Genomic DNA, 57,671 nt, shown 5'->3' with positions numbered 1-57,671 from the left:
ATTGTTGTTCTTCAATATATGTCGCTAATTCTTCTATCGTTTCAAATGTATTCATCTTATCCCTCTTAGCGTAATTTACGAAATACTTTATCTTGATACATACGAAAAGCTGAACTATCTTTAACCTTTCTCTTTTCCATTACTTGCTGAAAACGAAGCGTTTTTACTGTTAACTCTTCTTGTAATTTTTTTCGCTCTGCTTCATCATAACAGCAAGCAATTAAATCTTCTATTTTTAATATATCTTTTTGTAGTTCCATTTCTGGTGGAATCATTCCCGCATTTTTTAAAATTTTATAACTCATTCTAAGTTCTGGAGGTACCATTGAAAGGTCTTCTAATTGTAGTGGTTTTCCTTTTCCCGGAATGTTATCAAGATCACCATTCCGTATTGCATGTCGAATTTTTTCTTCAGCAATGTTCAAAAACACATCCACACCATTCCCTCCTTTACATATTTTTACTATTATTTTACATGATATTTTCTCATCTTGCTACGTCATAAGAAATCGACTTCATACAATTTTTTCTCAATTTTATTTATAAGGCGCTATTTTCTACCTCACAAATATTCCATTTTCATATACAGTTTGTATTCAAGCCCTTTTATATTGAGAAAATCCTTACGAATTGAATAAAGCGTTTACACTAAATCTTACATTTGGTACGATTTAATCATCCACTGCTCCTTGTATAGACTTCGTGATGTCTGATCATTTTTATCTAGATGATTTATACAGCTAGATTCATTTTGATTTATTGGCGCATGCCTTTAAATATATCTTTTATTTTGAAAGGAGAAATGGCTATGAAATCAAAAAAATTTACACTGCTATTACTATCCCTACTACTCTTCTTACCTCTTTTTCTCACAAACTTTATTACTCCAAACTTCGCATTAGCAGATTCACCAAAGCAAGATCAAAAAATTGTTGGGTATTTTCCTTCATGGGGCATTTACGGACGTAATTATCAAGTTGCAGACATTGATGCATCAAAGCTAACTCATTTAAACTATGCTTTCGCTGATATTTGCTGGAATGGAAAACATGGAAACCCTTCTACTCACCCCGATAATCCAAATAAACAAACGTGGAACTGTAAAGAGTCTGGTGTACCACTGCAAAATAAAGAGGTCCCTAATGGTACTCTCGTACTAGGTGAACCATGGGCTGATGTCACAAAATCTTATCCTGGCTCCGGTACAACTTGGGAAGATTGTGATAAATACGCACGCTGTGGAAATTTCGGAGAACTGAAACGATTAAAGGCTAAGTATCCCCATTTAAAAACAATTATTTCCGTTGGTGGCTGGACTTGGTCTAACCGCTTTTCTGACATGGCCGCTGATGAAAAAACAAGAAAAGTATTCGCTGAATCTACAGTTGATTTCCTACGCGAATATGGATTTGACGGCGTTGATTTAGATTGGGAATATCCGGGCGTAGAAACGATTCCTGGTGGTAGTTATCGTCCTGAAGATAAGCAAAACTTCACTCTACTTCTTCAAGATGTTCGAAATGCATTAACTAAAGCTGGTGCAGAAGATGGTAAACAATATTTACTAACAATCGCGTCAGGTGCAAGCCAACGTTATGCTGATCATACAGAGCTAAAGAAAATCTCTCAAATACTTGATTGGATTAATATTATGACATATGACTTCCACGGTGGATGGGAACCTACTTCTAACCATAATGCAGCTCTATACAAAGATCCAAATGCCCCAGCAGCGGATACGAAATTTTACGTAGATGGTGCGATAGACATTTATACAAATGAAGGTGTTCCAGCGGATAAACTCGTATTAGGTGTACCTTTTTACGGACGTGGATGGAAGAGTTGTGGAAAAGAAAATAACGGACAATACCAACCTTGTAAACCAGGTAGCGATGGAAAGCTAGCCTCTAAAGGTACTTGGGATGATTATTCTACCGGTGACACAGGTGTGTACGATTATGGTGATTTAGCAGCTAATTATGTTAATAAAAATGGGTTTGTTCGCTACTGGAACGATGTAGCGAAAGTACCTTATTTATATAATGCGACTACAGGCTCATTTATTAGCTACGATGACAATGAATCTATGAAATATAAAACAGACTATATAAAGACGAAAGGTTTAAGTGGAGCAATGTTTTGGGAATTAAGTGGGGATTGCCGTACAAGTCCAAAATATAGTTGTAGTGGTCCTAAATTACTTGATACGTTAGTAAAAGAATTACTAGGTGGACCTATTACTCAAAAAGATATTGAGTCGCCAACAAATGTAAAAAATATTGCTGCTACAAATAAAAATTCAAACTCAGTTCAATTAAACTGGACTGCATCTACTGATAACGTAGGAGTTACTGAATATGAAATTAGTGCAGGGGAAGAAAAGTGGAGTACAACAACAAACAGCATTACAATTAAAAACTTAAAACCTAATACAGAATACACATTTTCAGTAATTGCCAAAGATGCTGCCGGAAATAAGTCACAGCCTACCGCTATTACAGTTAAAACAGATGATGCTAATACGACACCTCCTGGTGGAAATGGCAATGCTACCTTTTCAGTCACTTCAAATTGGGGAAGTGGTTACAATTTCTCAATTGTAATAAAAAATACCGGGACGATCCCTATTAAAAACTGGAAATTAGAATTTGATTATAACGGCAATTTAACGCAAGTTTGGGATTCTAAAATTATTAGTAAAATAAATAGTCATTACGTAATTACGAATGCAGGATGGAATGGTGAAATTCCTCCCGGTGGATCGGTTACAATCGGAGGGGCAGGAACAGGTAATCCCGCCGAACTTGTAAATGCATCCATTAGCGAAAACTAAAGGTAACATCCCTTAATTATTTCACTAAAGTTTGAATTTAGGTTTAAGCACTCTTTCCTAAATTCAAACTTTTAATTTCATGAAAAATCACAAATTTACATTACAATAACCTATTATAATTATATTTAGTTTCTAATATGAAGTTCATGTGAAGTTCATCTGAATTTTACATGAATTTCCTTTCAGTTCTATTGTCTTCCTATAGTAATAACATTATCCTTTACATATAGGAATTATTTTCATTCCATTTCAAACTATCTATATATATAAAAGAAGATAGTCGCCTATTAGGGAAAGGCATCTAGTATTATTATAAATATAAACATAACAATAGAAAAAGCACGCTTATAAGCGCACCATAAGAGTGCTTCTTCATACAATTCTCATGTAAGAGTTCTCGAAAATCATGTTAATCACAAAGAAAAGGCATTAGCTTATACAAGCTAATGTCTTTTCTTTGTACTTGTAGATCATCTTGATAATCATGTAAATTCCATAGTATAGTCATCAAGCTAATGCCTTTTCTTTGTAATTATTGTTCAGCGTTCCATTCTTCTATATTCCATACTTTTGTGATCCATGCTTCATAGAAAGACGGCTCATGTGAGACAAGTAAAACTGTTCCTGTATATTGTTGTAACGCTTCCTGCAAAGACTTCTTTGTTTCTATATCCAAATGATTAGTCGGTTCATCTAAAATTAAAACATTGCTTTTCGTTACGATCAGTTCGCATAAACGTACTTTCGTTTGTTCCCCGCCGCTTAATAAACGAATAGGTTTTAATACATGCTCTTCTTTTAATCCACACTTCGCTAATGCTTGGCGCACTTCTTTTTTTGTCATATCTGGTCGTTCTGCCCAAACTTTCTCTAATGGTGTTATTTCTGAAGCAAACTCTTCTTGTGCAAAATAGGCAGGATTTACTCGCTCTCCAACAGAAATCGAACCACTTAGCGGTTTTATTTGGCCTAATAACGTTTTTAACATTGTCGTTTTTCCAATTCCATTATGGCCAACAATCGCTATCTTTTCTCCCTTTTTCACTTGTAAATTCAACTCTGGACATAACGGATCACTATATCCTATCCTTAGTTTCTCAGCTTGCAATATACGACTCACTGGCTCCTCATAAACATTGAAATCAAAACGAGATTGAGTTACATGATTAACCTTTTCAACCCTTTGCATTTTCTCCAACACTTTCTCTCGACTTTTAGCCTGTTTCGCTTTTCGAATTTTATTTTTTTGAATAAATGTTTCTAACTGAGTAATTTCTTTTTGTTGTTTCGCATACGCCGATTGTAATTGTTTCGTTTGCACTTGATAACTTTGCACAAACTTTTCATAATTTCCTACGTATCGCTTCACTTTCCCTCCTTCTAGATGATAAATAACATTCGTAATACTATTCAAAAACACTTCGTCATGTGAAATGATTACATAAGCTTTTTCATACAGTCTCAAATATGATTGCAACCATTCTATATGAGCTGTATCTAAATAGTTTGTTGGCTCATCTAGCAATAAAACATCAGCTTTTTCTAAAAGGAGCTTCCCAAGTAATAACTTCGTTCGCTGTCCTCCACTTAACTTTGAAACATCCTTTTCCAAACCTACCTCAAACAACCCTAAACCAATTGCTACTTCTTCAATTTCTGTATGAATTTGATAGAAATTAGAACTTTCCAATATAGTTTGTAATTCTCCATACTTTACTAACAGTTTTTCTACTTCTCCTGCTCCATTCATTTCTTCAGCAATTTTTAACATTTCGCATTCAATCGTATACAAATCCGAAAATGCACTTTGTAGGTATTCTTCAATTGTTATCCCCTCTTGTAAATCCATATGCTGCTGCAAGAAACCTACCTTCACATGTGGAAACCATTCAATGCTTCCGTCATCATGTATAAGTTCTCCTGTTAAAATCCTTAACAATGTTGATTTTCCAATTCCATTTTGCCCTACTAACCCAACATGCTCGCCCTTTAATAGTCGGAAACACGCATTATATAAAATGGTTTTCTCACCATACGAATGACTTAAATTTTCTACTGTTAATATACTCATTTTTTTCTCTCCTCTACTTATAGTTCATAAGCTAAATAGAGAGAGCAACAGTATAAAGCCTTATTTAATTGTGCATATAAAAAATGGGTAAGGTGAATACACCTTACCCATTACATATTATCGTAAAAAAGGATTAAGGTTCTTTACCTGCTGTCTTCAATTTAGCTTAATCATTAAAAATGGGCAGACTTCTCCCGTATCAAGCTAAAACCATTTGAAGAACAGTTGATAAAGTCATTTTATCCTTTCACTCCTTTAACATTTGTTATATTAAGAGTATAAACTACTCTCTTATATTCTATTCTCTATTTTTTCTTTTGTTCCTTCTTCTCCTATACAAAAAAGCCTCTTAACAGTGATTATACAAAAAACTGTTAAAAGACTTTTTCTATTTTTTCATATAAGGAGCTAATACTCTCAAAATTTCTTCCTTATCTTTCTTTAATTCAAGTGATGTTAACATATCCATCGTTCTCGGTCTAGGTAATTTCACTTGTACCTCGCCAACTATTGATGCTGGTCTTTGAGATAAAATAAATACGCGATCTGAAAGCAAGATTGCCTCATCTAAGTCGTGTGTAACCATAACGATTGTTTGCTTCTCTTGGTGCCAAGAGTTTAAAAGCCAGCTATGTACTTCCATTTTTGTAAAAGCATCTAATTTACCAAAAGGCTCATCAAGTAGCATAATTGGCTTTTCACATAAATATGTGCGAAGGAAGCTAATTCTTTGACGCATTCCACCTGATAATTCATCTGGATAATGGTCTGCATATTCATCTAACTCAAACTGCTTTAATGCTTCCATTCCTTCTGTCAGCCTTTGTTTCTTCGGCTTTCCTTCAATTTCTAATGGAAGAACAATATTTTGCAAAGCTGATCGCCATGGCAGCAATAAATCTTGTTGCGGCATATAACTTACAGCATCTTGCTCTTGTACGTGCTTATCCTTATACGTTACGTTCCCACTTGTTGGATTTTCAACATTTGCAATCATATTTAATAATGTGCTTTTCCCGCAACCACTGGGTCCTACAAAGGAAACGAATTCTCCCTCTCGTATAGAAGCACTAATATTTGCTAATACATTCTTTCCATCGAAAGATTTCACAATATCTTTTATTTGTAATCCACTCATTTTTCACTTGGAAGGAACTCATTTGTAAAGGCATCTTTCACATCAATTTTCTTCTTAATAACTTTGTTATCATATAAGAAATTCATGTAATTCGTCCAAACTTCTTCCTTCTGTACTCCCCATGCTTTTGCATCATCTTGATACTTCGTACTTAACCACTTTTGACTCTCTTGCACTAAATCTTTATTTACATCTGGAACAGCTTTAATTAAAATATCAGCCGCTTCTTTTGGTTCTTTAATTGCAAAATTATACCCTTCTGTCGTTGCACTCATAAACTTTTTCACAAAGTCTTTATCTTGCTTCGTATGTTTTTCACTTGTAATAATAACAGGACTATAGAAATCGAGCGCTGGATCTAAGTCTTTCACCATAATTGTATTTAACTCTTTTCCTTGACGCTTCGCTTCAATACCATCCCAACCGTAATAAATCCATTCGAAATCAGCATCACGGCCAATTGATTTAAAGAAGTCTGTTTGGCCTAAAATGATTTTTTCGACTTTATTAAAATCAGCTTGATGTTTCTCCATAATTGTCTTCAACGTTGCTTCTTCTGCTGGTCCTCCCCAGCCTCCGTAACGTTTGCCTTCAAAATTTTTCGGTGAAGTCATGTTATCTTTCTTAAGTGACGCAAAAGCTGAAGTGTTATGCTGAATAATCGCTCCGACAGATACAACAGGAATACCTTCCACCCGCGCCAACGTTACATTTTCTTGTGCGCTTATTGCGAAGTCAGCTTTTCCTGAAGCTATCATTTGCTCTGCTGTTACATTATCACCAGGCTGAATAATTTCTACATCTAAGCCTTGCTTTTTATAATACTCTTTCGCTTGCGCTACATATAAACCAGTATGATTCGTATTCGGGAACCAATCTAATACTACTTTTATTTTTTGATCTTTACTTGTACTTTCCTCTTTCTTCGCCGGATTACATCCAGCCACACCTACTGCTAATAAGGCAGCCAACATAACTTTTAAACCTTTTTTCATTTTCTGCCGTCCTTTCTATATATCCATGGTGCTGTTATTCTTGCCATAAACTCCACGATAAAATACAGACATAATGTCACCATAACAATAATTGCTGCAACACCAAATACCCGGGCTGTTAAAAAGGATTTTGTAGCCCTCGTAAGCATAACTCCTAATCCTTCACTTGCACCGAGCCATTCCCCAATAATCGCTCCCATTACGCTATATGTAACTGCAATTTTCAAACCAGAGAAAAAGTATGGAAGCACTGCTGGAAACTTTACTTTCTGGTAAACTTGCCATTTCGTCGCCTTCATCGTTTGCAACAACTTCAACATATTTTTATCTACCGTTTGAAAACCTTCTAAAATGCTAAGCGCAATCGGGAAGAAACAAACGAGTATGACTACCATTACTTTCGGTAGCATTCCATATCCAAACCAAATAATAAATAACGGTGCAAGTACAACGATTGGAATCGTTTGCGAAATAACAAGCAACGGATTTATTAAAATACGAAATAAAGGGATAACGTCCATAACAATTGCAATACTTGTCCCAATTAAAACTGCAAAAAATAGTCCAATTATAACCTCTTGTAACGTTTGCATCGTATTCGGTAATAATAAATCTTTCATTCCTATTAATTCTTGAACAATCGCAGAAGGCTTCGGTAAAATCCACGGTTCAATTTTAAATAATGAAACAGATCCTTCCCATATCGCAATGAGAAGGATAAGCCAAATTGTTGTAATTATTTTAGATTGCTTCTGGTTTTGCATATTCATCACGGTACTTCCAAACCTTTTCATCTATCGTTACACCAGTGCTTGGACGGTAATGGATTTTAATAGAAGTAATCACTTCTTCAGCTCCAGCATCCACGCAAGCTTGTTGCGCACGTTTAACGACATCAAGAAGTACATCTAATTCTCCTTCCAGCGTTGTTTCCATTGCTCCTACTTCATAACGAACTCCCGATTGTTGTACAACTTCAATTGCTTTATCAACAACAGAATATACATCTTTTGTTTTTGCTTGTGGTACTACTGAAAATGACATTGTAACTTGTTGTGACATAATAAAATCCCCCTTATGAAATTTAATTTTAAAACAAGAAAAGGCTTTCCTACTGCGTAGGAAAGCCTTGTATGCAAGTTATTATAGAATAACATATGCTACATCACTTTAAGTAACTCCCTACGCTGGCATTATCCAGATCAGGTTGAGGGTCGATGTTTGCTTACATCCTCTCAGCCAATTGGCTCCCCGGTCCTTAATTCGTTTTCATTGTAGCATGATTTATTTTATTGAACAAACAAAAGCATGTATAATCATTTCAGTTAACTTTTAAATTCTCCAATTAACTCTTGTAACTCCTGTGAAAGCCAGCTTAAAGAACTAGCTAATTCAGCAATATCTTGTACAGACATTTCCTGTTCTTTCATACTTTCTTGAACATTACTACTACTATTCGCATACTTATTTGCGATAAGTGATAGTTCATTTACAACACGAACAATATTTTGGCTATTTTGCAATATATTATTTGAATTGCTAGAAACAACTCCAACTTGATTGGTAACAGTTTGTGCTGATTTCGAAATTTTTTCAAAGAAAGCACCACTACTTTCAACAAGTTTAATTCCAGATTCTACTTCTTTTGAAGTTTTTTGCATTGAAACAACAGCTTCTTCCGTTCCGGCTTGTGTTTCCCCTATTAATTTTGCTATATCTTTTGCTGATGCTTCCGTCTGCTCTGCTAATTTACGCACTTCATCAGCAACAATGGCAAATCCCTCTTCAGTTTCCCCAGCACGTGAAGCTTCAATAGTAGCATGTAAAGCTAGCGAATTAGTTTGATTTGAAATACTTGTAATTACAGTTACAATATCACTAATTTCTTTTGATCTCGCTTCCAAAGAATATATGATAGAAGATAAATCTTGTACTGCATTTTGTATTATGTTCATTTGATTAATCGCCTGTTTAGTAACACCATTTCCTTTTCCTGAATGATATTCTATACCTTCAGACTCTTTCGCCATTTGTTTTGCAGCATTCGTTATCTCTTCCATCTTATCTTCCATTTCATATACAATACCTAAATACTGTGGTACTGAAGTTTCTTGTGACTGAGCGCCAGCTCTTAACTCAACCATAGAACTTACGATTTCTTGAACTGCCATACTATTCTCTTTCGTACTCACTGACAATTCTTTTGAAGATGAGGAAACTTGTTCTGCCGTCTGCTTCACTTTATCTATAATTCCTTTAAACTTCTCGATGGTATTATTAAAATAAGAATTAATAATACCAATATCATCTGGTCTTTCCTCTAATTTAATACTTAAATCACCTTCACCGACTTTGCGCAATCCTTCACGTAAATCCCGCAATGGAGCAAGTGCGTTACGCACGATTAAGAATTGAATAACAGTTGCAATTAAAACAGAAATACAAATAAACATTAAACCTTGTATAATGAATTTTTCCTTTGTAATAGGAACAATAGAAGCATCTACATCGGCTGCAACAATTGCCACAATATTTCCGTCTTCATCTTTAATTGGTTCTAATATCGTTACCCATGATCCTAATAGATCCTCATATACTACTGTCATGTTTGCTTTTTTCGTGCTCATTACCTTATCGTATGCTTTCATCCAAAGATCTGGTTGTTTATAATATTCTCCCGGCCTTACGTCAACAACATTTGCTAACCCTGTAGACAAATCGACGATTAGTAACTCACCTTTTTCATTTTTTTTTGCTCCAACAATATAGGTTTGTCCAACACTATTCAATTCTTCCGTTGCTTCATCTAATTTCTCTGTTAACTTCTCTCTCTTTTCTCTTTGTGCCACTGGGTCTTTTGTAACATCTCTCACTATTTCTTCGTCTAATTTATGTAATACCGTATCTCCTGTTTCAAAAGAATGCCTTTCAAATATAGACATCATGCTATTTTGAAACATGTTAAAACTTAACGCTCCCATAGTACCAACAAGCGTCAAAATAACTAACACAGTTAACAATACATTCTTTTGAAGAAATGATAGCTTGTGCCAATATTTTTTCATCAACCTCACCTTTCTTAATTAACTTAATATAAAGGAAAACTATTAAAATATAAACCTTATCAACAACTGATAACAGTTCTCATTTGTTTGCAAATAAAAAAAAGACCAATGAAAAAGCATTGGTCAAGACCAACCCTATCCGTCCGGTAACTGGCTAGCGTAGCCTTTCGGCCTTAGCTCCTGTAGTTTTGCGTCCTAATGTTTCCATCAGTTTGCCTTTCTCGCTGAACGAGTTGAACGATATGGGAGTTCTATGAGAATTAAATTATTCTCTATCAAAGATTACAACATAAAAATTAAAATGTCTACCTATTTAGAGATACAAATGTAAAATTTGGATGCATTATTTTTTCGAAATAATTTAACAAAGTACGTGAATGTTACATTTCTTGTGTTATATAATAAAAAATGTATATAACACAAGGATTGTTTCGAGTATTTAATTTAATTTTCATTTAAATTAAATTATTCAAATATATCTTAACTAATGAATTTCGGAGGTAGTTTATCATGTTTTGGCTACAATTTCTTACGTTACTACTCTGCATTTTTATTGGCGCACGCCTAGGTGGAGTTGGTCTAGGAGTAATGGGTGGCGTTGGTATGGCAATACTTGTTTTCGTCTTCCACTTACAACCTACAGCTCCTCCTATTGATGTAATGCTCATGATTTTAGCAGTAATTACAGCTGCAGGTGCCCTGCAAGCTGCTGGAGGAATGGACTACCTTGTTCATCTGGCCGAGAAAGCATTACGAAAAAATCCAAAACGCATTACATTCTTTGCTCCAATTGTTACTTATTTATTTACACTCTGCGCAGGAACTGGTCACGTTGCTTATTCTGTACTTCCTGTCATCGCAGAAGTCTCTCGCGAATCCGGGATTAGACCGGAACGACCAATGTCAATTGCCGTAATCGCTTCCCAGCAAGCAATTACAGCTAGTCCTATATCAGCCGCAACAGTTGCACTTTTAGCAATGTTAGCTGACTATAAAATCACCTTATTAGATATTTTAAAAGTAAGTATCCCTTCTACTTTCATCGCTTGTATGGTAGCTGCATTTGTTGCTAGCAAAATGGGGAAAGAATTAAATGAGGACCCTGAATACTTGAAACGATTAAAAGAAGGAATGATTCCTAAGATTGAAGAGAAAAAAGAATTTATTGGTGTAAAAGGCGCTAAATTATCAGTTATCCTTTTCCTAGTAGGAACTTTTCTTGTCGTACTTCTCGGTTCATTTGAAGCACTTCGTCCAGGATGGATGGTTGATGGAAAGTTAGTTCGTCTTTCCATGCCAAACACAATTGAAATGGTTATGTTAACGATCGCAGCTCTTATTATTATTTTCTGTAAACCAAATGTAGAAAGCATCGTGTCTGGTAACGTCTTTAAAGCGGGTGCAACAGCAGTTGTTGCTATTTTCGGTATTGCTTGGATGGGAGATACTTTCTTTAACGGAAACTTAAATATGATTCAAGGATCAATTCAGCACCTAGTAACAAGTGCACCATGGCTATTTGCCATCGCATTATTCATTCTATCTATTTTACTATATAGCCAAGCAGCAACAGTACGTGCTTTAATGCCTCTTGGATTATCACTCGGTATTCCACCAGCACTACTAATCGCTATGTTCCCTGCAGTAAATGGATACTTCTTCATTCCAAACTATGGAACAATCGTTGCTGCCATTAACTTTGATCGTACTGGTACAACTGGCATTGGAAAATATGTTTTAAATCATAGCTTTATGATTCCAGGCCTAATCGCAACATTCACTTCTATCGGAATTGGAATGCTCTTAATTTCAATTATGTTTTAAAGAAAAAGCACAAATCCAAAGTTTTAAAGGGTTTGTGCTTTTTTAATCAAACGTTTGTTTAAATATTTTTAACTGTCCATTCTTCCATTATATTCTTTACTATTTGCGTGAAGTACCCTTTCTCTATAAACTCTTACTTACTTCCTCTGCTAGCTTCTTCGTACTTTCATACGCAGATTCCGCTAAACTAATGGCAGAAATAACAGAAATACCGTCTGCACCTGCCTCTATAACCGAAGCGGTATTTTCAATTGAAATGCCACCAATCCCGACAATCGGTATTATAATTCCTTGTTCTCTAAAATGAGCTAAACCTTTCGTTCCTTGCACCGCTTTCGTATCTTTTTTCGTACTCGTTGGGAAAATAGGGCCAACACCTAAATAATCCGCTCCATTTTCAATTGCCCAGCGTGCTTCTTCAATTGTATGTGTAGATACACCGATAATTTTGTCCCCCATTTTTTCACGAACAGAAGTAATTCCTTCATCATCTTGTCCAACATGCACGCCATCTGCATCTAACTCGAGAGCTAGTTCCACATCATCATTTACGATGAATGGTACACCGTACTCCTTACAAATTGCTTGTAGTTCTTTTGCGAAACAAATACGTTTCTCTCCCGTTAAAGCGCCTTCCCCCTTTTCACGAAATTGAAAGATTGTTATACCGCCTTCAAGTGCATCTCTCAATACTTGCAGTGGATCCTTCGTACAATTGTTACTTCCCATAATAAAATATACTGATAACAACCTGGACATTTCTGCCTTTGAAATACGCGACATTTATTTTCCCTCCTTACTATATAACCTCAATCTTCCCATACTTCTCTATATCACCCGAAGTCGTATTCGCTAACTGATTTAAAAATTCAATTTGGAAACTACCAGGTCCCTGCTCTACTGTCTTAGCAGCTGCTAGTTCCGCGGCTACACCATAAAACGTTAATGCAGCTACTGCTGCCTTTACATAATCCTTTTCTACCGCTACAAATGCTCCTATTACAGAAGTTAGTAAACAACCAGTTCCCGTAACTTTCGTCAAAATAGGGTGACCATTTCGAATAACAATAGTTCGCTCTCCATCTGTAACAACATCTTCTTTTCCAGTAATCACCGCAACTGTATTCAATTCGTCCGCTGCCTGCTTTGCAATACTTACGACATTACCATTTCCAGCACCAGCGTCTACCCCTTTAATTTCCCATCTCTCATTAATAACGTTCGCTATTTCAGCTGCATTTCCGCGAATAATTGCTAACTCGATTTCAGCCGGAATATGTCTCGCAACTTCTGTTCGATAAGACGTTGCTCCTGCACCAACTGGATCAAACAGTACTGGTACATTGTTCACATTTGCTGATTTACCGGCAAGTAACATCGCTTCTACTTCTTCCGGACGAAGTGTTCCCATATTTAATACTAATGCTCCAGCAATGCTAGCCATTTCTGCCACTTCTTCTTTTGCATACGCCATTACAGGTGATGCCCCTAATGCTAATAAACCGTTAGCTGTAAAATTTGTGACAACAACATTTGTAATATTATGAACGAGCGGATTAGATTCTCTCACCAAATCCACTACTTTGCTAATTTCTTTCATATTCATCCTTCTCATCCCCTAACTATAGTGATGGGAGATACACAAAAAGGCACTTTGCGCGTACGCAAAGTGCCTGAACATGTGCTTTTACACTCTCCCTACGCTGGCATTATCCAACAGGTTCAAATGGTCAATGACGGATTAGTCATACTCTCAGTTTGCATCCACAAACTCCCATGTGTTTATTATTCATCTACTTCAAAGTCTACTCTTATTCTAGTAAAATAACAAGTTCTTTACTTTTCTATTTAATATAGAAGCAACCTATAAAACAATAAGCATAATCAAGTGAAACTTTAATCAGTGAGTGTTTTGTTCATTCCACTAAAAACAGCTCAAATATGGAGCGAAACTGAATCTCAAGAAGATGTATGCTATAGTTAACGTATGGAATTTTGAAAGGATGTTTTTAATATGTCAAAAAGCGTTGTAATCGCTGAAAAACCTTCCGTTGCACGTGATATTGCGCGTGTACTGAAGTGCGAAAAAAAAGGAAACGGCTACCTTGAAGGTAGTAAATATATTGTAACTTGGGCTTTAGGACATCTCGTTACACTAGCTGATCCAGAAAACTATGATGTGAAATATAAAAAGTGGAATTTAGAAGATTTACCGATGCTACCTGAACGTTTGAAATTAACGGTTATTAAACAAACAGGGAAACAATTTAATGCTGTAAAAAGTCAGCTTCTTAGAAAAGATGTAAATGAAATCATTGTAGCAACAGACGCTGGCCGTGAAGGAGAATTGGTCGCTCGTTGGATTATTGATAAGGTTCGAGTTAACAAACCAATCAAACGTCTATGGATTTCATCTGTTACTGATAAAGCAATTAAAGATGGTTTCGCAAATTTAAAACCAGGTAAAGCATATGACAATTTATATGCTTCAGCAGTTGCGCGTTCAGAAGCTGACTGGTATATCGGTCTTAACGCGACTCGAGCTTTAACGACTCGCTTTAATGCCCAGCTGAATTGCGGCCGTGTACAAACACCTACTGTCGCTATGATCGCTAATCGTGAAGATGAAATAAAGAACTTCAAAGCTCAAACTTACTACGGCATTGAAGCTCAAACAACAAATCAATTAAAACTAACTTGGCAAGATGCAAACGGTAATAGCCGTAGTTTTAATAAAGAAAAAATTGATGATATTGTAAAAAATCTAGATAAACAAAATGCCACTGTTGTGGAAATTGATAAAAAGCAGAAGAAATCATTCTCTCCTGGTCTTTATGATTTAACTGAATTACAGCGTGATGCAAATAAAAAGTTTGGTTATTCTGCTAAAGAAACATTAAACATTATGCAGAAGTTATATGAACAACATAAAGTGCTAACGTATCCTCGTACAGATTCACGTTACATTTCATCTGATATCGTTGGAACACTTCCAGAACGTCTAAAAGCGTGTGGCGTCGGAGAATACCGTCCTTTAGCACATAAAGTATTACAAAAGCCTATCAAGCCTAATAAATCATTTGTTGATGATAGTAAAGTAAGTGATCATCATGCAATTATTCCAACAGAAGGATATGTTAACTTCTCAGCCTTCACAGATAAAGAGCGTAAAATTTATGATCTAGTTGTAAAACGTTTCTTAGCTGTTTTATTCCCAGCATTCGAATACGAGCAACTAACGTTACGCACAAAAGTCGACAATGAAACGTTCATTGCACGCGGAAAAACAATTTTACATGCCGGTTGGAAAGAAGTATATGAAAATCGCTTTGAAGATGATGATGTAACTGATGACGTAAAAGAGCAACTTTTACCTCGCATTGAAAAAGGCGATACATTAACTGTAAAGTTAATTATGCAAACATCAGGTCAAACGAAAGCACCTGCACGTTTTAACGAAGCAACTTTACTTTCAGCAATGGAAAATCCTACAAAATATATAGATACGCACAATAAACAACTTGCTGATACATTAAAATCAACTGGTGGATTAGGTACTGTAGCAACACGAGCTGATATTATCGATAAGCTATTCAATTCATTCTTAATTGAAAAACGTGGTAAAGATATTCACATTACTTCAAAAGGCCGTCAATTACTTGATTTAGTGCCAGAAGAGTTAAAATCACCTACACTAACTGGTGAGTGGGAACAAAAACTTGAGGCAATTGCAAAGGGTAAACTGAAAAAAGAAGTATTCATTTCAGAAATGAAGAACTATACGAAAGAAATTGTTTCTGAAATTAAATCGAGTGATAAAAAATATAAACATGACAACATTTCAACGAAGTCTTGTCCAGACTGCGGTAAACCAATGCTAGAGGTAAACGGCAAAAAAGGAAAAATGCTCGTTTGCCAAGACCGTGAATGTGGTCATCGTAAAAATGTATCCCGTACAACAAACGCCCGTTGTCCTCAGTGTAAGAAAAAATTAGAATTACGTGGCGAAGGTGCAGGACAAATCTTTGCATGTAAATGTGGCTATCGCGAGAAATTATCAACATTCCAAGAGAGACGTAAAAAAGAATCTGGAAACAAAGCTGATAAGCGTGACGTTCAAAAATATATGAAACAACAGAACAAAGAAGAAGAACCATTAAATAACCCGTTCGCAGAAGCATTAAAAAAATTAAAATTTGATTAAACAAAAAGGTTCCTACCTCTATCGGTAGGAACCTTTTATGTTAGTGAATGATTTTACTTCCTTTTGCATTCTCAACAAATTTTTCACTTGATTTATTAATTGGTGTTTTCAGTAATAATGCAGCAACAATCATAACTACTACGAAAGCACTCAGTACAAGTAAATCTCTCGTTACTATATCCCAAAGCATTCCACCCACTGTTTCACGAATTGCACTAATTGCGTATGTGAATGGTAAGAACGGATAAAGTGCTTGGAAGAACGCTGGCGTCATTTGAATTGGGAATGTTCCACCCGATCCTGCTACTTGTAGTACAAGTAAAATAATCGCCATCGATTTCCCAACGTTTCCGAAAATAGAAACAAGTGAGTATACGATACAAACGAAGACTCCACCAATAAATAAACTAAATAACACAAACCAGAACTTATCGACTACGTACGTACCGAGTAAGAATATATCTCCCATTGATACGATAAACGCTTGTGAAAGACCTATCGTTAAGAATGTTAATAAACGTCCGAAGTAAATTTCATGGCTCTTATAATTCGCGCCTTCTTCGTGCACTTCTACCGTTAATAATGAAACCATTAATAATGCGCCCACCCATAATGCAAGCACTGTATAGAATGGTGACATTGCTGAACCGTAGTTCGGCATCGCAAATAATTTATTCTCTTTTAAATTTACTGGATTCGCAAAGTAGTCACTTTGCTTTTCAACATCGTTTTTCAATAAGCGTATGATGTCTTTTATATCCTCTTCAGATTCAAAATCACGAATTTTATTTGCTAAGTCTTTAATCTTTTTCTCAGTCTCCGGCATTTCAGCTTTAATATCTGTTAATTTCTTTTTACCATCAACTAAGCCTTTTGATGAATCTTCTAGTAACTTTTTAACATCTGGAAGCTTTTTGTCTGCCTCTTTTAAAATTTGAGATGTGTTTTTAGACATACGTTTCGTACGTTCAATTGCTGTGTTAAAGTTTGGAACGATTTCTGAATCATATGTTGCTAAGAAATCTCCTAATTGAGCTGAAGCATTTTTAGTCGCTTCATTAATACTTTCTACAACCTCTTTTGTAGGCTTCTGTCCATTGTTAATTAGTGTAGTTGCTTTATTCGTTGCATCGATACCTTTTTGAACAGAATTTTGTATTTTGTTCAATTTTGCAATTCCACCATTAAGGTTTTTTCCGCTATTTACATCTGCTAATACTTTATTTGTGCTTTCTAAAACCGGAATCGCATCACCAATTAGATTATTAGTAGCTTGTAATTGACCATTTAAATCGTTTAAAGCTACTTTTGTGCTATCTAATCCATTAACACCTCTATTATTTACGTCTGCTATAGCACCTTCTAAATTACTTTTCGCCTTTTCATATTCATTTTTCACACTATCGTAAGCTTCATTTGCATCAGCTTTAGCTTGATCGACTGTGCTAACTGCTTTTTTATAATCTGCTACAAACGTTTCATTATAATCTTTTTCAGCTTGATCAATTAATCCATTTGCTGCATCTAATTTTTGATTCGCTACATCTGTTACATCTTTCTTTACTTCTTGTCCTTTGCCAATAACATTTAAAATATCTTTAATACCATTGTTTGCATTTTCCATACCTTTTTTAACATTAGTTAAGTGATCCACTCGACCTTGGAAAAAGCTTTGACCAAAATCAGTCGTCGCCGATTTTTGAAGTTCAGTAAATACATTAATAAGGTATGCAATACTGTCTGTACGACCTTGAAGAATTTCAGAAACCGCATTAAGGTCTTGTTTTGCCTTTTCTGGATCAAACTGACCATTTTGTAATCCATTCACAACACTTTTTCCGTATGCTGTTCCTGCACGTGCTGAGTTTAAAACATTATTCACTGTTTGATTAATGTTTCTTGCAATATTTTTATAACCTTCATCATTCATCTTTGAAAGATCCGGCCGTGCTGGAAACTCCGGTAATCCCTTCATACCAGAAAGATCTATCCCTGGATTCATTAAAAAGTTCGTAAAAGCATTGGCCTTATCCATAACATCTTTTGCTACAGTTAAATTATTTCTCATTGTTCCAGGTGCATTTTGCAATGTGTGATCATTGTTTGCAAAGAACTTATCTAAATTTGTTAACGCTTCTTGCCCATCATTAATAACACTTTCTACAACCGGTAACTCTTTTTGTGCTACCTTCACAACATCTTCTGCTCGAGTCGCATCATCTAACGCCTTATCCATCAGTGTATTCATTTCTGGGAACTGCGCTTCTAACTTAAAGACAAGATCTTTTACTTTCTCGATACTTGGTAAGTTTGTTTCTAAATCGATTCCAAGGTCATTGAAGATTTTAAAAATCTCACCGTTCGCTGTTTTAACGAAGTTTTTACTAATTTCTTCCGTAATACCTGATGCACCTTTTGCTGTAATTTTCGGTGCAATCGCATTTACCTTTTCATTTACATAGTAATCAAGTTCTGGTTTCTGTGGATTTTCATCCAGAACAGTTGCAATTTTTTCAGAGAAGTCTTTTGGGATTGTAATGCTTGCATAGTAATCCCCGCGTTCAACTCCGTAAATTGCCTGCTTTTCGTCTACAAACTTCCAACCAAGATTTTTGTTTTTCTTCAGAGAATCTACAATCTCGTCCCCGATATTGATATCTTTCCCTCTTAAATTAGAGCCTGCATCTTGGTTAGAAACTGCAATGGGAACCTCTTTTGTATTTCCATATGGATCCCAAGAAGCTTTAATGTTAAACCATGCATATAACGATGGTAAAATCATTAACCCTAAAACAATAACAATTGCAGCCCAATGTTTGGCTACATTCCGTAAATCTGTCTTATAAATACGCCAAATTTGTTTCATAAAAGTTATCACCTAATTATATATTTTTCCTTCTTTAGAAAATGATACATACATTTTGCAATTATATCACTTTCTACATCGTGGATTAACCAAAAACGAACTATTTTTTCCCATTAACTTTGACTTACTACATTATATAACGAAGTGAGTCAAAGTATGAATACAAAATGACTAAATCGGTTTTACATTCAATAATAACAAATATATAGGAAATGTCATAAAAAATACAAGTATTTTCTCTTGGAAATACTTGTATTCCTCAAAAAAATCCTCACAGCTTTTCATCATCTGTGAGGATTTCTTCTATTATATATCTACTTGTACTTCTACACCGAAATGATCTGAAATTACCTTTCGGTTTGTACCATTAAATATGACTTTTGAAGAATAGACCTTTTCACTTTGGTTACACAGTATTAAATCGATTCGCAAATTATGTTTATTTTCATCCCAACCAGCAATCTCACCTTGGACAGTTGTTCCCTCATCCTTCTCTATCGCTAGTTCATATGTGTCATACAAACCTTTTTGCATCGTATACTCATAACCCTCACCTTTCAAACGGGCATTGTTATTAAAATCACCCATTAAGAAGGCAAGCTCATTGCTATCTACACGCTCCATCAAACGATCGATTTGACCTTTGAATGATTCTTCTTCATCATTCCACCAACCGAGGTGGCAAGAGTAAAACGTGATGCTTTTATCATTATACGCAATTGTTGCACTTACAATTTTGCGTGTTTTCCAATACGTTGTATCCTTATTTTCTGATATAAAGAACGTATTTTCTTTTATAATACTATGCTTCGTTATAATCGCTAATCCTTCTTCATACACATCATAACCAATATGAGAGAAATCCCAAGTAATATTGTAATCTTTTACATGTAACGCTTTTAACTCTTCTAATAGTAAAAGTCCAAAATTATCTTCTTTCTTGTTACCGCATACATTTTCAGCCCCTATCGACTGACTGACTTCTTGCAATGCGATGACATCGTACTCTTCTTCTTGAATGACTTTAGCAAGATATTTTATCTTTTCTATTTGATTTTCTTCTTGCCAAGAGTGACAGTTTAAAGTTAGCAATTTCATATTATTACGCACCTAACATATCTTGAATGTCTGACTTTAATACGTCAGCTTTCGGACCATATACTGCTTGTACACCTTTATCTTTTACAATCAGTCCTAAAGCACCATTTTGTTTCCACTGTGCTTCTGGTGCAACAACATCTAAATCTTTTACTGTTACACGTAAACGTGTCATGCAAGCATCTACGTCAGCAATATTATCTTTTCCACCTAATAAATCAATAACTTTTGTTGCTAATGAACCATCTTGTACATTTCCTGTTCCTTCTGATACCTCATCTTCATTATCAATATAGTTACCTGCACGTCCTGGTGTTGGTAAGTTGAACTTTTTAATTAAGAAATTGAATAATGTAAAGTTCAGACCGAAGAATACTAATGAAACGATAACGAAATTGATTAAATCTCTAGTTAGTCCTGCATTAACCATCATCGGTGTACGAGTAATTAACTCAATAAATCCAAATGCGTGAACACGTAAATTGATTAAATCTGCTAATGCGAATGCAAGTCCTGTTGTAATTGCATATACAACATATAATACTGGAGCAATAAACATGAACATGAATTCAATTGGTTCTGTTACACCTGTTAAGAATACTGCTAATGCTGCTGATAAGAACATTGGTTTATATTTTGCACGTTTTTCTTTATCAACATTACGGAACATTGCGAATGCAATACCCATTAATGCTGCTGTTGAACCGATAACTTGTCCAGCTTTGAAACGAGCAGGTACAACATTATTTAATAGATCGTTATATGCTTTTGTATCCCCATTTGCTAATAAGTTATTTAAATCTGTAATCCATGCAAGCCATAATGGATCTTGTCCTGCTACAACTTGTCCAATTTTTGAGCCAGTTAACATCGTGTATGTTCCGCCTAGCTCTGTGTAGTTCATCGGAATCGTTAACATGTGGTGTAAACCGAACGGTAATAGTAAACGCTCTAACGTTCCATATACAAACGGTGCAACAACTGGTGCGCTATCTTTAGATGCTGCAATCCAGCGACCAAATTCATTTAATCCACTTTGGATGAATGGCCATAAAAGTGATAATACAATCGCAGTGACTGTAGACCAAACAATTACAACGAATGGTACGAATCGTTTTCCATTAAAGAATGCTAATGCCTGTGGCAGTTTGTTATAGTTATAATATTTGTTATATAAAGTAGCTCCTAAGAAACCTGTGATAATCCCTACGAACACTCCCATGTTTAATGCTGGTGCACCAAGTACAGAAGTAAAGTAATCTTTTACAACTAAATCTCCTGCTAATAATGAAGAAACTGTTGCTTTTGAATCCGCTAACATTTCAGCGTTTACGCCAAATATAGCTCCTGTAATTCGGTTTGTTAAGACGAATGCTAATAGCGCTGCAAATGCGCCACCCGCACGATCTTTCGCCCAAGACCCCCCAATTGCTACTGCGAATAAGATGTGTAAATTTGTAATAATTGCCCAACCGATGTCTTCCATTACGCGAGCGATTGTATGAACTGCGTTAATATCCCCAGCAGACATCCCAATTAACTTACCGATAGAAATCATTAAACCAGCTGCTGGCATTACAGCTACAACAACTAATAACGCTTTCCCAAACTTTTGCCAAAAATCAAAAGACGTAATTTTCATCTGTTCTTCCTCCCCTTTATTTATAACAACATAATAATTTAAATTATAATTTCTGTTTCCTTTATGAAAACGATTCCTCATGTTACTTTATTTTTATCCTTTACGCAACCGTTTTCATAAATCTATTTTAATAAAAGCGTTTTCACTTTGCAATAGAAATTTATTTTTTTTAATAAAAAAAGATGCTCTAAGAGCATCCTTTTTTATTATGAAATACGATAAACCCTTGTTTCATAAGGCTTTAACGTGATTTTAGTTACTTGTTCATGTTCCGCAATTTCATAGTTATTTAAAAGCAAACGTTTGCGTTCTAGTGCAAATGAATCGTCATTATACACAGCTTCCTCTTTTGAGATATTACTAATTACAACGATTTTTTCATCGTTTAATGTACGAGTATATGCATAAATTTGCGGATCATCTTCTAAAAGTAAATCGTACGTACCGTAATTCAGTACATCGTGCTCTTTTTTCAGGGCAATCATTTTCTTATAGAAATTGAAAATAGAGTTCTCTTCATTCTTTTGCTTTTCAACATTAATTTCTTTATAGTTTGGATTCATACCAAACCAAGACGCACCTGTTGTGAAGCCAGCATTTATCTCATCGTTCCAATGCATAGGTGTACGTGAATTATCGCGGCAAGAAGCCCATATAATTTCCATCATATCTTGATGGGATACACCCTCTGCAATTTTCTCGCGATATAAATTTTTAATTGCTACATCATCGTAATCTTCAATATTTGGGAATTGAACATTTGTCATCCCAATTTCTTGTCCTTGATAAATAAACGGTGTACCGTGCATAAAGAAATACATTGCTCCAAGAGCTGTCGCACTTTCACGCCAATATTGTTTATCATCTCCCCAAGTTGAAACGATACGTGGCTTATCGTGATTCTCAATATATAAAGCATTCCATCCTTTATTCTCTAACCCTTTTTGCCATTTCGTTAATACCTTTTTCAATCCTACAACATCAAGGTCTTTCTTCTTTTCTGCATCCCATAAACTTAAATGTTCGAATTGGAATACCATATTGAACTTACCTTGCTCTTCTCCAACCCAAAGCTCAGCATCCTCAATCTTAACACCATTCGCTTCACCAACAGTCATAATATCGTACTTAGAAAATGTATTTTCTTTTAACTCTTCTAATAAAGGTTGAATACCGTCCACATTCATATGTTTATCAAAAGATGGTACATACTTTAGTTCTTTTGGATTTGGCATATCTTTAAAGCCATCTTCTTTTTTAATATGGCTGATCGCATCCACACGGAAACCATCAATTCCTTTATCAAGCCACCAATTAACTGTATCGTATAACACTTCGCGAACTTCTTTATTCTCCCAGTTTAAGTCTGGCTGTTTACGCGAGAATAAGTGTAAATAATATTGTTCTGTTACTTCGTCATATTCCCATGCCGAACCATTAAAAATACTTTCCCAGTTGTTCGGTTCCGCACCATCTTTGCCATCGTGCCAAATATACCAATCACGCTTCGGATTGTCTTTAGATGAACGAGACTCAATAAACCATGGATGTTCATCACTTGTATGATTAATAACTAAATCAATAATAAGCTTCATATCACGCTTATGAACTTCATCTAGTAAAGCATCGAAGTCTTCCATCGTACCGAACTCATCCATGATATCTTGATAATCACTAATGTCATAACCATTGTCATCATTAGGTGACTTATACATTGGACAAATCCAAATTACATCTATACCTAAATCTTTTAAATAATCCAGTTTTGCAATAATACCTTGTAAATCCCCAATACCATCACCATTTGAATCCATAAAGCTACGTGGATAAATTTGATAAGCAACCGCTTCTTTCCACCATGTTTTATTCATAGTCATTCTCTCCTTTTGCATTCCATCGGAATTTTTATGCAAACGTTTTCGTAACACTATCATAACAAAATATGAATAGTTTGCAACTGTTTTCATTGAACTCTATGTAGATTCCTCATTCTTATGCTTTATTTATTTCTCACAAAGACAAATCTCATTCCTCACCTGCTCTTGTCCACGCACGATACATACGCTTTTCATATATTAATAAAAAGCACTGCTTATTTTAGAAAGGAGTGATACATTGAAACAAACAAAATTAACAGGTCGTATCGTTGTTCCTTCAGATCCTGACTATGATGTAGCCCGAATGAATTTAAATTTAAGTATTCAAAAACTCCCTTGTATTATTGTTTTTTGCCAAAATAAAAATGATGTGTGTAACGCCTTAAAATGGGCACGCGAGCGTCATGTACCATTTCGCTTAAGAAGCGGACGTCATAGCTATGAAAATTTTTCTCTTTTAAATAGAGGACTTATTATTGATGTGAGTGAAATGCATCGCATTACTGTTAATACAGATAAATTAACAGCAACAATTGAAGCTGGTGCAAACCTTGGCACTGTTTATAAAGAGCTTTGGAATTATGGTGTGACAATACCAGCTGGTACAAGCGCAAGCGTTGGAATTGTTGGATTAACACTTGGCGGTGGTATCGGTATGCTTTCACGCTTATTTGGATTAACATGTGATCAATTAATAGAAGTTGAAATGGTACAAGCATGTGGTAAATTTGGAGCAAAAATCATTCGTGCAAGCGAACATGAAAACCATAACTTGTTTTGGGCGTGCCGCGGCGGTGGTGGTGGCAACTTCGGAATTATTACTTCTTTGACTTTTCGAGTACACCCTATAAAAAATGTATCAATCTTCTCGATTACATGGGAATGGGAGGATTTTATTGCTGCATTTCAAGCTTGGCAAAAATGGGCGCCTTATATAGACGAACGTCTCACTTCATCAATTGAATTATTTACAAAGCAACAAAACAAAATTGAAGCACAAGGTGAGTTTGTTGGCTCTGCCTCTGAACTCCATACCTTATTATCTCCTCTTCTTGAAACTGGTACCCCCTCTCTCTTTATAGATGAAGTTCCTTATATAAAGGCTGTTGAATTTTTTAACAGTGGTAACATCCCTGAAAACTTCAAGCGCTCCGGTTCCTACGTATATAAACCTATTCCTCTTAAAGGAATTCAAATCATGCAGTATTTTCTTTCTCATGCACCAAACAAAGATGCGAGTATTTGGCACCAATCACTCGTTGGTGCTGTTGAAAATATTCCGCCTACTGAAACAGCTTATTTCCATCGTAAAGCAATTATTGCGCAAGAATACATTACCTCTTGGAAATGTGATGATGAAGAAAATCGAAATATACGCTGGGTTAAAGATTTACGAGAAAGCTTAGATCCTTATACACTAGGTGACTATGTCAATTGGCCCGATATCGACATTAAAAATTGGCAAACTAGTTATTATGGCCCTAACTTTCAAAGATTACGTAAAGTGAAAACCATATATGATCCTTGCAATGTTTTTCGTTTTCAACAAAGTATCCCACCCTTTCATACGTAAAAAAAGGAAGAACAAAATACTGTTCTTCCTTTTTACATTGAAAATCGTTCAATTGTTTGTTTCAAGTCTGTTGCTTGTTTCTCTAAATCCTTTAATAATTGATCGATCGCTATCATATTTTTAGATTGTTGCAACGTCACACGTGCTACTTCTTGTGAACCTGCTGATGTTTCTTCAGCAATTGCTGCTACAGCCTTCGTCTGAGCTCCTGTTTGATGAATGTGACTCACTTGTTCGTTCATATAGCCACTAATTTGCTTCGTTGCATCGGCTACTTCCATAACACTTGATGACATTTCTTTTAAAATTAATTCCGTAGCTTCCCCACGTTTCGCCTCTTCTTTAGCTATTTTCACTTGTTCTGTCATTTTCATTGCAACTTGTTGTACTTCCTCTTGCATGTTTCGTAATAACTGCGATATGTTTCTTGCAGAATGATCGCTTTCATCAGCAAGTTTCCGTACTTCTTCCGCAACAACCGCAAAGCCTCTTCCGTGCTCTCCTGCACGAGCAGCCTCAATAGAAGCGTTTAGTGCTAATAAATTAGTTTGGCTAGCAATCTCACTCACAACAGATACAATGTGTTCTACTTGTTTCATTCTTTCCTCTAACTTCTGTACATTTTGCATTGAATCTTCATTTTCTTTCGCCAATGTTTGAATACCTTGAATTAAAGACGTAAAGACACGAGTACTATGTCCTAAAGCTTGCACCATTTCTAAAGACAACTCATCAGACTGTTTTGCTTTCTCTTCTACTTCACTTGCAATAGAAGTTGTTGTATCAACAGCAGAAACAATCGCTTGAATTGATGCCGCTGATTGCTCAGCGCCAGAAGAAATCTCTGCAAGTGTTTCAGAAACACCTTGTGCTTGTTTCGTTGCTTCACCTGTTTGTTTTCTAATTTGCTGTACTTGATTGTTTGTATACGAAAATGTAGTATCAATATTTTTTACCATACCTCTTAAGTTCCCCAGCATCATATTAAATGCTACACTTAAAGATTTAATCTCATCATCTGTTGTTGGTAACGGGACATCTTCACGAATATCGCCATCCGCTGCCTTTCTTGCAGCCTCCTCCAACTTTCGCAGTGGTTTAATTAAAAAAATTGCTGCTCCATATGCTAAAATTCCAGACCATACTACACCTAATAACATAACGATAATATTATAAACAGTTTGACTTACATAACTTTGAAAATAATCGTATACCACATAAATAAAAAATATACTTGTTGAATATGTAATTAAAGCTAAAACTGTAGTGAATAGCATAAGTTGTGTACGTAAGCCAAAGGAAAATGTCTTCCTTTCTTTTTCCATCTCTTCTTTCCCCCTTTTTATAAGCAATATAAGTACTACCTATATATTATTATCCATATTTTCGTTATAGAAAGATATAGGGATTTTAAAAATCATTATTCCCTTGAATATCAAATCACCCAAAAAAAATAAAGGATTCTGACAATTTATGACTAATAACAGAAATAAGGGGCAACATTTGTAAAATATATTTTTGACTGGGGGTTTTGTATGATTCAGGTTCGAAATCTAGTAAAATCATTTGGCTCACTTGATGTTTTAAAAGGAATTGATTTAGAAGTACAAGAAAAAGAAGTTGTTGTTTTAATTGGTGCCAGTGGTTCCGGTAAAAGTACATTACTTCGCTGTCTTAACTTTTTAGAAATGTACGATGAAGGTGAAATTCACTTACAAGGTGAACGAATTGATCCAAAGCATTCAAATTTAAACAAAGTCCGTGAAAATGTCGGTATGGTTTTTCAGCACTTTAACCTCTTTCCCCATATGACCTCACTAGAAAACATCATAGAAGCACCTATTCATGTAAAAAAATTAGAAGCTGCAAATGCAAAGGAAATTGGAAATCAGCTTTTGCAAAAAGTCGGTCTACAAGATAAAGCAGATGTAACTCCCCACCTCCTGTCAGGTGGTCAAAAACAGCGCATTGCCATTGCACGAGCTCTTGCTATGAATCCTAAAATTATGCTATTTGATGAACCCACCTCAGCCTTAGACCCTGAACTTGTTGGAGAAGTATTGCAAGTTATGAAAGAACTTGCTGAAGAAGGAATGACTATGGTTATTGTTACTCATGAAATGAATTTCGCAAGAGATGTAGCTGATCGTGTCATTTTTATGGATGATGGAAAGATTGTAGAGGACGCTCCGCCAGCGCAATTCTTTTCAGCTCCATCACATGAACGAGCAAAACAATTTCTACGCAACGTTTTATAATGTAACTTCTGTTTCAAGCGAAAAGAAATACATTCATACGGTGCATAGCTAATCATCTAAATAAAATATCTCAATAACATACTTAAAACCATCCGTATGATCAATATATAGGAGGGGTTTTATGAAAAGAAAACTATTAACCATTGTTGCGAGTATTACATTATGTACATCCTTTATACTAGGAGCCTGTAGTAAGGAAAGTGCTACTACTTCTTCAAATGGTGAAAAAGAATTTCGTTATGCGATGAGTGGCTTGTATAAACCTTTTAACTATAAAGAAAATGACGGAAAACTTGTCGGTTTTGATGTGGAAATAGGTGAGGCACTTGCGAAAAAAATGAATATGAAACCAACACCTATTACAAACCCATGGGAAACGCTAATCCAAGGTCTCAAAGCGAAAAAGTATGATGTAATACTGGGCAGTATGGCAATTACAGAAGAACGCTTAAAAGCTGTTAATTTCTCAAATCCTTATTATCGTTCTGGTGCCCAAATCTTTGTAGCTAAAAAGAATACGTCTATCTCTTCACCAGAAGATTTGAAAGGTAAGAAAATTGGTGTTGTAAAAGCTAGTACCTTTAAGGACCTTGTTGCAAAACATACAGATCAAATTACAGAATACGATAGCGATATTACTGCACTTATGGACTTAGAGCCTGGACGTATTGACGCAGTAATCACAGATCAAATGGTTGGTTTGCGCATGATCAAAGAAGGTAAATCAAATATAAAAGAAGCTGGAAAACCATTAAACCTTGATGAAATGGGAATTGCTATTCGTAAAGATGATAAAGAAATGGTTGAGAAAGTAAATAAAGCTTTAGATGAAATCATTAAAGATGGTACGTATGAAAAGATTAGTAAAAAATGGTTTGGGCGTAACATTCTTGGTGAAGAGGAAAAAACAAAGTAAATTAGCTAGTCAAATGTTCCATGAATTATGCCCCACTTTTTATCCCGCTATTTATGGGCAGTAAAACTCCCAATTAGTGTGGGTAAATAATCAGTGGGGTATTTCATTCCCTACCAAAATCCATACAATATGAGGTGACACATATGTTTGAAATTTTTATGTCTACTTATCCCACACTCTTAAAGGCTACTATTGTCACATTACAATTAACACTAACATCCCTATTACTCGGTTCACTAATTGGATTACTATTCGCTTTTTTTCGAATCTCTAATAATAAAGTTTTAAATAGTATTGCTCATGTATATATCGCCATTATTCGTGGTACACCTTTAATTGTTCAAATCGCCATTCTCTATTTCGGTATTACATCTATTATTGTTTTCACCCCTTTTTGGGCAGGAGCAATTGCTTTAGCAATCCATAACGGTGCATATATTACTGAAATTTTCCGCGGATCCATCCAATCTGTTGACCGTGGACAATTGGAAGCTGCTCGCTCTCTAGGTATGCCGTATCCTTTAGCGATGCGCCGCATCGTATTACCGCAAGCATTTCGTCAATCTCTTCCTCCTTTAGGAAATCAGTTTATTATTGGATTAAAAGACTCTTCCCTCGTTGCATATGTAGGATTGTCCGAATTATGGGGATCAGGTTTATCAATTGCTGCAGGTAACTTCCAACAATTAGATACATACATGATCGTTGGTTTATATTACCTCGTACTTGTTCTTCTATTTACTTATTTTGTTAACCTTTTAGAAAAACGACTACAGCGAAAAGAAACAAATTCAGTTCAAGTTAGTGCAAAGAATAAAAAAGAAGTCTCTTTATAAGAAAAAGCAAGCCAGAGATGGCTTGCTTTTTCACTGCAAAAATATATTAATTTTTATTGATTTGCTTTTTTAATGCTCTCTTCTTCCTCTATATGTTCCTCACGATATGAAATATTATGAGGATCTAGTCCATTTCCTAAAGAACCATAGAAATGCTCTCTATGCGGATCCACTAATTCACTTCCTTGATAATACACACGTGGTGTATTCCATAGCGCTGCCAAAGCTTTTGTCATTGGCATCTCATGATAGCGTTCCGGCCACATTTCTTTAATCTTTTCTTTTACTAACGGATAGTATTTTGAACTCATAGCAGGGAACAGATGATGTTCTGTATGATATGAGAAATTGAAATGTAAAACGTCTACCCAGCGCGGCACTGTTACTGACAAACAGTTTGCTAACGGATCATTTACTGGAACAATTGGATTTAAGCGGTGATTTGTTGCGATATATGCCATTACAATAAAGTTAGCAATTAACAACGGAATGACATATGCAAATAACCATTTTCCAGGTCCCATAATAAACAATAAACTAATCCAAACTGTCCAAGGCAAAAGAAGTTGAAGCCATACAGATTTTTGATTGGATGACTTGAACTCTTTTATAAAATGAAAGAACATTCGAGTCGAATGCAATGTAAATTGAATTGTTAGTGACAGAAAACTAAAGAATGAACGTACATGTAGAGGCATACGATATACCCAACTCAAAAACTTACTCTTCTTAAGTTTCTCAAGTGTCGGCCATGCATCCGGATCATTCTCTTCATGCTGTGTATGAACATGATGCGTTGCATTATGCCACTTTCTCCAAAGCTTTGGCCCTGTTGATAATGGCATAAATGCAATCGCGCCTAAGAAGTCACGAAGCCATGCCTTTCTTACAACTGTTCCATGTAAAATTTCATGCCCTAAAAATCCTAGTGAAGCAAAACATAATCCAAGAACAATCGCAATTCCTAGATTCGCCCACACATTCAATTCAAATACACCAATCGATATTAACCCCGCCAATGCCACAAGCAAATAGGCCAGTCCACCAAATAAACGAGTAGGCACTGGTTTAAATGCTTTTTTCGGCAAATGTGGTGATACACGTGCTGCATACCACCCAAACGTATGAAGCTCCTTCATCCTTTTGCCCCTTTCTTATGCCGCGCCTTGCGCAACTTACATATATCAATTCTTGCTTCCAGATTGATTTTTACTAGATGATCCAAAAAGCATCTATTATAAGGAAAATATACTCACTCTATCGTCACTTATTTTTCGCTTTTATTATCAATGAAAAACATTTCTCTTTTTACTCTCTATCAACCTTTCCACATGATGAATCATAACAATAGAATTTCTATATTGTCAATAACTTTTATGACCTAGTAATAAAAGTTGGTTATATTTTTATAATCATACTTTATTTCACTAAAGAAAATGTATAGATTCCATAAGGATTCACCTACTATATATAGACATTTTCTTAAACGCCATAGACTCTATCTCATTCAATAACTCTCTATGTAATCAACAAACAGAATCACTTAAATTTAGTTTTATATAAATCCTACTTCTTCATAATGCCCCACCTAATTAATTATATTAAAATAATTTATAACCTCTTTTAATAAAGATAGACTACTTCTAAAACAACACACATGAATTTCATATAATATGGAAATATTAAAAGGAAAATTGTTCTAAAATCAGGAGGTTTCCGCAATGACAAGTGATACATTTCCACAACTGCCGCTATCTTATTGGATTGAATCTACTCAGTTTCCTACTTTCTCTCGTTTATCCGAAAATATAAAGACGAAAGTTGCTATTATCGGTGCTGGTATTACAGGTATTACTACTGCTTATTTACTTGCAAAAGAAGGCATCGATGTTGTGTTAATTGATTCTGGGCTTATTTTAAATGGAACGACTGGACATACAACAGCAAAGGTAACAGCACAACATGATCTTATTTATGATGAATTAATAAATCATTTTGGTGTAGAAAAGGCCGGGCTTTACTATGAATCAAATAATAAGGCTCTACAATTCATAAATGAAACTGTTCAAACATATAAAATCGACTGTAATTTCTCAAATGAAGATTCATATTTATATACAACTACTGATAATGGATTAAGAAATTTATCGAAAGAATATGAAGCTTATCAAAAATTAAATATACCTTGTGACTATGTTCAATCTCTATCGATTCCTATTCCAGTACAATCTGCGCTTGTAATGAAAAATCAAGCACAATTCCATCCCCTTCTTTATTTAAAAACACTTTTAGAAAAGTTTGTGGAGATGGGCGGAAAGGTCTACGAACAAACAACAGCTATGGATGTGGAAAAGGGAGATTATCCACAAATAATTACAAAAGAGGGCCATCATATCACTTGTGAATATATCGTCTCTTGTTCACATTTCCCTTTTTATGATGCGAATAGCTTTTTCTTTACGCGAATGTACGCAGAACGCTCCTACGCTCTTGCAATAAAAGCAAAAACGGAGTACCCAGGTGGCATGTATTTAAGTATTGATGATCCAAAGCGCTCCTTACGCTATATAAAAAACAATGGAGAAAAATTAATTTTGATTGGCGGAGAGAGTCATAAAACAGGTCAAGGAATAAATACGATGCTTCATTATGAAGCACTCTATTCTTTTGCTGAAGCAACTTTTGGAATAGACGAAGTTCCTTATAGATGGTCAGCACAAGATTTAATCACTCTAGATAAGCTTCCTTATATCGGACATATTAACGAAAGAAATCCAAATATATTTGTTGCAACTGGATATCGCAAATGGGGAATGACAACTGGAACTGCTGCCGCTCATTTACTGAAGGACTCCATTCTAGAAGTCCACAATCCCTATAAGGAACTGTATGCACCATCACGCTTCCATGCAAATCCAGATATAAAAACGTTCCTCTCCCAGAACATTGATGTTGCGAAACATTTAATTGCAGGAAAGATTGAAACCGCATTACGTAAGCCAGAAGATCTCGAAGTTGGTGAAGGATCTGTCGTACATGTTAACGGTAAACGAGCAGGTGCTTATAAGGACAAAGAAGGAAAATTACATATCGTCGATACAACTTGTACACATCTCGGCTGTGAAGTTGAATGGAATAATGGTGATTGTACTTGGGATTGCCCTTGCCATGGTTCTCGTTTTTCAATTGAGGGAGACGTTCTTGAAGGCCCAGCAGATCAACCGTTAAAACGAGTTGATAATGAGTAAACAAATAAAGAAGTTCAACAGAATTACTGTTGAACTTCTTTATTTGTTATAAAACCTTTTCAGAGTTGAACTTCGATATTTGTTATAAAACCTTTTCAGATAAATTCCGACACAAGGAGGAAAATATTAACATAAAACAAAATAATATATTCATGTACAAATAAAAGGGGTGAATACTATGCAACCTTCAGCTCCACCTCATCTAGAATCTACAGAAACTATCTTTTCAAACTCTATTACAAGACTTGTTGTTTTTATTTGTTGGCTAGCCATTTTAGCTGATGGATATGATTTAGGTATTTACGGTGCCGTTCTACCAAAGCTCCTAGAAGACAATAGCTGGGCACTTTCACCAGCTCACGCTGGAACTATTGCCAGTTATGCTTTGTTTGGGATGTTTATTGGCGCTATTCTAGTTGGAACCATTACAGATCTAATTGGACGAAAATGGACACTTATATGCTGTTTAGCACTTTTTTCTATCACAATGGGCCTAGCTGCTATTGCTCCTTCTCCTGAATTATTTGGGCTATGGCGATTTATCGGAGGAATTGGACTAGGCGGTGTTATTCCAACAGCTTCCGCACTTACTGTTGAATATTCACCAAAAAAGCGACAATCTTTTATTTATGCTCTTATGTTTACTGGCTATCCTTTAGGTATCGTGTTAGGTGCTATTTTGTCTATATTTATATTAGAAGACTTCGGATGGAGAATTATGTTTGGCATCGGAATGATTCCACTACTCCTCATTCCTTTCATTATTCGTTATTTACCTGAATCCATTCAATTTTTATTATCACGTAATCGCCAAGAAGAAGTGGACAAAATTCTTAATCGTTTTCAAATTGAATTCTATGCAAAAGATGAAACTCATCAAGCCCCATCTAATATACGAAAGAGAAATGGGTTTCTTACGCTATTCTCAAAAGAATACATAAAATCAACACTGCTTTTTTGGCTCACTTATATAATGGGGATGTTTTTAATATACGGTTTAAATACTTGGTTACCGCAGATGATGCGCCAAGCAGGATACCCTCTTGGATCTAGTTTATCATTTCTACTTATGCTAAATATTACTGCCGCTATCGGTGCATTATTTGCTGGAGCAATCGCGGATCGTATAGGAGCTAAAATTGTTATCAGCATCTCCTATCTTATGGCAGCTATATGTATTGGACTATTAACAATTAAACCATCTGTTACAATCATTTATCTTTTAATTGGTCTTGCTGGAATTGGATCAGTCGGTATTACTCAAATATTAAATGCATATGTGACACAATACTTCCCATCACATATCCGAGCTACTTCCTTAGGCTGGGGACTTGGACTTGGTCGAGTTGGTGCGATTGCTGGTCCTATCCTTGTCGGTATTATTATGACAATGCAATACGACCTAGCTTGGAATTTTTACTTATTCTCATTCGCAGGTCTTCTCGCAGCTATATCTGTTTTCTTTATTCCTACAAAATGAAAAAGAGCACAAGCTTACTTGTGCTCTTTTTCATTTACTGTAAACAACATATCTCGAAACAATGTATTTAAACTCTCAATATCGATCCCTGATTTCTTTTCAATTCTTTTTACATATTGCTGATAGTAATGAATTTGTTCTTCTAAAAATTGATTTAACATCTTAACTTTCAATCCAACATCTAGTTCAGTACCTGCTTTTTTCTTTATTAATAACTTTTCAATTTCCTCTAACACACTATGCTCCAATGATAATTCTGTAATCAATCGATCAAATTCTACAGGAGGTAAAGTCGCTTTCTCCTCTAACCATTTACAAGCTAAAATAGGACGCAATACATAAAAGTACTTTTTCAATTTTACATTCTCACCTTGCAAAAATTCACGATAATTTTTTGAAGCCATATGTAAGTAATGATATATCGTTGCTTTTGGATCAAAATTCGTTTCACTCATTTGCTGAAGCTGTTCTGGAAAATTAGAGTTTTTCGAATAAAAAATCGGTGAACGAATCCATTCGAGTAAAGCTGGATTTGACTTTGCGAATAGTTGTAACGCTTTTTTTATATCCCATCCGCTTATATCTAAATCATCACTAATTGGATACTCAATTACATCTCGTTTATCATGAATTGATAAATACCATTCTACCGGATGCATATAAACGAATCTAACATCATAATCACTGTCTTTCGAAGGAAATCCCCAAGCACGACTCCCTGACTCCACTGCAAATAAAATTTTTACATCATTTTCTTTTTCAATTCTTTCTAACTCCACCTTAATTTTCTCTCTCATTTCATACCCTCTCCATTTTTTGATTATTTCCTTGGAAATTCGACAAATATACTACTCAGTTTACTACATACTAAAATAGCTGTCAGAAAACTCCTGACAGCCAGACAAAATTCTTTATTTTTTACTTATTCTTTTCTGTTACACTAACCGCAATTCGTTCAAACTCTTTTTGAATCTCCTCTTTATATGCGTCTACTTTTGAAAAATCCATAGCAGCAATATAAATTCGTTCTAATTTATCACGAACTGATTTCGCTTTCGCTAAGAAAGACATCGCCTCATTCATTTTTGCTTTATATTGAATGGAGACATCGCGAATTTCCTCTGCATACTTCTCATCCGTCCCTGGTGTCACAATAAGGGCATACATATCTATAATCTCATCACCTTCACGACTCGGAAAATATTCATGTGGTGCGGTGCTATCAAAAATTGCAAACCCTAATTCTCTTACGATAACCATATCAAGACTATTTGGATCAAATCCACAATGATATACTTCAACTTCAAACCCTTTTTCTTCTGCTACCTTAGCTAATTTTTTGAGCATTGTTGATTTCCCAGAGCCTGGGCGTCCTTTTATAAAATAACGATGTGGTAATCCTTCTGTTAAATTAGGAACAAAATCAACTGCTCCTTTCGGTGTAGCTGCTCCTAAAAAGCGATGTTTCACAAGCGATTGTTTCCCGCCTTTATCTGTAAATAATTTTTGAATCAGCTGATCGGTTAGTTCATTCGCTTTATTAAAATCAATATTACTAATATATATTTTCTCCCACTCATCATGTATAATTAACGCCTCGTTAAAACGAGCGTAAGCAGCTTGAAAAGCTTTGCTTGCTTCTGAAACAAATCGTTCAATTTCCGCTTTCTGCTTTCTTAATTTATCTGAATCCCAAGCAACCCCTAAATTTATATACTCCTCGACAACTCCTGGCATTTTCGGCTCAATAACATGCGGTGATGTTCCATCAACAATTCCTACTTTTAACTTCGGAATAATTACACCATCAACCGATTTATTATCAGAAGAACAGTGTAAAAATTCAATATCATATCCTTTTTCAACCCATTCACGGCCTATTGCCTTAATTAAAGAAGATTTCCCCGTTCCAGGGCCACCCTTTAAAATAAATAACCTGTTTAGCCCTTTTAAATTCTCTTCATATAAATTATGAAACCCTCTAGCTGTATTTCCACCAGCATAATAATTCAATATATTCCCTGTCACTGCACTCACTCCTTCGCAGCATTCTATTTACATAAGCTACAATATGCGAGCAACTTTATTTGGGTGAATACCTATTTTGTATTGCACAAAAAAAGGAAATGAATTACAATTTTATTATATCAAAAATTCTGAACTTTAAATTAAATATACCTTTATCAAGAGAGGCAGAGGGACCGGCCCTTTGAAGCCCAGCAACCTCAGTTTATACAAACTGAATAGGTGCTAATTCCTACAAAATGCATTGCATTTTGAAAGATAAAACGTAACTATTGTGTGCAAAACTCATCTTTCTTGATTATGAAAGGTGAGTTTTTTATATTTCAAAACATATATTGGAGGTATTTAAAGTGAAAGTAATTGACCTATCCCAAACATTTGAAAACAATATGTCTCAATTCCCTGGAACACCAAAAATCAATTTAGAAGCCATTACAAACGTTGAAGAAACAGGTTATCAAGTTACAGATTTTCATTCTGTCGTTCATGTTGGTACGCATTGCGATGCCCCTGCCCATTTCATTTCAGGCGCAACTACTATCGATCAATTATCCCTAGATCAATTTGTAGGCGAAGCTGTTCTTATTGATGTAACTCATGTACAAGAACGAAAATTACCTAAAGAAGTATTACACAATGCCGACATAAAAGAAGGGGATATTGTCATTTTCCATTCCAACCTATCTAATAAATGGAATACAAAAGCATATGAACAAGAAGCCTTTTATCTTTCCGAAGAATTAGCTGAAGAATTAGTTCAATTAAAAGTAAAATCTGTTGGTTTAGATTTCATTTCTCCTGACGAGGTAACGACAGAAACATCACCGATTCATCACATACTACTTGGGAATAATATTTATTTAATTGAAAACTTAACAAACTTAGATGCCATTAACACGAAACGTTTCTTTTTCTCAGCAGCACCTTTAAAAATTAAAGATAGTGATGGTGCTTTCGCAAGAGCATTCGCTGTTATTTTTTAAACAAATTATACAAAAAAGCAAAGATCATTATTGACCTTTGCTTCTATATTTTTTATTTAAACTAAGAAAGAATTGCTCGACACGAGGACGTACCCAAGCTAAATAATCTTTCTCTTTCTTCTTTGTACAAGCTATTTCTTCTCCATCTACCATCTCGACAAGCTCTAGCTCTAACAGTTGCCTCGTAAATGCTAACATATTTATTTCTTCGGCTGGATACTCTTCTTTTAATTTCTCCTCAATTTCCCCCAATAAAAAACCGTCACGCATCATTGCCAATGCATCAATCCAAAGTGGCGGCATTTCATATTTTTCTCCTGTAATTGTATCTTTTACAATATAATTCTTTTGCTCTTTTCGAAATTGAATCGTGTGCAAACATACAGTCGAATTTAATGTTAATTCCATCATACCACCTCTTTCATCATATCTGCATAGAAAAAAGGATGCGCGTGCACCCCTTCTTTTTCTAACACTACCGAACCGTTACATGAATAATAAATCTCATGTCGATATTTTCCTCCATTATAAACGAAGTATTTTATAAAAAAAACCCTTCTTGAAACATTTTATAAAATGTTTATATTTACACAACAAGAACACTTTTCTGAAAAATATTTTCTTCTAGCACATTATACTATCGGTAAAGAAATCTCCACTTTCGTTCCTATTCCCACGCTACTTTGGATCGCTATACTTCCTTGATGTTCCTGAATAATTTTATATGTAATCATTAATCCAAGTCCCGTACCATTCTCCTTTGTTGTGTAAAAAGCCTTTCCAATCTTCTCTAACTTCTCCTTCTCTATACCAAAACCCTGATCTTCAACAGAAATACACAAATACCTTTCAGTTTTTTGATATGCACGGATATGAATATCTCCACCTTCTGGCATTGATTCTATTCCATTTTTAATAATATTTAATAACACTTGTTTTAATTGTTTATCATCACCATTTATAACAGGTAGATTCCCATCTACTTGCAAATGAAATCTCACTCTATATTGCGCTGCATAACCTTCCATTAGCTGTACAACATATAAAAGGATTTCCCGTATATTACGCCATTCATAATTCGTTGATTTCGGTTTTCCTAATAACATCAATTCACTAACAAACCCGTTAATTCTTTCAATTTCCTGTAACATAATGTCATAACTCATCGTATCTGCAGGGTTTCTTTCTTTTTGCATTTGGGCAAATCCTTTTAAAGCTGTTAATGGATTTCGAATTTCATGTGCGATTGTTGTAGACATAGTCCCAATCACAGCTAAATTCTCCGTCTCTTTCATATTGTTCATCATTTCAACAACTGTTCTTACATACGACTGAAATCGTTTTAACAAAGAATGTGAAATAATGAAATAGAATACACATAAAACAAGTGGAATTACCACTTTTAAATCTTGTAATAGCAATGTGAAAAGCACGTACTTTCCAATTACACTAAAGGAAACTAAATAAAAATATTTTCTATTCACGAAAACTGGAGCAAATAAAATTAATAACATTTCTACCATACTACCATGTTCAAAAGCTCTATCCGTTCGCAAATAAATCATTAAATTATTAACAAGATTGATAAACATGTACCCAAATAAAAATAAATATTTTACAGAATATACATACCCTCTTTTTTGAAGATATATCGAAATAGGAAATAATGCTATTACAAATATATACACACCTATCCCAAGGCTACCTTCTGGCCAACCTACCGCCGTTCCATTAATATTCATAGCAGGATACACAAAATAGTAAATAACGTCATATAAGAAAAAAATAATATAGAATAATAATATAAATACTTTTAAAGCTTTTCTTTCCTCATAAATCAAGCTTTTAAATTTGTTCATATACATACTCCTCATGATCTATACAAAAAAAACTTCCACTATTGTCTCCTTAAATTATAAGTATGAAATTGCTTTCAGTACAATATGTAACCTTCTAACGCTAAAAGGAAGGAGAAATCTCCTTCCTTTTAGGAACAACTTATATCCATCTTACCCTATCATGTAGCAGCCCATCCGTAAAATCATTACTCCCCACTACAAAATCCTTCATATATAAATTTAAATATTCTCCATACTTACTTTCTGTATTTAATAATAATTCCTCTACATAATAGGCACCTTGTTTAAAGTTATCAAAAAGTAAACTACACAAGCCAGCATAAATTCCGCACCCTACTTGGAAGTAAGTTGCATTCGTTTTATATTTACGAAAAACTTGGCTACTATTCATTACGTTATACATATATGTCTCACTATTTTCATAAACGAGTAATACACCAACTAGATCCTCGCCAGCAATCTCTTCTTCCGCTGGGTTAAATACTTTACGATTCCAGTTCCATAAGTCTTTTACCTTATCTAAATTCTGTCTAATCACATTTGTTGTATACTCGTTAATTCGGTAAAGAAACCCAACTTCCATGTTGAAGTTTTTCCCTAAAATTAAAACTTCCTCATGTGGCATTAAACAACCATAAAACTCTTTCTCTCCCAACTTTACTCTATACTCTGAAGCATATACATCTTCATAAAAATAAAGAGGACGATGGTGACTCATATACATCGGATAACTCCATATTGCTTCATCTAGAAATCGCTCGACTGCCCATGAAGCATAAAGTGTATGAGGCTTTATAAGTGCTGTATCATTTAAAAATGACGTATCATGTTCTACTATATAGCATGCTTTTGGCTTTTCATTCGGGCGTTCCTTCATAAGTTCAACAACCATCCATTGAACAACACCTGGATTCATACCTGAGCCTATAATTGCTTTTGTATTTGTAAACTTCTCTTTCTCCTTCTCAAACCTCGTATATCTTTCCGTAAGCTGAAAGCCGATTAAACTATCGTCCTGATCTACTGCCTCATTTTCCAAAGCTGAATTAATATAACAAATTCCAAGTTCATTACAACAGCTTAATACTCTGATTGTATCTGCCCCCGAAACATCAATAACAACACTCGTACTACTTTCTTTTAAATGCTTTTTAAATGTCACTACATCTTGTAGGTCTATTTCGGATAAAAACAATTGATCTTTCAAATTTGGAAACAACTCGTCATAATACGTCCTATCTTTTTGTTTTATATCAACCAAATGAATTTTGGCATTCTTTAATACTTTATAAATTGGATCTTTTTCATTTGCTATCGCTTGATTTAAAATTGCTAAAACTGCTTTTGCTGCTCCACCAGCACTACCAAGCAATGTAATTGATAACGAATTCGGAAACTGCTCCACAAACAAAACCCCTTTAGTAAATTAGTTAAGCAGTTCTCCCTCAAAAAACAAATTGAATACATCAAAAGATAGCTCGTACATATTTTTTATCATTTAGCACAAGATTTCCTCTTCAACGGTCACACTAACACATTTATATTCAATTCATTTTTCCCCTCATATTCAAATCAATCTAAACAAATAGGCTCGACCTTTTCTTCTGCATATAAAAGAAAAGGCCAGCCCTTTCAACTAGTTTACGGACAATGGACAGATTTTACATGTTGAATATTTACATACATTTTCGCATCACGTGCTTTTAATATTTCAATATGCCCTTCATCAATCTTCGCCATCTTTCCAATCTTATTAGATTCCTCACCTAAATCGAACACCATGATTTTGCCAGTCATTTTAATAAGCTGTTCTTCAAATGTTCTAGCTAACGTAATATTTAATGGATTTACGGGGAGTTCGTTTTTATTGAGGGCATAAGGCACTTGATTTTCTTTATACGGAATTAACCATTTCAAGTGTTTTAAAGATATATATATAGTTTTATAAACTGGACTATAAAAAACAATATAATCGTTCATTATACTGGTGACATACCCATGTATTGGAGCATTTCCAGCTACATAAATTTCTGTAAAAATCCCTTTAGAGGTACTTAATACTTTCCTCAAAGAAATTGAAGGGGATTCCCTCTTAATTACAGAATCAACATCTGGTTTTGATATTTCTTCATCATGTGATCTTAAAAATTTATAATATTGTACATGGTATAAAGATATATACACGTAGTCTTGTCCATTATAAAGAACAACGATATCATTTCCTACATCTATTAAGACACCTTTAAATCTTTTTTCACCGATCAATTTAACATATATATTTTCTCCAATACTTTTGTTTAACTCATTCATCTATATCCTCCTTCCTATGAATTTCTTCTTTCCTGTCTTTCATTTCTAAAAAAAATAATCAGGGCAAAGTTCTGTTTTAATAGTAAGTAATTCCTTTTCATACTATCGAAATAAGAAATTGTTCTTCTCTTACCCTCATAATGCCCCTCTTATTTATTAAACATTATTTATCTTCATTCTTTTTACATTTAACTACTTGGCTCACACTCTTAATATGAGACTTAACTACATAAATAACTTCATCGCCATTTACTAGTGTAATGCAGCCATGGTGTACCTCACTTAACAAACCTTCCACACATTCTGGACCGCCACGATTAATTTTTACCCACTTATACTTCAAATCTTTTAATATATCTAAAAAAGTATCCTCATCAGAGCAGAAACATGAACTATAGCAATCGCCACATTTACTTTCTTTTACTTTCTTAACTAGACTCTTCACATGTTTCAAGTGATAATATACTAATTCACCATGAGGTAATTGTAACGTTAGATAATCTTTTCCTAACGTTACGAGCTCACCAACTCGACTTTCTGGTCCGTGAAGGTTTACTTTTACAGTCTCACCAACTAAACATTTAATTTGGTCACAGCATAATATATTCTCCAATTTCGTATCCCCCTTTCTTATTATCTTCCTCTACTTGATTGTCTTTGTGCACGAGCACGACCTGAATTATTGCTACTTTCCTTACTATCGTCGCTCTCATCGCTCTCTCCACATGCTAAAGCATTATAGTTAACACTTTTAATATGCTTTATTGCAATTAATATAATTTCTTCTTTTACGATTAATGTTACGAAGTCACAAGAAACATCTTGTAAAATGCCTTCCACTTTCTCTGGACCACCGCGATTAATTTTCACCCAGCAATATTTGAAACTTTCAAGCAGTGCTTCAAAGTCTTCTGCACAGGCGCAATCTTCCCACTCGCAATCACTTGATCCACATTCTTTCGCATTTTTTGTAATACTTTTCAGATGATTAAGTTGATAGTAATAAAGCTCACCTTTTTCATTCTGCAATACGAAGTAGTCCGGACATACTGATATTATTGTTCCTTTTTGAGATTCTGGACCACCCCTGTTTACTCTTACAAAAGATCCAATTAAGTCTTTCAAAAAATCCCAATGAAATAAACTCACGAGAAAACCCCTTCCATTAATTTATAAGCTTTTGCACTGATAGTATATGTATCTGTACAGGTTACGTTCTCTATGTTTGTCCTAGCTAGAAAAAAATATGCTTTTAACATGGTAGACTACTACCTATCAAAATTTGAAGAAAGGCTAAGACCTCCTTATGCTTTTGATATCTTTAAACAAAAAAATCCCTTATGAAGATACATTTCTGCATATCTTCATAAGGGATTTCCCATAGTTTAATCTTCGTCTTTAACATCCATATCTTCTGGAATTGGTTCGTTCAATATTTCTTCCACTAATTGCTTATATTTCTCCATTTGTTCTAAATGTGTATTGAATTGTTCTTTATTTAATAAATATTGCTCTCCATCAAATAGTGCACGAATTTTCTTTTGCTGAATTAACTCTTCAATATACGACTTTGGTAAATTCAAATACTCCGCAGCTTCTTCTACTGTTATATACAACTCGTTCATTCCTTTATTATTTTTTCCTATATACTGTATCTTACTTTATTTTTGTAAACAAATAAAAAAGATTTTGTAAATGCAACCTAAAAAGCAGGTAGATGCATTCCATATATTGTATAATAGTATATAGTAAGAATTTTTTAAATATAGAATGGTATTACCCATTTACACAAAGGAGAGTTAACATATGGCTACTCGTCACATCATTACAATGTTAGAAAAAACATTACAAATTGAAACAGAAAACACAATTTCTCATTTAACTGCATCTTTATCTGATCGTATTCTTTCTCAAAGCGCAGCAATACAGGAAAACAATTGTTACCATACAATTGGGGAATGGTACAAAAATCATTTCTTATTCCAACAAGATGATTTCCTTTGGGCTAAATACGTTTTCTATGACGCATATTGTGAGGAAATAAAAAAACAAGGTCATCTTACAAAACGTGTTCGCCAAATATTAGAATCATTAGCTCGAATGCATGGAAAACAGTACATTGCTTCTATATTAAATATGCCATTTCCTAACGAACGAGCTAAAGGAACAGCATAATTTAATACTGTTCTGCGTCAGCAAAACATAGATTCATTATTTTCTAGGAAGATTCACAAATAAAATGTTCATGTCACATGAACTGATGAAACCGGTGTCATTATAATGATTGAAAATATAGTAAACAGGAAAACCCCCATTTACCTCTCTCGTCATTCGAATAGAGAAGTAAATGGGGGTATACTTGTTCCTTTACTATTTCATCATCTGCTTAATCAATTCTCGATTTCTCTTCTTAAATACTTCATTATGCGAAGAAACCATTCCATACTCACTTGCATCTGGCTGAATAAATTGTTTCGCTTTATTCACAGCATTTCCAGCATCTTGGAATGCTCCCGCAATTAAGTGTAATTTTCCTTCATGCTTTAAAATATCCCCAGCAGCATATAATCCGTCTACTGAAGACTCACTATTTGCATTCCCTGCAATATAAAAATTATCTATAATCGCAACGTCTAACTCACTATTTTCTAATAATGTAATGTCACGTTCATATCCATGATTAATAATAACTTCATCGATAGGTAAATGAGAAACTTCACCTGTCTCATGATTCGTTAATTCTATATATTCAATCGCTTCATGACTATCACCAGCAATTAATTTTGTAATCGATGTATTAAAGAAACACTCAGCTGAGCTGTTCAGCAGTTGCTTCACTTGTGCTTCATGACCAGATAATTCTTCTTTTCTATACGCTACGTACACTTTTTTCGCTATTGGTTCTAATTCATTTGCCCAATCAACGGCAGAATTTCCTCCGCCGGAAATAATGATCGTTTTATCTTTGAAACGCTTTAAAGATTTCACTGTATAATTTAAATTCGATACTTCAAATCGCTCAGCACCTTCAATTGATAACTTTTGTGGTTTCAATATGCCACTTCCAGTTGCCACAATAACTGTTTTTGAAAAGTGTTCTTTTCCATCATTTGCTTTTAACGTAAAAGTGCCATCTTCATTACGAATAATTGACTCTACTTTTGTATTTAATACAACTTCCGGCTGAAATGTTAACCCTTGTTGTACAAGTTGCTCAATTAATTTTTCACCCGTAACCGGTAATAATCCCCCAATATCCCAAATCATCTTCTCTGGATAAACATGTATTTTTCCACCTAGCTGTGGTTGAAATTCTATTATTTTCGTTTTCATCTCTCTGAGTCCACTATAAAAAGCTGAATAAAGCCCTGCAGGTCCTCCGCCTATCACAGTTACATCAAACAATTCTTCTCGATTCATTCGTGCTCACTCCTCAGCTACTAATCATTGATTATCATTCTCAATAAAATATAACTTGTTTCTGCAAAATTTACAATCAAAATTACTATTGACAATACACCTATATAAAATTATATTATTTAAAGAATCAATAGTGATAATCATTATCATTTTGTTAATAATTAGCAAATTTGAGATTACATCTTCTTTCATTAATATGGCTAATACTATATTGTGAAATCTCATATTCAAGATTTTTAATAAACATTTTGCATTACCACTACTCATTCAAAAAGATTGCAGTTAAACAAATTATTGTATACACATATCATCTATGTTAAAGGAGAAAGACGATGAAAAAGTTATTTATTTCGCTAACAGTTCTTTTCGTTCTTGTTATGAGCGCTTGTAGCAATGGCTCTACAGACAAAAAGAATGATGCAAAAGTTAGTAAATCAGAAACAATTACATACCAATCTGAAAATGGTAAAGTAGAAGTTCCTGCAAATCCAAAACGCGTTGTTGTTTTATCATCATTCGCTGGTAATGTAATGTCATTAGGTGTAAATCTTGTTGGGGTAGATTCATGGTCTAAACAAAACCCACGTTTTGATAGCAAACTTAAAGATGTTGCTGAAGTATCAGATGAAAATGTTGAAAAAATCGCTGAACTAAATCCAGATTTAATCATTGGCTTATCAAATATTAAAAATGTCGATAAGTTAAAGAAAATCGCTCCTACTGTAACATACACTTACGGAAAAGTTGATTACTTAACACAACATTTAGAAATCGGTAAGTTATTAAACAAAGAAAAAGAAGCAAAAACTTGGGTTGATGACTTCAAGAAACGTGCACAAGACGCTGGTAAAGAAATTAAAGCAAAAATCGGTGAAGATGCTACAGTTTCTGTTGTAGAAAACTTCAACAAACAGCTTTATGTATACGGCGAGAACTGGGGCCGCGGAACAGAAATTCTGTACCAAGAAATGAAATTAAAAATGCCTGAAAAAGTAAAAGAAAAAGCATTAAAAGAAGGTTACTACGCATTGTCTACTGAGGTATTACCTGAGTTTGCTGGTGATTACTTAATCATAAGTAAAAACAAAGATACTGATAACTCATTCCAAGAGACAGAATCATATAAAAACATCCCAGCAGTAAAAAATAATCGCGTATATGAAGCAAACATGATGGAATTCTATTTCAATGATCCACTTACATTAGATTTCCAACTAGACTTCTTCAAGAAGAGCTTTCTTGGTAAATAATACAAACATGAGGAATTCTTAATTTAAGAATTCCTCTTCCTTTATTCTATGAAAAGAAAAGATGTGAAACGAATGACAAAAGAACATGACAATACACGTTCTATAGCTTTTACATACAAATTAATTTTAAGCATAATTGCATTCTTTCTTATTTTTATGGTGGCTATGGTATTAGGTGCTGCAGATACTTCAATAAAAGACGTATGGTTAGCACTCACTTCCTCCGCTAAAGGGGACAAAATATCTATTATTCGCGAAATACGTTTGCCACGTGAAGTTGCTGCTGTTTTTGTAGGAGCTGGACTTGCTGTTTCTGGAGCAATTATGCAAGGATTAACACGAAATCCACTTGCAGATCCTGGATTATTAGGGCTATCTGGTGGAGCAAATGCTGCGCTTGCACTAACACTCGCTTTCAACCCTTCCATCAGCTATCTTTACTTAACATTAGCTTGCTTTATCGGTGCTGCCGTTGGCGCAATTATGGTATTTGGAATTGGTATGGTGAAAAAAGGCGGGCTCTCCCCTCTTCGAATTGTATTAGCTGGTGCTGCCGTTTCAGCATTTCTACTCGCAATTTCAGAAGGAGTCGGCATTTACTTCAAAATTTCACAAGATGTATCACTTTGGACTGCTGGAGGCGTAATTGGAACTACTTGGAGCCAATTGAAAGTTATTATTCCAGTCATTTCAATTAGTATCTTTATCGCTATCTTACTAGCAAAAAAATTGACAGTTCTTAGTTTCAGTGAAGAAGTGGCTATTGGACTAGGTCAAAAAATTATTGTTATTAAAACTATTTTATTTATCATTATTATCTTACTTGCAGGTGCATCTGTAGCACTTGTCGGAAATATGGCATTTATCGGTTTAATGGTACCTCACATGGTACGTCCAATTGTCGGTCCAGATTACCGATTTGTTATCCCAATGTCAGCAATTGCCGGCGCTTCCTTTATGCTACTGGCAGATACAATCGGACGTACCATTAACGCTCCGTACGAAACACCAGTTGCCGCTATTGTCGCAATTGTAGGATTACCATTCTTCCTATTCATTGTACGTAAAGGAGGAAAAACGTTCTCATGATACCATCTATTCTAAGAAAACAACGTCTTATCATACTCGCTTTACTTATACTAACCATTACAACCATTGTAATTGGAATGGGGCTCGGTTCAGCATCTTTATCTTATGATCGACTACTCCCAACACTAATGGGGCAAGGAACTTTTAAAGAGGAGTTTGTTTTATACTCTTTAAGACTACCTAGAATTATCATTACATTATTAGCTGGTATGGCTCTCGCTTTATCAGGAGCTATTCTGCAAGGAATTACCCGAAATGATTTAGCTGAACCAGGTATTCTCGGTATCAACTCTGGGGCCGGTGTTGCTGTTGCTATTTTCTTCTTATACTTTCCAATAGATGTAGGTTCATTTCTTTACTTACTACCTGTCGTTGGATTTATCGGAGCGTTTCTGACAGCTGTTCTAATTTACGTATTTTCATATAGTAAATCAACTGGACTTCAGCCGGTGCGATTAACATTAACCGGTATCGGTTTTGCATTTGCACTTTCTGGAATGATGATTGTCCTTATTTCATCTGCAGATCGTATGAAAGTAGACTTTATTTCAAAATGGATTGCCGGAAATATTTGGGGAGATGACTGGATCTTCGTTTTAGCAATGCTCCCATGGTTAATCGTATTCATTCCGTTTGTTTTCTATAAAGCAAATCGATTAAACATTCTAGCATTAAACGAGCCAGTCGCAATCGGTGTTGGAATTGAAATTGAAAAAGAACGCAGATACTTATTAGTTGCAGCCGTTGCGCTTGCAGCTGCAGCTGTTTCCGTAACAGGAGGAATTAGCTTTATCGGGCTGATGGCTCCCCACATTGCAAAATCTTTAGTAGGTCCAAGGCATCAAATCTTCATGCCTATCGCCCTTTTAATCGGCGGGTGGCTATTACTATTAGCAGACACAATCGGACGAAACATCGTTGAACCTAACGGTATCCCGGCAGGTATTGTTGTTGCTTTAATTGGTGCTCCTTACTTTATGTATCTGTTGCTTAAGAAGGCATAAGAAACACCCTCAAGAGTGAAATCTTGAGGGTGTTTTTATCCCGCTTTAATGGGCAGTAAGACCCCCACCTCAAAATTCAGCGAAAGCAAAGAATTTAGGTGGGGGATCAACTGCCCATAAAAGTCCGATTGGTTCAACTAATAATCAGTGGGGGATGAAGAACCCCCACTGATTAAAGTTTCACTTTATCTCATTCTACTGCTGCCCATATCCTTCAAACTTCTTCGCCAAATTCTCCATCTCATCTTCTGGCAATAGCTTCGGCTCTCCGACACTTTTCGTTTGATAATAAATTTGGGCGCAAAACTCAATTTCTTCTGCAACAGTAAATGCCATTTTTATATGATTTGCACCTGCGATTAAACCGTGATTGGCAAGTAACACGGCACGTCGATCAATCATACCTTCAAAAGCAGCCTCCGCTAATTGCTTCGTACCAAATGTTTCATACGGCGCACAGCGAACATTTGGACCTGCAAAAGCAATTAAATATGACACAGCAGGAAGCTCCCATCCCAATGATGCGATCGTCTTCGCGTAAGGAGAGTGTGTATGCACAAGCGCATTTATGTCTTCACGATTTCGATAATAAATAAGATGCATATCTAGTTCACTTGATGGTTTTCTCTCTCCCTCTACCACTTCACCATCTAAGTTTAATACAACTATATCTTCAGGCTTTGTTTCATAATACTCTAAACCACTTGGGCTAATCGCAACAAGACCTTGCTCACGATTGAAAATACTAATATTACCGCCTGTCCCCTTTGTTAAACCGCTAGAAATCATTTTCTTTCCGTATGCTACAATTTCTTCTCTTTCTTTTTGTAATAACATATACATCCCCCTAAGTATGAAGCTTATGATGACTGACTTTGTATCTATCTACTTATTGAAATAGCTTTTTTAAGTTTTCCGTAAATGGTGCCTTTACAATCCCTTTTTCCGTAATAATCGCTGTTACATTTTCATGTGGCGTGACATCAAATGCTGGATTATATACTTTACTTTCTTTCGGAGCAGAATATTGCCCGAAGCGATTAATCACTTCAGAAGCATCTCTTTCCTCGATTGGAATTTCTTTTCCTGTCGGTGTTTTTAAGTCGATTGTCGGCGTTGGTGCCGCTACATAAAATGGAATATTGTAGTATTTCGCTAAAATAGATACGCCTAATGTTCCAATTTTATTTGCTACATCACCGTTTGCTGCTACACGGTCACATCCAACGATTACCGCATCAATCTTCCCTTGTGACATGACCATAGCCGCCATATTATCCGTAATGACAGTGACATCAATTCCCGCTCGCTGTAGTTCTAATGCTGTTAACGTTGAACCTTGTAATCTAGGACGTGTTTCATCTGAATAGATTTTTAAGTCCCATCCTTTTTCTTTCGCTAAGTACATTGGAGCTGTCGCAGTACCATACTTAGTCGTCGCTAACGCACCCGCATTGCAATGTGTTAATACTCCCATTCCATTATAGAATAATGTTAATGCATGTTCTCCAATTTGACGGTTAATCTCTTCATCTTCTCTGTGAATTGCTTTTGCCTCTTCTAATAATCTATCTTTCAACTGAGAGATTGATAAGTCGGTATTTTCTTTCGCCACATTCTCCATTCTTTCAAGTGCCCAAAATAAATTTACCGCCGTCGGTCTCGATGTTGCTAAATATGCACATACCTTTTTTACTTCATCAATAAATCTCTCTAGCGTACCTTCAGCAACTACCTTTACGCCTAAATACACACCGTAAGCTGCTGAAACACCAATCGCTGGCGCTCCTCTTACTTTCATTACTTGAATGGCATCCCACACACTTTCAGCTGTTTTAAAAGATTCATAGACAACTTCATTCGGTAATAATGTTTGATCTAATAAAACTAAAGCATCATCTTTCCACTGGATTGGTATTAATTGCTCTTCCATCATCTTCTCCCCTTACTTCGCATAGTACATTGACTGTTCTTTTAACGTTTCTACAAAGCTTGTACCCGTTTTATATTGATTCGCTCGTAAAATAAATTTCTTTGCAACTTGAAGACAAATGCGTTCCGCTCTAGCACGTGCTTCCTCATTCTCAATACAAGTAATATCTTTTACTTTCGCTAGCCCAACAATACGACGAATTAACTCAAGGCCTGTCACTGCAGCTGTATCCTCTAATACAGATTGTAAATAAATTTCGTTAAAGCCTTCTTCCTTCGCCATAATCTCTGTCACATGAATATTCCAAGCATCTAAAAACTTCTTCTTAAATAAATCAATTACCTCTACCATTGTAGATTGTAACCAATCCATATACGTATCCTTCTCAGCTCCACCTGACATCGTTGCATCTGCATTTACCCAAGCAAACATTAAATTCGCCATTACATTCCCGACGTCATATCCCATAGGTCCATAAAAGGCAAACTCAGGATCAATTATCTTTGTAGAATCACTTTTTACAAAAACAGAACCAGTATGCAAATCACCGTGAATAAGCGACTGTGCATTCGTCATAAAAGAAAACTTAAGTTTTGCTACTTCTAAACGAAGCTCTTTATCACTATAAATATGCTCTCTAATCCATCCTTCATTTAGCGGAAATAACTCGTTACGCTTATTATGATTTGTAAATGGCTCAGCGTAGACGAGGTCTTCTGTAATTTCACATAACTCAGGATTTATATAATTTTTCACAAGTTCCTTCTTTTCTTTATGATTCATTACAACATCTGACGTTAATAAGAGTGTGTTTACCAAAAAGGTCGTTACATCATCCGCAAGCTTTGGAAACATTTGATGATTTATAAGTGCTGTACGTAATATTTTATGGTCCGATAAATCTTCCATTACGCAACAATTCATCACACTATCAAACAAATACACCTTCGGAACAAGCCCAGGTGCTAACTCCTCCTCTAACTGCAAAACATCTGATTCTATACGAATACGATTCGTCGACAACTTAAACTCATCTGAAATACGTGCTGTATCCCCAGCTTGCTTTACAATGACAGAAATGTTCTCCTTTTTATCCCAAACGCGAAACACATAATTTAAATTACCATCACCTATTTCTTTACACTGTAACCCCTTTGCATCCTCAAACTTAGATAATTTCTCTTTCACATATACAATCACATCGTTAGCTTCCATTAAAAAATACTTTGTGAACTTAGACATGGTTTCCCCTCCATACTAATTGTAAGCGTTTTCTAAAAGCTATAAAAAAATAATAGGGTAAAATTTTTTATCCTATAATATATGTTCTTCTTTTTGAAATGTATATCTAGATTTTATTATATCTTGTTAGCACTTTGAGTCAATGTTTCTAATTATCATTACAATATACTTCCTAATTATATATTTGAGATGACAAAAATTGTTCAAAAAAATTCCGATTCATTTTATTTTCTTTATCGCACAATTCTTTGTAGAATAGAAGTAAGCAGTTCCTTTTCAAATCCACAACTTCTAAGAAATATTTCCTTCCTATGAATTTATACTTACAACATATCTCTAACATACACACTACTCTTTCAAACACTCATTGAAAATTTATAAACTTAAAATTACCTTTCAATTCCCTAATAGCCTTAATTGAGAATAAATATTAATTAAATTGATATAAAGTTGGTTTATACTCTTGACAAAATAACCACTTCTATATGATAATTAATATCGAATTAGAATTATTATAGTTAATTAAAAAATATATTTTATGAGCACACTATTTTTTGATGCTCAAAACCAACATTTAGGAGGAATTTTAATATGTTATTAATCGGCACAGAAGTAAAACCGTTTAAAGCTAATGCTTACCATAATGGAGAATTTATCCAAGTTACTGACGAAAGTTTAAAAGGAAAATGGAGTGTAGTTTGTTTCTACCCAGCTGACTTCACATTCGTTTGTCCAACTGAACTTGAAGACTTACAAAACCAATATGCAACTCTTAAAGATTTAGGCGTTGAAGTATACTCTGTATCTACAGACACTCACTTCACTCATAAAGCATGGCATGATAGCTCAGAAACTATCGGCAAAATCGAGTACATCATGATTGGTGACCCAACTCGCACAATCACTACAAACTTCAATGTTTTAATGGAAGAAGAAGGTCTTGCTGCTCGTGGTACATTCATCATCGATCCAGACGGCGTTATCCAATCTATGGAAATCAATGCTGACGGTATCGGCCGTGACGCAAGCATTCTTGTTAACAAAATTAAAGCAGCTCAATACGTACGTAACAACCCAGGTGAAGTTTGCCCAGCTAAATGGCAAGAGGGTTCTGCAACACTTAAACCAAGCCTTGACCTTGTAGGCAAAATCTAAGGAGTTCGATCAAAATGATACTAGATGCAGATATAAAAACACAACTATCCCAATACCTTCAGTTAATGGAGAACGATATTTTACTTAAAGTAAGCGCTGGAGACGACGACGTATCTAAAGATATGTTAGCTCTAGTAGACGAATTAGCTACTATGTCATCTAAGATTACAGTAGAAAAAGTTGAATTAGAGAGAACACCAAGCTTTAGCGTAAATCGCCCTGGTGAAGACACTGGTGTCGTATTCGCTGGTATTCCATTAGGACACGAATTTACTTCATTAGTGTTAGCTTTACTACAAGTAAGTGGACGCGCTCCAAAAGTTGAACAAAAATTAATCGATCAAATTAAAAACATTCAAGGCGAATATCATTTTGAATCTTATATCAGCCTAAGTTGTCATAACTGTCCTGATGTTGTACAAGCTCTTAACGTAATGAGCGTTCTAAACTCTGGTATTACACATACTATGATTGATGGCGCTGCATTCAAAGAGGAAGTAGAAAGCAAAGACATCATGGCAGTACCAACAGTTTTCCTAAACGGCGAATCTTTCGGAAGCGGTCGTATGACACTTGAAGAAATTTTAGCTAAAATGGGTAACGGTCCAGATGCATCAGAGCTTTCTGATAAAGATCCATACGATGTTCTTGTTGTTGGTGGCGGCCCTGCTGGTGCAAGTGCAGCAATTTATGCAGCACGTAAAGGCATCCGCACTGGTATCGTTGCTGAGCGCTTCGGTGGTCAAGTAATGGATACTATGGGTATTGAGAACTTCATCAGCGTAAAACGCACTGAAGGTCCTAAGCTAGTAGCAAGCCTTGAAGAGCACGTAAAAGAATACGACATCGATGTAATGAATCTACAACGTGCAAAACGTTTAGAGAAAAAAGAACTTATTGAAGTGGAACTTGAAAACGGCGCTATTCTGAAAAGTAAAAGCGTAATCGTTTCAACAGGTGCTCGCTGGCGTAACGTTGGCGTACCAGGTGAAGCTGAGTTCAAAAATAAAGGTGTAGCATACTGCCCACACTGTGACGGTCCATTATTCATTGGAAAAGACGTAGCAGTTATCGGCGGAGGTAACTCTGGTATTGAAGCAGCTATCGACTTAGCAGGTATTGTTAAGCATGTAACTGTTCTTGAATTCATGCCAGAATTAAAAGCTGATGCTGTATTACAAGAGCGTCTTAACAGCTTACCAAACGTAACTGTTCTGAAAAACGTTCAAACGAAAGAAATCACTGGTACTGATAAAGTAAACGGTATTTCTTACATCGATCGTGAAACTGAAGAAGTTCATCACGTTGAATTACAAGGTGTATTCGTACAAATCGGTCTTGTGCCAAACACAGACTGGTTAGGCGAAACAGTTGAACGCACTCGCGGTGAAATCGTAACAGACAAGCACGGCGCTACAAACGTACCAGGAGTGTTTGCTGCAGGTGACTGTACAAATAATCCGTACAAACAAATCATCATCTCTATGGGTTCAGGTGCAAACGCAGCTTTAGGTGCATTTGATTACTTAATCCGTAACTAATAAAAAAACAGGTGCCTTGGCACCTGTTTTTTTATTACCCTAATGTATAAACTAAAAATCTCTCATTCCCATTCTTCTCATAAGCTCCTGGCAATCTAACTTCTCTCTTCAATTCAAACGCAGTCTGATTCTCCAAAAAGAAAACATAATCTTCAGAAGGGTAGTATAAAATAATATCCACTTCTCTTTCCAATTCTTCTACCGAAAGTAAAATGTTATTTACTACATTCATAAACACTTGTACAGAAAATGGATTAAAGAAGTAAAATCGGTTATCACGTGGATCAATTTCATATTCCTGTGCTAAACAGCATTCAAACCCAATTTTGTCTTTACTGTTTCTTACCTTTCGTGCATAGCGTTCAAGATTATCCAACGCTTCTTTATAAAACTCTTCATTCATTTCAATTCCAATCGCTGAAGCACCACACTTATGGTGCATATAAAAGTTTAATCGTCCTTTTCCGCATCCAAAGTCTACCATTCGGTCACTACTTCTTATTTCATATTGATTCAATAACTCATCTAATCCGCTATATGGCGTCGGTTCATATCGGTGATAATGCATAGATTTGTTAAATCCTTTTTGCTCACCGACTGTTTTTATATTTAAAACTGCATCATAATATTGTTCGTTCATTGATTTTCTCCTATTAAGAAATGGTACTTATTATTATACACCATGTACTGGAGAGCAACTTTTTATCGAATTTATTGATACGTGAAATTATGCAGGCGATTTTTGAATATATCGACTTACCGAAAAGTTCCTACAAAAAGACAGGAGCTCTCTAGCCCCTGTCTTCTAACACTTTCAATACAGTTTGTTTTAATATTTCTACCCCATCCATAATACAACTATGATCAAACTTCATATACGGATGGTGTAATCCAGGTTGTAGGTCTGCTCCTAATCCAAGCATGACAGCTTTTAAATGTGGTCTCTTCACTGTGTAGTAATGGAAATCATCGCTTCCTGTCGTATAAAGTGGTCCCGTACATTTATCTTCCCCATACACTTCAAGAATACCTTTACGCATAAATCGCTCAGCTTCTTCTGAAACTTCAGCTCCTGGTGCGAGATCAATCCACTCATATGAAGTTTTCGATCCCATCGATGCAGCTGATTCTATGACATGCTCTATCTTTTTCTTTAACTCTTCTAATAGTGTATTATTCTCTGCTCTTACATCTAAACTAAAATGACCGTTACCTGGAATAATATTCAAATTATCACCACCAGCTTGGCACCTCGTCATCTTTACTGAATAGGAACTTTGCGGTGGTAGCCATATGTTTTTCAAACCAATATTAATCATGGAAATAACATCAATCGCATTTATCCCTTGATGTGGGCGTGCTCCATGTGCATCTTCTCCGTGAATCGTACCCTCTAAAAATCCTGCTGCTCCGTGACGAATTGATGGGGCAGCTTGTTTCAAAGATAGTTCTTCAATTGGGCGCAAATGAACACCGAATAGGAAATCCGCATCATCCACAGCACCTTTCTCTACCATTTTTAAAGCTCCATTCCCTTTCTCTTCTGCCGGCTGAAAAATAAATCGAACCGTACCGCTTTTCCATCTCATATTCTTTAATTGTAAAATAAGCCCCATTACAATCGTCATATGAGCATCGTGACCACACGAATGATTCGCCTTAAATTCTCCATTCACTTCTTGCCAAAGTGCATCCATATCAGCACGAATCGCAATAACTGGATTTCCGCTTCCAATTTCAGCAATCACGCCTGGACAATCATCAAATATTTTATATGAAATTCCTTCTTCTTTTAAAAAGTTAGTAATATACGCTGTCGTTTCATACTCTTTCCAACTCACTTCAGGGTTTTCATGTAAATGCTGAAAAATTTCAGTTAAACGCTCTTGTAGTTCTAATGTTTTCAAAGCTACATTCTCCTTCCCAAATTCCAAAACCATTCAGGTTAATTATACTTATGAAAAACAGATGTTTTTATGAACATATTGAATTTTAAGAAAAAAGTCAATTATTTATTTTTAAACACTTAAAAAGCTTACTCTACATCTATATTACAAACTACACAAACAACTAGAATATTAATTATTTTCTGTCTTTTATGTTGACGCTTACATATATTTTTAGTTATCATAACCTAATAAACGTCTATTTTACGACAATTCTAAAAATACAAACAAACATACATAACAAGGAGGACATTTATGAAAAAAGAAATACCTTTTGGTGTAGCCATGATCCCTATTATCATTACAGTTGCAGTTATGATGGTTACAATTGTTGTATTAAAACAAAGCCCTCACGTCCCACTTATTATCGGTACAACCGTTGCTTCTATCGTCGCTTGGCGTTACGGTTACAAATGGAACGACATTGAAGAAGCAATGTATAAAGGAATTCGCCTCGCATTACCCGCTATCGTTATCATTATCCTAGTAGGTCTAACGATCGGTGCTTGGATTGGCGGTGGAATTGTCGCAACAATGATTTATTACGGTTTAAATCTATTAACTCCATCACTATTTTTAGTTTCAATTACAATTATTTGTTCTATTGTTGCATTAGCTATTGGTAGCTCTTGGTCTACAATGGGAACAATTGGTGTTGCAGGAATGGGAATTGGCCTAAGTATGGGAATCCCAGCTCCAATGGTTGCCGGTGCTATCATTTCCGGTTCTTATTTCGGCGATAAAATGTCACCGCTTTCAGACACAACAAACTTAGCCGCAGGATTAACAAATACAGATTTATTCACACACATTCGTCATATGTTATTTACTACAATTCCAGGTTTAATTATTACTCTTATCGTTTATGCGTTCTTAGGAAGAAGCTTCGGCGCTAACAATATTGATGCCAAAAGTATCGAACAAACATTACAAGTATTGCAGCAAAACTTTGTTATCTCACCTTTTCTATTAATTATACCTGTAGTCGTTATGGTATTGGTTGCTAAAAAAGTTCCTGCTATACCAGCTATTCTCGTAGGTATTATTTTAGGATTTTTATCACAAGTCTTTATTCAAGGTGGTTCTGTCTCCGCATCTGTCGGTGCACTCCAAGCTGGATTTGTTATAGACACTGGAAATAAACTAGTAGACGAACTATTTAACCGCGGTGGCTTAGATTCGATGATGAATACAGTCTCTATGACAATTGTCGCTATGACTTTCGGAGGAGTACTAGAACATACAGGTATTCTTCGCTCAATTGTAAATCAAATTTTAAAATTAGCGACATCAGCAAAAGGACTTATCGCTTCTACTATCGCATCTTGCTTTGCAACAAACCTTACTTGCTCTGAACAATATATTTCGATTGTTGTTCCTTCAAGAATGTACGCAAATGCATACACAGAAAAAGGACTACATTCTAAAAATTTATCCAGAGCATTAGAAGATGGTGGAACATTAACTTCTGTTTTTGTACCTTGGAATACATGTGGTGTATTCATACTCGCAACACTTGGAGTTGGTGCATTTGAATATGCTCCTTATGCTATATTAAATTTCATCGTACCTATTATCTCGATTATTTACGGTATAACTGGTCTCACAATTACGAAACTATCTGACATTGAAAAAGCGGAACTACTAAAAAAACAAAAAGCTCAATTAGAAGCTTAAAGATAACGGTAAATTCAGTTCATATAGTGCGCGAGGGCGCCCTTGTTGATAAGGCATTTCCTCGCCGCAAATATGAACATACCCATAATCAACTAGTTTCTTTAATAATCTTTCTGTTGATCGCCGAGTCACTTGTAAGTATTCAGAAAGGTCCGCTGCTGTAAACTTTAATGACGGATGTGATTGACTAAATTGAATAATTTTGGATAAGTTTGCTGGACTAAGTTTCGTTTCCTTCGCTATTTTCATTAGTTCTGGGTTTTCATTCTTCAAGCTTTGTACTCTCTGTTCTTTCGGGAACGGCCCAAATAGT

Annotated in this window: 48 protein-coding genes, 2 pseudogenes and 4 riboswitches (2 of these 54 cut by a window edge); of the genes and pseudogenes, 17 read left to right on the top strand and 33 right to left on the bottom strand. The window is 35.3% G+C overall.

What is annotated here, in order from left to right:
• On the bottom strand, positions 1 to 55 hold the 5' portion of the coding sequence (locus DN390_RS19825; protein WP_060629385.1) for a thioredoxin family protein. 260 nt of this gene lie to the left of the window's left edge; only the first 55 of its 315 coding nucleotides appear in the window; the start codon lies at positions 53 to 55; the stop codon falls past the left edge of the window.
• A 10-nt stretch (positions 56 to 65) separates the two neighbouring features.
• Positions 66 to 437 carry a DnaJ family domain-containing protein gene (locus DN390_RS19820; protein ID WP_147808184.1) on the bottom strand — a complete coding sequence of 124 codons (372 nt, stop codon included), beginning with the start codon at positions 435 to 437 and terminating at the stop codon, positions 66 to 68.
• A 371-nt stretch (positions 438 to 808) separates the two neighbouring features.
• Here DN390_RS19820 and DN390_RS19815 point away from each other — a divergent pair, with 371 nt between their 5' ends.
• Positions 809 to 2,833, top strand: coding sequence for a glycosyl hydrolase family 18 protein (locus tag DN390_RS19815; protein ID WP_147808183.1), 2,025 nt, complete (start codon positions 809 to 811; stop codon positions 2,831 to 2,833).
• A gap of 532 nt (positions 2,834 to 3,365) precedes the next feature.
• Here the strand turns inward: DN390_RS19815 and DN390_RS19810 are convergent.
• From DN390_RS19810 to DN390_RS19785, 6 genes are all read right to left on the bottom strand, one after another.
• Complete coding sequence (locus DN390_RS19810) at positions 3,366 to 4,904, bottom strand: ABC-F family ATP-binding cassette domain-containing protein (RefSeq protein WP_060629382.1); 1,539 nt, start codon at positions 4,902 to 4,904, stop codon at positions 3,366 to 3,368.
• Positions 4,905 to 5,292: 388 nt separating this feature from the next.
• Positions 5,293 to 6,042 (bottom strand): ABC transporter ATP-binding protein, encoded by a 750-nt coding sequence (locus tag DN390_RS19805; protein ID WP_060629381.1) that lies wholly within the window; start codon positions 6,040 to 6,042, stop codon positions 5,293 to 5,295.
• Positions 6,039 to 7,037 carry an ABC transporter substrate-binding protein gene (locus tag DN390_RS19800; RefSeq protein WP_147808182.1) on the bottom strand — a complete coding sequence of 333 codons (999 nt, stop codon included), beginning with the start codon at positions 7,035 to 7,037 and terminating at the stop codon, positions 6,039 to 6,041. Before DN390_RS19800 ends, DN390_RS19805 begins: the two co-directional genes overlap by 4 nt.
• The gene (locus tag DN390_RS19795; RefSeq protein WP_060629379.1) at positions 7,034 to 7,807 is read right to left on the bottom strand and encodes an ABC transporter permease; all 774 of its coding nucleotides are present in this window, start codon (positions 7,805 to 7,807) and stop codon (positions 7,034 to 7,036) included. The genes DN390_RS19800 and DN390_RS19795 overlap by 4 nt, the downstream gene beginning before the upstream one ends.
• Complete coding sequence (locus DN390_RS19790; RefSeq protein ID WP_000082906.1) at positions 7,779 to 8,099, bottom strand: MTH1187 family thiamine-binding protein; 321 nt, start codon at positions 8,097 to 8,099, stop codon at positions 7,779 to 7,781. Before DN390_RS19790 ends, DN390_RS19795 begins: the two co-directional genes overlap by 29 nt.
• A 100-nt stretch (positions 8,100 to 8,199) precedes the next feature.
• A riboswitch (TPP riboswitch) is annotated at positions 8,200 to 8,301 on the bottom strand.
• A gap of 61 nt (positions 8,302 to 8,362) precedes the next feature.
• Positions 8,363 to 10,102 carry a methyl-accepting chemotaxis protein gene (locus DN390_RS19785; RefSeq protein WP_147808181.1) on the bottom strand — a complete coding sequence of 580 codons (1,740 nt, stop codon included), beginning with the start codon at positions 10,100 to 10,102 and terminating at the stop codon, positions 8,363 to 8,365.
• 142 nt (positions 10,103 to 10,244) lie between these two features.
• Positions 10,245 to 10,329, bottom strand: a riboswitch (cyclic di-GMP riboswitch).
• Positions 10,330 to 10,612: 283 nt separating this feature from the next.
• Between DN390_RS19785 and DN390_RS19780 the strand changes: the two genes are divergently transcribed.
• Entirely contained in the window at positions 10,613 to 11,926 is a 1,314-nt protein-coding gene (locus DN390_RS19780) for an anaerobic C4-dicarboxylate transporter family protein (RefSeq protein WP_097950435.1), read from the top strand.
• 123 nt (positions 11,927 to 12,049) lie between these two features.
• Here the strand turns inward: DN390_RS19780 and thiE are convergent, their stop codons facing one another.
• Both thiE and thiM read right to left on the bottom strand, forming a co-directional pair.
• On the bottom strand, positions 12,050 to 12,709 hold the full coding sequence (gene thiE, locus DN390_RS19775) for a thiamine phosphate synthase (RefSeq protein WP_147808180.1): 660 nt from the start codon (positions 12,707 to 12,709) through the stop codon (positions 12,050 to 12,052).
• Between the two features lie 16 nt (positions 12,710 to 12,725).
• Entirely contained in the window at positions 12,726 to 13,532 is an 807-nt protein-coding gene (gene thiM / locus DN390_RS19770; RefSeq protein WP_147808179.1) for a hydroxyethylthiazole kinase, read from the bottom strand.
• A 72-nt stretch (positions 13,533 to 13,604) separates the two neighbouring features.
• Positions 13,605 to 13,714, bottom strand: a riboswitch (TPP riboswitch).
• Between the two features lie 226 nt (positions 13,715 to 13,940).
• Between thiM and topB the strand changes: the two genes are divergently transcribed.
• Positions 13,941 to 16,130: a DNA topoisomerase III gene (gene topB, locus DN390_RS19765; RefSeq protein WP_147808178.1), complete on the top strand. Its 2,190-nt coding sequence runs from the start codon at positions 13,941 to 13,943 to the stop codon at positions 16,128 to 16,130.
• Positions 16,131 to 16,170: 40 nt separating this feature from the next.
• On the opposite strand, the gene DN390_RS19760 is transcribed toward topB, so the two are convergent.
• The 4 genes from DN390_RS19760 to DN390_RS19745 all read right to left on the bottom strand — a co-directional run bounded on the left by DN390_RS19760 (position 16,171) and on the right by DN390_RS19745 (position 23,607).
• Entirely contained in the window at positions 16,171 to 18,996 is a 2,826-nt protein-coding gene (locus DN390_RS19760) for a YhgE/Pip domain-containing protein (protein WP_147808177.1), read from the bottom strand.
• 306 nt (positions 18,997 to 19,302) lie between these two features.
• Entirely contained in the window at positions 19,303 to 20,094 is a 792-nt protein-coding gene (locus DN390_RS19755; protein ID WP_147808176.1) for an endonuclease/exonuclease/phosphatase family protein, read from the bottom strand.
• Between the two features lie 4 nt (positions 20,095 to 20,098).
• Positions 20,099 to 21,736 carry a PTS transporter subunit IIBC gene (locus DN390_RS19750; RefSeq protein WP_147808175.1) on the bottom strand — a complete coding sequence of 546 codons (1,638 nt, stop codon included), beginning with the start codon at positions 21,734 to 21,736 and terminating at the stop codon, positions 20,099 to 20,101.
• A 206-nt stretch (positions 21,737 to 21,942) separates the two neighbouring features.
• Positions 21,943 to 23,607 carry a glycoside hydrolase family 13 protein gene (locus DN390_RS19745; RefSeq protein WP_147808174.1) on the bottom strand — a complete coding sequence of 555 codons (1,665 nt, stop codon included), beginning with the start codon at positions 23,605 to 23,607 and terminating at the stop codon, positions 21,943 to 21,945.
• Positions 23,608 to 23,851: 244 nt separating this feature from the next.
• Here DN390_RS19745 and DN390_RS19740 point away from each other — a divergent pair, with 244 nt between their 5' ends.
• Positions 23,852 to 25,186, top strand: coding sequence for an FAD-binding oxidoreductase (locus DN390_RS19740; protein WP_147808173.1), 1,335 nt, complete (start codon positions 23,852 to 23,854; stop codon positions 25,184 to 25,186).
• A gap of 32 nt (positions 25,187 to 25,218) precedes the next feature.
• Here the strand turns inward: DN390_RS19740 and DN390_RS31795 are convergent.
• Positions 25,219 to 25,791: pseudogene (locus DN390_RS31795) on the bottom strand (methyl-accepting chemotaxis protein); the annotation flags it as partial.
• 369 nt (positions 25,792 to 26,160) lie between these two features.
• Positions 26,161 to 26,346 (bottom strand): annotated as a pseudogene (locus tag DN390_RS31790) (HAMP domain-containing protein); the annotation flags it as partial.
• 375 nt (positions 26,347 to 26,721) lie between these two features.
• Here DN390_RS31790 and DN390_RS19730 point away from each other — a divergent pair.
• From DN390_RS19730 to DN390_RS19720, 3 genes are all read left to right on the top strand, one after another.
• The gene (locus DN390_RS19730; RefSeq protein WP_000616944.1) at positions 26,722 to 27,444 is read left to right on the top strand and encodes an amino acid ABC transporter ATP-binding protein; all 723 of its coding nucleotides are present in this window, start codon (positions 26,722 to 26,724) and stop codon (positions 27,442 to 27,444) included.
• A 121-nt stretch (positions 27,445 to 27,565) separates the two neighbouring features.
• Positions 27,566 to 28,360, top strand: coding sequence for an ABC transporter substrate-binding protein (locus DN390_RS19725; RefSeq protein ID WP_101167856.1), 795 nt, complete (start codon positions 27,566 to 27,568; stop codon positions 28,358 to 28,360).
• 143 nt (positions 28,361 to 28,503) lie between these two features.
• The gene (locus DN390_RS19720; RefSeq protein WP_097950423.1) at positions 28,504 to 29,196 is read left to right on the top strand and encodes an amino acid ABC transporter permease; all 693 of its coding nucleotides are present in this window, start codon (positions 28,504 to 28,506) and stop codon (positions 29,194 to 29,196) included.
• A gap of 53 nt (positions 29,197 to 29,249) precedes the next feature.
• Here DN390_RS19720 and desB read toward each other — a convergent pair whose 3' ends face one another.
• Entirely contained in the window at positions 29,250 to 30,335 is a 1,086-nt protein-coding gene (desB, locus tag DN390_RS19715; RefSeq protein ID WP_060629366.1) for a Delta(10) desaturase DesB, read from the bottom strand.
• A 582-nt stretch (positions 30,336 to 30,917) separates the two neighbouring features.
• On the opposite strand from desB, the gene DN390_RS19710 reads away from it, so the two are divergent.
• Both DN390_RS19710 and DN390_RS19705 read left to right on the top strand, forming a co-directional pair.
• Positions 30,918 to 32,444 carry an FAD-dependent oxidoreductase gene (locus tag DN390_RS19710; RefSeq protein WP_147808171.1) on the top strand — a complete coding sequence of 509 codons (1,527 nt, stop codon included), beginning with the start codon at positions 30,918 to 30,920 and terminating at the stop codon, positions 32,442 to 32,444.
• A gap of 178 nt (positions 32,445 to 32,622) precedes the next feature.
• Positions 32,623 to 33,924 carry an MFS transporter gene (locus DN390_RS19705; RefSeq protein ID WP_147808170.1) on the top strand — a complete coding sequence of 434 codons (1,302 nt, stop codon included), beginning with the start codon at positions 32,623 to 32,625 and terminating at the stop codon, positions 33,922 to 33,924.
• A gap of 14 nt (positions 33,925 to 33,938) precedes the next feature.
• Here DN390_RS19705 and DN390_RS19700 read toward each other — a convergent pair whose 3' ends face one another.
• Together DN390_RS19700 and DN390_RS19695 are read right to left on the bottom strand one after the other, a co-directional pair.
• On the bottom strand, positions 33,939 to 34,721 hold the full coding sequence (locus DN390_RS19700) for a nucleotidyltransferase domain-containing protein (RefSeq protein WP_147808169.1): 783 nt from the start codon (positions 34,719 to 34,721) through the stop codon (positions 33,939 to 33,941).
• 121 nt (positions 34,722 to 34,842) lie between these two features.
• Positions 34,843 to 35,952, bottom strand: coding sequence for a PRK06851 family protein (locus tag DN390_RS19695; protein WP_060629362.1), 1,110 nt, complete (start codon positions 35,950 to 35,952; stop codon positions 34,843 to 34,845).
• Positions 35,953 to 36,101: 149 nt separating this feature from the next.
• A riboswitch (SAM riboswitch) is annotated at positions 36,102 to 36,214 on the top strand.
• An 85-nt stretch (positions 36,215 to 36,299) separates the two neighbouring features.
• On the opposite strand from DN390_RS19695, the gene DN390_RS19690 reads away from it, so the two are divergent.
• Entirely contained in the window at positions 36,300 to 36,932 is a 633-nt protein-coding gene (locus tag DN390_RS19690; RefSeq protein WP_147808168.1) for a cyclase family protein, read from the top strand.
• Positions 36,933 to 36,959: 27 nt separating this feature from the next.
• Here DN390_RS19690 and DN390_RS19685 read toward each other — a convergent pair whose 3' ends face one another.
• The 7 genes from DN390_RS19685 to DN390_RS19655 form a co-directional block, all read right to left on the bottom strand.
• A complete protein-coding gene (locus tag DN390_RS19685; RefSeq protein WP_000424105.1) occupies positions 36,960 to 37,340 on the bottom strand; it encodes a hypothetical protein in 381 nt (126 codons plus the stop codon).
• A gap of 224 nt (positions 37,341 to 37,564) precedes the next feature.
• Complete coding sequence (locus DN390_RS19680; protein ID WP_060629360.1) at positions 37,565 to 38,791, bottom strand: ATP-binding protein; 1,227 nt, start codon at positions 38,789 to 38,791, stop codon at positions 37,565 to 37,567.
• Between the two features lie 139 nt (positions 38,792 to 38,930).
• A complete protein-coding gene (locus DN390_RS19675; protein ID WP_147808167.1) occupies positions 38,931 to 40,196 on the bottom strand; it encodes an S-adenosylmethionine decarboxylase related protein in 1,266 nt (421 codons plus the stop codon).
• 236 nt (positions 40,197 to 40,432) lie between these two features.
• The gene (locus DN390_RS19670) at positions 40,433 to 41,101 is read right to left on the bottom strand and encodes an LSm family protein (RefSeq protein WP_097949772.1); all 669 of its coding nucleotides are present in this window, start codon (positions 41,099 to 41,101) and stop codon (positions 40,433 to 40,435) included.
• A 163-nt stretch (positions 41,102 to 41,264) separates the two neighbouring features.
• Positions 41,265 to 41,714: a PI-PLC domain-containing protein gene (locus DN390_RS19665; protein ID WP_147808166.1), complete on the bottom strand. Its 450-nt coding sequence runs from the start codon at positions 41,712 to 41,714 to the stop codon at positions 41,265 to 41,267.
• Positions 41,715 to 41,734: 20 nt separating this feature from the next.
• Positions 41,735 to 42,250: a hypothetical protein gene (locus DN390_RS19660; protein WP_029437284.1), complete on the bottom strand. Its 516-nt coding sequence runs from the start codon at positions 42,248 to 42,250 to the stop codon at positions 41,735 to 41,737.
• Between the two features lie 236 nt (positions 42,251 to 42,486).
• Positions 42,487 to 42,726: a helix-turn-helix domain-containing protein gene (locus tag DN390_RS19655; RefSeq protein ID WP_001004507.1), complete on the bottom strand. Its 240-nt coding sequence runs from the start codon at positions 42,724 to 42,726 to the stop codon at positions 42,487 to 42,489.
• Positions 42,727 to 42,907: 181 nt separating this feature from the next.
• On the opposite strand from DN390_RS19655, the gene DN390_RS19650 reads away from it, so the two are divergent.
• Positions 42,908 to 43,276 carry a hypothetical protein gene (locus tag DN390_RS19650; protein WP_000235471.1) on the top strand — a complete coding sequence of 123 codons (369 nt, stop codon included), beginning with the start codon at positions 42,908 to 42,910 and terminating at the stop codon, positions 43,274 to 43,276.
• 195 nt (positions 43,277 to 43,471) lie between these two features.
• Here DN390_RS19650 and DN390_RS19640 read toward each other — a convergent pair whose 3' ends face one another.
• Positions 43,472 to 44,521, bottom strand: a complete 1,050-nt coding sequence (locus DN390_RS19640; RefSeq protein WP_147808165.1) for an NAD(P)/FAD-dependent oxidoreductase — start codon at positions 44,519 to 44,521, stop codon at positions 43,472 to 43,474.
• Between the two features lie 332 nt (positions 44,522 to 44,853).
• On the opposite strand from DN390_RS19640, the gene DN390_RS19630 reads away from it, so the two are divergent.
• The 3 genes from DN390_RS19630 to DN390_RS19620 are packed head-to-tail and all read left to right on the top strand — an operon-like array spanning position 44,854 to position 47,864.
• Positions 44,854 to 45,771 carry an iron-hydroxamate ABC transporter substrate-binding protein gene (locus tag DN390_RS19630; RefSeq protein ID WP_147808164.1) on the top strand — a complete coding sequence of 306 codons (918 nt, stop codon included), beginning with the start codon at positions 44,854 to 44,856 and terminating at the stop codon, positions 45,769 to 45,771.
• Positions 45,772 to 45,819: 48 nt separating this feature from the next.
• Entirely contained in the window at positions 45,820 to 46,860 is a 1,041-nt protein-coding gene (locus DN390_RS19625; RefSeq protein WP_147808163.1) for a FecCD family ABC transporter permease, read from the top strand.
• Complete coding sequence (locus tag DN390_RS19620; protein WP_071726274.1) at positions 46,857 to 47,864, top strand: FecCD family ABC transporter permease; 1,008 nt, start codon at positions 46,857 to 46,859, stop codon at positions 47,862 to 47,864. Before DN390_RS19625 ends, DN390_RS19620 begins: the two co-directional genes overlap by 4 nt.
• Before the next feature lie 195 nt (positions 47,865 to 48,059).
• On the opposite strand, the gene DN390_RS19615 is transcribed toward DN390_RS19620, so the two are convergent.
• The 3 genes from DN390_RS19615 to mtnK are packed head-to-tail and all read right to left on the bottom strand — an operon-like array spanning position 48,060 to position 51,039.
• Positions 48,060 to 48,701, bottom strand: a complete 642-nt coding sequence (locus tag DN390_RS19615) for an L-fuculose-phosphate aldolase (protein ID WP_147808162.1) — start codon at positions 48,699 to 48,701, stop codon at positions 48,060 to 48,062.
• Positions 48,702 to 48,753: 52 nt separating this feature from the next.
• Positions 48,754 to 49,797, bottom strand: coding sequence for an S-methyl-5-thioribose-1-phosphate isomerase (gene mtnA / locus DN390_RS19610; protein ID WP_147808161.1), 1,044 nt, complete (start codon positions 49,795 to 49,797; stop codon positions 48,754 to 48,756).
• 12 nt (positions 49,798 to 49,809) lie between these two features.
• On the bottom strand, positions 49,810 to 51,039 hold the full coding sequence (gene mtnK / locus DN390_RS19605; RefSeq protein WP_147808160.1) for an S-methyl-5-thioribose kinase: 1,230 nt from the start codon (positions 51,037 to 51,039) through the stop codon (positions 49,810 to 49,812).
• A gap of 591 nt (positions 51,040 to 51,630) precedes the next feature.
• Between mtnK and ahpC the strand changes: the two genes are divergently transcribed.
• Complete coding sequence (gene ahpC / locus DN390_RS19600) at positions 51,631 to 52,194, top strand: alkyl hydroperoxide reductase subunit C (protein WP_000924420.1); 564 nt, start codon at positions 51,631 to 51,633, stop codon at positions 52,192 to 52,194.
• 14 nt (positions 52,195 to 52,208) lie between these two features.
• Positions 52,209 to 53,735 (top strand): alkyl hydroperoxide reductase subunit F, encoded by a 1,527-nt coding sequence (ahpF, locus tag DN390_RS19595; RefSeq protein WP_147808159.1) that lies wholly within the window; start codon positions 52,209 to 52,211, stop codon positions 53,733 to 53,735.
• A 34-nt stretch (positions 53,736 to 53,769) separates the two neighbouring features.
• On the opposite strand, the gene DN390_RS19590 is transcribed toward ahpF, so the two are convergent.
• Together DN390_RS19590 and DN390_RS19585 are read right to left on the bottom strand one after the other, a co-directional pair.
• On the bottom strand, positions 53,770 to 54,375 hold the full coding sequence (locus DN390_RS19590; protein WP_147808158.1) for an SAM-dependent methyltransferase: 606 nt from the start codon (positions 54,373 to 54,375) through the stop codon (positions 53,770 to 53,772).
• Positions 54,376 to 54,526: 151 nt separating this feature from the next.
• The gene (locus DN390_RS19585; RefSeq protein ID WP_000853526.1) at positions 54,527 to 55,642 is read right to left on the bottom strand and encodes a M20 peptidase aminoacylase family protein; all 1,116 of its coding nucleotides are present in this window, start codon (positions 55,640 to 55,642) and stop codon (positions 54,527 to 54,529) included.
• Positions 55,643 to 55,936: 294 nt separating this feature from the next.
• Between DN390_RS19585 and nhaC the strand changes: the two genes are divergently transcribed.
• Positions 55,937 to 57,358 carry a Na+/H+ antiporter NhaC gene (nhaC, locus tag DN390_RS19580; protein ID WP_000711543.1) on the top strand — a complete coding sequence of 474 codons (1,422 nt, stop codon included), beginning with the start codon at positions 55,937 to 55,939 and terminating at the stop codon, positions 57,356 to 57,358.
• Here nhaC and DN390_RS19575 read toward each other — a convergent pair.
• A protein-coding gene (locus tag DN390_RS19575; protein WP_098198943.1) for a transcriptional regulator crosses the window boundary here: on the bottom strand, positions 57,347 to 57,671 show its 3' end. The gene runs 947 nt beyond the window's last position; only the last 325 of its 1,272 coding nucleotides appear in the window; its start codon lies beyond the right edge, outside the window; its stop codon occupies positions 57,347 to 57,349. The genes nhaC and DN390_RS19575 overlap by 12 nt on opposite strands.

It is taken from the genome of Bacillus sp. SH7-1 (genome assembly GCF_008042405.1).
Classification (GTDB): Bacteria; Bacillota; Bacilli; order Bacillales; family Bacillaceae_G; genus Bacillus_A; species Bacillus_A thuringiensis_N.
The sequence above is the reverse complement of the archived record's forward strand: the minus strand, read 5'-3'. Positions and strand labels throughout refer to the sequence as shown.

Coding starts and splice junctions, on each gene's coding strand:
- ahpF (WP_147808159.1), top strand. CDS start 52,209: ATGATACTAGATGCAGATATAAAAACACAACTATCCCAATACCTTCAG.
- DN390_RS19710 (WP_147808171.1), top strand. CDS start 30,918: ATGACAAGTGATACATTTCCACAACTGCCGCTATCTTATTGGATTGAA.
- DN390_RS19615 (WP_147808162.1), bottom strand. CDS start 48,701: ATGTTATTACAAAAAGAAAGAGAAGAAATTGTAGCATACGGAAAGAAA.
- DN390_RS19655 (WP_001004507.1), bottom strand. CDS start 42,726: ATGAACGAGTTGTATATAACAGTAGAAGAAGCTGCGGAGTATTTGAAT.
- thiM (WP_147808179.1), bottom strand. CDS start 13,532: ATGAATATGAAAGAAATTAGCAAAGTAGTGGATTTGGTGAGAGAATCT.
- topB (WP_147808178.1), top strand. CDS start 13,941: ATGTCAAAAAGCGTTGTAATCGCTGAAAAACCTTCCGTTGCACGTGAT.
- DN390_RS19730 (WP_000616944.1), top strand. CDS start 26,722: ATGATTCAGGTTCGAAATCTAGTAAAATCATTTGGCTCACTTGATGTT.
- DN390_RS19590 (WP_147808158.1), bottom strand. CDS start 54,375: ATGAACGAACAATATTATGATGCAGTTTTAAATATAAAAACAGTCGGT.
- DN390_RS19785 (WP_147808181.1), bottom strand. CDS start 10,102: ATGAAAAAATATTGGCACAAGCTATCATTTCTTCAAAAGAATGTATTG.
- DN390_RS19670 (WP_097949772.1), bottom strand. CDS start 41,101: ATGAATGAGTTAAACAAAAGTATTGGAGAAAATATATATGTTAAATTG.
- DN390_RS19780 (WP_097950435.1), top strand. CDS start 10,613: ATGTTTTGGCTACAATTTCTTACGTTACTACTCTGCATTTTTATTGGC.
- DN390_RS19680 (WP_060629360.1), bottom strand. CDS start 38,791: ATGAACAAATTTAAAAGCTTGATTTATGAGGAAAGAAAAGCTTTAAAA.
- ahpC (WP_000924420.1), top strand. CDS start 51,631: ATGTTATTAATCGGCACAGAAGTAAAACCGTTTAAAGCTAATGCTTAC.
- DN390_RS19800 (WP_147808182.1), bottom strand. CDS start 7,037: ATGAAAAAAGGTTTAAAAGTTATGTTGGCTGCCTTATTAGCAGTAGGT.
- DN390_RS19755 (WP_147808176.1), bottom strand. CDS start 20,094: ATGAAATTGCTAACTTTAAACTGTCACTCTTGGCAAGAAGAAAATCAA.
- thiE (WP_147808180.1), bottom strand. CDS start 12,709: ATGTCGCGTATTTCAAAGGCAGAAATGTCCAGGTTGTTATCAGTATAT.
- mtnA (WP_147808161.1), bottom strand. CDS start 49,797: ATGGAAGAGCAATTAATACCAATCCAGTGGAAAGATGATGCTTTAGTT.
- DN390_RS19790 (WP_000082906.1), bottom strand. CDS start 8,099: ATGTCACAACAAGTTACAATGTCATTTTCAGTAGTACCACAAGCAAAA.
- DN390_RS19625 (WP_147808163.1), top strand. CDS start 45,820: ATGAAAAGAAAAGATGTGAAACGAATGACAAAAGAACATGACAATACA.
- DN390_RS19750 (WP_147808175.1), bottom strand. CDS start 21,736: ATGAAAATTACGTCTTTTGATTTTTGGCAAAAGTTTGGGAAAGCGTTA.
- DN390_RS19700 (WP_147808169.1), bottom strand. CDS start 34,721: ATGAGAGAGAAAATTAAGGTGGAGTTAGAAAGAATTGAAAAAGAAAAT.
- DN390_RS19720 (WP_097950423.1), top strand. CDS start 28,504: ATGTTTGAAATTTTTATGTCTACTTATCCCACACTCTTAAAGGCTACT.
- nhaC (WP_000711543.1), top strand. CDS start 55,937: ATGAAAAAAGAAATACCTTTTGGTGTAGCCATGATCCCTATTATCATT.
- DN390_RS19810 (WP_060629382.1), bottom strand. CDS start 4,904: ATGAGTATATTAACAGTAGAAAATTTAAGTCATTCGTATGGTGAGAAA.
- desB (WP_060629366.1), bottom strand. CDS start 30,335: ATGAAGGAGCTTCATACGTTTGGGTGGTATGCAGCACGTGTATCACCA.
- DN390_RS19640 (WP_147808165.1), bottom strand. CDS start 44,521: ATGAATCGAGAAGAATTGTTTGATGTAACTGTGATAGGCGGAGGACCT.
- DN390_RS19620 (WP_071726274.1), top strand. CDS start 46,857: ATGATACCATCTATTCTAAGAAAACAACGTCTTATCATACTCGCTTTA.
- DN390_RS19760 (WP_147808177.1), bottom strand. CDS start 18,996: ATGAAACAAATTTGGCGTATTTATAAGACAGATTTACGGAATGTAGCC.
- DN390_RS19705 (WP_147808170.1), top strand. CDS start 32,623: ATGCAACCTTCAGCTCCACCTCATCTAGAATCTACAGAAACTATCTTT.
- DN390_RS19805 (WP_060629381.1), bottom strand. CDS start 6,042: ATGAGTGGATTACAAATAAAAGATATTGTGAAATCTTTCGATGGAAAG.
- DN390_RS19630 (WP_147808164.1), top strand. CDS start 44,854: ATGAAAAAGTTATTTATTTCGCTAACAGTTCTTTTCGTTCTTGTTATG.
- DN390_RS19815 (WP_147808183.1), top strand. CDS start 809: ATGAAATCAAAAAAATTTACACTGCTATTACTATCCCTACTACTCTTC.
- DN390_RS19685 (WP_000424105.1), bottom strand. CDS start 37,340: ATGGAATTAACATTAAATTCGACTGTATGTTTGCACACGATTCAATTT.
- DN390_RS19650 (WP_000235471.1), top strand. CDS start 42,908: ATGGCTACTCGTCACATCATTACAATGTTAGAAAAAACATTACAAATT.
- DN390_RS19725 (WP_101167856.1), top strand. CDS start 27,566: ATGAAAAGAAAACTATTAACCATTGTTGCGAGTATTACATTATGTACA.
- DN390_RS19745 (WP_147808174.1), bottom strand. CDS start 23,607: ATGAATAAAACATGGTGGAAAGAAGCGGTTGCTTATCAAATTTATCCA.
- mtnK (WP_147808160.1), bottom strand. CDS start 51,039: ATGTCTAAGTTCACAAAGTATTTTTTAATGGAAGCTAACGATGTGATT.
- DN390_RS19795 (WP_060629379.1), bottom strand. CDS start 7,807: ATGAATATGCAAAACCAGAAGCAATCTAAAATAATTACAACAATTTGG.